Origin of the sequence: Aeromonas sp. Y289-2 (assembly GCF_027705925.1) — a bacterium.
Lineage (GTDB): Bacteria > Pseudomonadota > Gammaproteobacteria > Enterobacterales > Aeromonadaceae > Aeromonas > Aeromonas veronii.
This window is the reverse complement of the sequence record NZ_JAPDCH010000005.1, coordinates 171,390-229,060: the sequence shown is the minus strand read 5'-3', so window position 1 is coordinate 229,060 and position 57,671 is coordinate 171,390. Positions and strand designations below refer to the sequence as shown.

The 57,671-nt window shown below is 58.1% G+C and carries 52 protein-coding genes (2 of these 52 cut by a window edge); 28 read left to right on the top strand and 24 right to left on the bottom strand.

What is annotated here, in order from left to right:
• The 4 genes from ppnN to queF form a co-directional block, all read right to left on the bottom strand.
• Positions 1-221 carry the 5' end (the start) of a nucleotide 5'-monophosphate nucleosidase PpnN gene (gene ppnN / locus OKC43_RS10370; protein ID WP_005338611.1) on the bottom strand. 1,135 nt of this gene lie to the left of the window's left edge, so the window shows 221 of its 1,356 coding nt (coding positions 1-221); it begins with the start codon at positions 219-221; its stop codon lies beyond the left edge, outside the window.
• Positions 222-369: 148 nt separating this feature from the next.
• Positions 370-1,986: a GGDEF domain-containing protein gene (locus OKC43_RS10365; RefSeq protein ID WP_088869971.1), complete on the bottom strand. Its 1,617-nt coding sequence runs from the start codon at positions 1,984-1,986 to the stop codon at positions 370-372.
• A gap of 83 nt (positions 1,987-2,069) precedes the next feature.
• Positions 2,070-4,352, bottom strand: coding sequence for a tetratricopeptide repeat protein (locus tag OKC43_RS10360; protein ID WP_157161254.1), 2,283 nt, complete (start codon positions 4,350-4,352; stop codon positions 2,070-2,072).
• A 210-nt stretch (positions 4,353-4,562) separates the two neighbouring features.
• Complete coding sequence (gene queF, locus OKC43_RS10355; RefSeq protein WP_252656019.1) at positions 4,563-5,411, bottom strand: NADPH-dependent 7-cyano-7-deazaguanine reductase QueF; 849 nt, start codon at positions 5,409-5,411, stop codon at positions 4,563-4,565.
• Positions 5,412-5,615: 204 nt separating this feature from the next.
• On the opposite strand from queF, the gene syd reads away from it, so the two are divergent.
• A complete protein-coding gene (syd, locus tag OKC43_RS10350; RefSeq protein WP_270659125.1) occupies positions 5,616-6,164 on the top strand; it encodes a SecY-interacting protein in 549 nt (182 codons plus the stop codon).
• Between the two features lie 92 nt (positions 6,165-6,256).
• On the opposite strand, the gene OKC43_RS10345 is transcribed toward syd, so the two are convergent.
• From OKC43_RS10345 to OKC43_RS10325, 5 genes are all read right to left on the bottom strand, one after another.
• Positions 6,257-7,042 carry a Zn-ribbon-containing protein gene (locus OKC43_RS10345; RefSeq protein WP_064341765.1) on the bottom strand — a complete coding sequence of 262 codons (786 nt, stop codon included), beginning with the start codon at positions 7,040-7,042 and terminating at the stop codon, positions 6,257-6,259.
• Between the two features lie 3 nt (positions 7,043-7,045).
• Positions 7,046-7,342, bottom strand: a complete 297-nt coding sequence (locus OKC43_RS10340; RefSeq protein ID WP_021229224.1) for a hypothetical protein — start codon at positions 7,340-7,342, stop codon at positions 7,046-7,048.
• An 84-nt stretch (positions 7,343-7,426) separates the two neighbouring features.
• Positions 7,427-7,663, bottom strand: a complete 237-nt coding sequence (locus tag OKC43_RS10335) for a DUF2789 family protein (protein WP_005338602.1) — start codon at positions 7,661-7,663, stop codon at positions 7,427-7,429.
• Between the two features lie 74 nt (positions 7,664-7,737).
• A complete protein-coding gene (locus OKC43_RS10330) occupies positions 7,738-8,037 on the bottom strand; it encodes a DUF3301 domain-containing protein (RefSeq protein WP_021229223.1) in 300 nt (99 codons plus the stop codon).
• A gap of 111 nt (positions 8,038-8,148) precedes the next feature.
• Positions 8,149-9,189: a DUF3549 family protein gene (locus tag OKC43_RS10325; RefSeq protein WP_270659119.1), complete on the bottom strand. Its 1,041-nt coding sequence runs from the start codon at positions 9,187-9,189 to the stop codon at positions 8,149-8,151.
• A 276-nt stretch (positions 9,190-9,465) separates the two neighbouring features.
• Here OKC43_RS10325 and OKC43_RS10320 point away from each other — a divergent pair, with 276 nt between their 5' ends.
• The 6 genes from OKC43_RS10320 to ptsG all read left to right on the top strand — a co-directional run bounded on the left by OKC43_RS10320 (position 9,466) and on the right by ptsG (position 15,875).
• Positions 9,466-9,801, top strand: coding sequence for a YqcC family protein (locus OKC43_RS10320; protein WP_005338596.1), 336 nt, complete (start codon positions 9,466-9,468; stop codon positions 9,799-9,801).
• Positions 9,798-10,571, top strand: coding sequence for a tRNA pseudouridine(65) synthase TruC (truC, locus tag OKC43_RS10315; protein ID WP_139428998.1), 774 nt, complete (start codon positions 9,798-9,800; stop codon positions 10,569-10,571). Before OKC43_RS10320 ends, truC begins: the two co-directional genes overlap by 4 nt.
• Before the next feature lie 90 nt (positions 10,572-10,661).
• A complete protein-coding gene (locus tag OKC43_RS10310; RefSeq protein ID WP_270659117.1) occupies positions 10,662-11,102 on the top strand; it encodes a flavodoxin in 441 nt (146 codons plus the stop codon).
• A 542-nt stretch (positions 11,103-11,644) separates the two neighbouring features.
• Positions 11,645-12,958 (top strand): maltoporin, encoded by a 1,314-nt coding sequence (locus OKC43_RS10305; protein WP_005349751.1) that lies wholly within the window; start codon positions 11,645-11,647, stop codon positions 12,956-12,958.
• Between the two features lie 91 nt (positions 12,959-13,049).
• Positions 13,050-14,021 (top strand): MalM family protein, encoded by a 972-nt coding sequence (locus OKC43_RS10300; RefSeq protein WP_236271870.1) that lies wholly within the window; start codon positions 13,050-13,052, stop codon positions 14,019-14,021.
• Between the two features lie 423 nt (positions 14,022-14,444).
• Entirely contained in the window at positions 14,445-15,875 is a 1,431-nt protein-coding gene (ptsG, locus tag OKC43_RS10295; protein ID WP_005338586.1) for a PTS glucose transporter subunit IIBC, read from the top strand.
• A 262-nt stretch (positions 15,876-16,137) separates the two neighbouring features.
• Here the strand turns inward: ptsG and OKC43_RS10290 are convergent, their stop codons facing one another.
• The 4 genes from OKC43_RS10290 to map all read right to left on the bottom strand — a co-directional run bounded on the left by OKC43_RS10290 (position 16,138) and on the right by map (position 21,161).
• Entirely contained in the window at positions 16,138-16,521 is a 384-nt protein-coding gene (locus OKC43_RS10290; RefSeq protein WP_005338583.1) for a DUF3461 family protein, read from the bottom strand.
• Between the two features lie 127 nt (positions 16,522-16,648).
• The gene (gene dapD / locus OKC43_RS10285; protein ID WP_005338581.1) at positions 16,649-17,476 is read right to left on the bottom strand and encodes a 2,3,4,5-tetrahydropyridine-2,6-dicarboxylate N-succinyltransferase; all 828 of its coding nucleotides are present in this window, start codon (positions 17,474-17,476) and stop codon (positions 16,649-16,651) included.
• Between the two features lie 174 nt (positions 17,477-17,650).
• Positions 17,651-20,287 (bottom strand): bifunctional uridylyltransferase/uridylyl-removing protein GlnD, encoded by a 2,637-nt coding sequence (glnD, locus tag OKC43_RS10280; RefSeq protein WP_236271871.1) that lies wholly within the window; start codon positions 20,285-20,287, stop codon positions 17,651-17,653.
• An 85-nt stretch (positions 20,288-20,372) separates the two neighbouring features.
• Entirely contained in the window at positions 20,373-21,161 is a 789-nt protein-coding gene (map, locus tag OKC43_RS10275; RefSeq protein ID WP_005338579.1) for a type I methionyl aminopeptidase, read from the bottom strand.
• A gap of 371 nt (positions 21,162-21,532) precedes the next feature.
• Here map and rpsB point away from each other — a divergent pair, with 371 nt between their 5' ends.
• The 17 genes from rpsB to accA all read left to right on the top strand — a co-directional run bounded on the left by rpsB (position 21,533) and on the right by accA (position 40,839).
• Positions 21,533-22,261, top strand: coding sequence for a 30S ribosomal protein S2 (gene rpsB, locus OKC43_RS10270; RefSeq protein WP_005303470.1), 729 nt, complete (start codon positions 21,533-21,535; stop codon positions 22,259-22,261).
• Positions 22,262-22,365: 104 nt separating this feature from the next.
• Positions 22,366-23,247: a translation elongation factor Ts gene (gene tsf / locus OKC43_RS10265; RefSeq protein ID WP_005338578.1), complete on the top strand. Its 882-nt coding sequence runs from the start codon at positions 22,366-22,368 to the stop codon at positions 23,245-23,247.
• A gap of 71 nt (positions 23,248-23,318) precedes the next feature.
• Positions 23,319-24,053: a UMP kinase gene (gene pyrH, locus OKC43_RS10260; protein WP_005338577.1), complete on the top strand. Its 735-nt coding sequence runs from the start codon at positions 23,319-23,321 to the stop codon at positions 24,051-24,053.
• 101 nt (positions 24,054-24,154) lie between these two features.
• The gene (gene frr, locus OKC43_RS10255; protein WP_005338576.1) at positions 24,155-24,712 is read left to right on the top strand and encodes a ribosome recycling factor; all 558 of its coding nucleotides are present in this window, start codon (positions 24,155-24,157) and stop codon (positions 24,710-24,712) included.
• A gap of 72 nt (positions 24,713-24,784) precedes the next feature.
• On the top strand, positions 24,785-25,561 hold the full coding sequence (gene uppS / locus OKC43_RS10250) for a polyprenyl diphosphate synthase (RefSeq protein WP_139405860.1): 777 nt from the start codon (positions 24,785-24,787) through the stop codon (positions 25,559-25,561).
• Positions 25,562-25,588: 27 nt separating this feature from the next.
• On the top strand, positions 25,589-26,446 hold the full coding sequence (locus tag OKC43_RS10245) for a phosphatidate cytidylyltransferase (protein ID WP_026034918.1): 858 nt from the start codon (positions 25,589-25,591) through the stop codon (positions 26,444-26,446).
• Positions 26,446-27,642 carry a 1-deoxy-D-xylulose-5-phosphate reductoisomerase gene (ispC, locus tag OKC43_RS10240; RefSeq protein WP_216993915.1) on the top strand — a complete coding sequence of 399 codons (1,197 nt, stop codon included), beginning with the start codon at positions 26,446-26,448 and terminating at the stop codon, positions 27,640-27,642. Before OKC43_RS10245 ends, ispC begins: the two co-directional genes overlap by 1 nt.
• Complete coding sequence (gene rseP, locus OKC43_RS10235) at positions 27,642-28,994, top strand: sigma E protease regulator RseP (RefSeq protein WP_236271872.1); 1,353 nt, start codon at positions 27,642-27,644, stop codon at positions 28,992-28,994. The genes ispC and rseP overlap by 1 nt, the downstream gene beginning before the upstream one ends.
• A 34-nt stretch (positions 28,995-29,028) precedes the next feature.
• The gene (gene bamA, locus OKC43_RS10230; RefSeq protein ID WP_139493642.1) at positions 29,029-31,545 is read left to right on the top strand and encodes an outer membrane protein assembly factor BamA; all 2,517 of its coding nucleotides are present in this window, start codon (positions 29,029-29,031) and stop codon (positions 31,543-31,545) included.
• Between the two features lie 149 nt (positions 31,546-31,694).
• Positions 31,695-32,207: an OmpH family outer membrane protein gene (locus tag OKC43_RS10225; protein ID WP_005338563.1), complete on the top strand. Its 513-nt coding sequence runs from the start codon at positions 31,695-31,697 to the stop codon at positions 32,205-32,207.
• Positions 32,208-32,210: 3 nt separating this feature from the next.
• On the top strand, positions 32,211-33,230 hold the full coding sequence (lpxD, locus tag OKC43_RS10220) for a UDP-3-O-(3-hydroxymyristoyl)glucosamine N-acyltransferase (protein WP_236271873.1): 1,020 nt from the start codon (positions 32,211-32,213) through the stop codon (positions 33,228-33,230).
• A gap of 24 nt (positions 33,231-33,254) precedes the next feature.
• On the top strand, positions 33,255-33,716 hold the full coding sequence (fabZ, locus tag OKC43_RS10215; protein WP_005338559.1) for a 3-hydroxyacyl-ACP dehydratase FabZ: 462 nt from the start codon (positions 33,255-33,257) through the stop codon (positions 33,714-33,716).
• 5 nt (positions 33,717-33,721) lie between these two features.
• Entirely contained in the window at positions 33,722-34,513 is a 792-nt protein-coding gene (gene lpxA / locus OKC43_RS10210; protein WP_005338557.1) for an acyl-ACP--UDP-N-acetylglucosamine O-acyltransferase, read from the top strand.
• Positions 34,506-35,645 (top strand): lipid-A-disaccharide synthase, encoded by a 1,140-nt coding sequence (gene lpxB / locus OKC43_RS10205; RefSeq protein ID WP_236271874.1) that lies wholly within the window; start codon positions 34,506-34,508, stop codon positions 35,643-35,645. Before lpxA ends, lpxB begins: the two co-directional genes overlap by 8 nt.
• 119 nt (positions 35,646-35,764) lie before the next feature.
• Positions 35,765-36,355 (top strand): ribonuclease HII, encoded by a 591-nt coding sequence (gene rnhB, locus OKC43_RS10200; RefSeq protein WP_236271875.1) that lies wholly within the window; start codon positions 35,765-35,767, stop codon positions 36,353-36,355.
• Positions 36,356-36,393: 38 nt separating this feature from the next.
• Positions 36,394-39,873 carry a DNA polymerase III subunit alpha gene (dnaE, locus tag OKC43_RS10195; protein WP_043818966.1) on the top strand — a complete coding sequence of 1,160 codons (3,480 nt, stop codon included), beginning with the start codon at positions 36,394-36,396 and terminating at the stop codon, positions 39,871-39,873.
• A gap of 15 nt (positions 39,874-39,888) precedes the next feature.
• On the top strand, positions 39,889-40,839 hold the full coding sequence (gene accA / locus OKC43_RS10190; RefSeq protein WP_005338549.1) for an acetyl-CoA carboxylase carboxyl transferase subunit alpha: 951 nt from the start codon (positions 39,889-39,891) through the stop codon (positions 40,837-40,839).
• A 286-nt stretch (positions 40,840-41,125) separates the two neighbouring features.
• On the opposite strand, the gene OKC43_RS10185 is transcribed toward accA, so the two are convergent.
• Together OKC43_RS10185 and tal are read right to left on the bottom strand one after the other, a co-directional pair.
• Complete coding sequence (locus tag OKC43_RS10185; RefSeq protein ID WP_005338547.1) at positions 41,126-41,308, bottom strand: DUF3545 family protein; 183 nt, start codon at positions 41,306-41,308, stop codon at positions 41,126-41,128.
• Between the two features lie 160 nt (positions 41,309-41,468).
• Complete coding sequence (gene tal / locus OKC43_RS10180) at positions 41,469-42,419, bottom strand: transaldolase (RefSeq protein WP_005338545.1); 951 nt, start codon at positions 42,417-42,419, stop codon at positions 41,469-41,471.
• A gap of 701 nt (positions 42,420-43,120) precedes the next feature.
• Here tal and OKC43_RS10175 point away from each other — a divergent pair.
• On the top strand, positions 43,121-44,551 hold the full coding sequence (locus OKC43_RS10175) for an alanine/glycine:cation symporter family protein (RefSeq protein ID WP_041234090.1): 1,431 nt from the start codon (positions 43,121-43,123) through the stop codon (positions 44,549-44,551).
• 60 nt (positions 44,552-44,611) lie between these two features.
• Here the strand turns inward: OKC43_RS10175 and OKC43_RS10170 are convergent, their stop codons facing one another.
• Genes OKC43_RS10170 through OKC43_RS10160 form a run of 3 tightly spaced genes read right to left on the bottom strand, consistent with a single transcriptional unit; the run spans position 44,612 to position 48,538 of the window.
• Positions 44,612-46,627, bottom strand: a complete 2,016-nt coding sequence (locus OKC43_RS10170; RefSeq protein ID WP_236271876.1) for a transglutaminase TgpA family protein — start codon at positions 46,625-46,627, stop codon at positions 44,612-44,614.
• Entirely contained in the window at positions 46,614-47,609 is a 996-nt protein-coding gene (locus OKC43_RS10165; RefSeq protein ID WP_236271877.1) for a DUF58 domain-containing protein, read from the bottom strand. Before OKC43_RS10165 ends, OKC43_RS10170 begins: the two co-directional genes overlap by 14 nt.
• On the bottom strand, positions 47,609-48,538 hold the full coding sequence (locus OKC43_RS10160) for an AAA family ATPase (RefSeq protein ID WP_409010828.1): 930 nt from the start codon (positions 48,536-48,538) through the stop codon (positions 47,609-47,611). Before OKC43_RS10160 ends, OKC43_RS10165 begins: the two co-directional genes overlap by 1 nt.
• Positions 48,539-48,894: 356 nt before the next feature.
• Here OKC43_RS10160 and OKC43_RS10155 point away from each other — a divergent pair, with 356 nt between their 5' ends.
• The 3 genes from OKC43_RS10155 to dtpB all read left to right on the top strand — a co-directional run bounded on the left by OKC43_RS10155 (position 48,895) and on the right by dtpB (position 53,264).
• Complete coding sequence (locus OKC43_RS10155; RefSeq protein ID WP_236271878.1) at positions 48,895-50,067, top strand: MFS transporter; 1,173 nt, start codon at positions 48,895-48,897, stop codon at positions 50,065-50,067.
• A gap of 18 nt (positions 50,068-50,085) precedes the next feature.
• Entirely contained in the window at positions 50,086-51,048 is a 963-nt protein-coding gene (yidZ, locus tag OKC43_RS10150) for an HTH-type transcriptional regulator YidZ (protein ID WP_236271900.1), read from the top strand.
• Between the two features lie 710 nt (positions 51,049-51,758).
• On the top strand, positions 51,759-53,264 hold the full coding sequence (dtpB, locus tag OKC43_RS10145) for a dipeptide/tripeptide permease DtpB (RefSeq protein ID WP_236271879.1): 1,506 nt from the start codon (positions 51,759-51,761) through the stop codon (positions 53,262-53,264).
• 62 nt (positions 53,265-53,326) lie between these two features.
• On the opposite strand, the gene ruvX is transcribed toward dtpB, so the two are convergent.
• From ruvX to OKC43_RS10115, 6 genes are all read right to left on the bottom strand, one after another.
• The gene (gene ruvX, locus OKC43_RS10140; protein ID WP_005343821.1) at positions 53,327-53,749 is read right to left on the bottom strand and encodes a Holliday junction resolvase RuvX; all 423 of its coding nucleotides are present in this window, start codon (positions 53,747-53,749) and stop codon (positions 53,327-53,329) included.
• A gap of 43 nt (positions 53,750-53,792) precedes the next feature.
• Positions 53,793-54,347: a YqgE/AlgH family protein gene (locus OKC43_RS10135; protein ID WP_005349793.1), complete on the bottom strand. Its 555-nt coding sequence runs from the start codon at positions 54,345-54,347 to the stop codon at positions 53,793-53,795.
• Between the two features lie 201 nt (positions 54,348-54,548).
• Complete coding sequence (gene gshB / locus OKC43_RS10130) at positions 54,549-55,499, bottom strand: glutathione synthase (protein ID WP_076492901.1); 951 nt, start codon at positions 55,497-55,499, stop codon at positions 54,549-54,551.
• Between the two features lie 93 nt (positions 55,500-55,592).
• Positions 55,593-56,324 carry a 16S rRNA (uracil(1498)-N(3))-methyltransferase gene (gene rsmE / locus OKC43_RS10125; protein ID WP_107682434.1) on the bottom strand — a complete coding sequence of 244 codons (732 nt, stop codon included), beginning with the start codon at positions 56,322-56,324 and terminating at the stop codon, positions 55,593-55,595.
• 119 nt (positions 56,325-56,443) lie between these two features.
• Positions 56,444-57,148 carry an endonuclease gene (locus tag OKC43_RS10120; protein WP_236271880.1) on the bottom strand — a complete coding sequence of 235 codons (705 nt, stop codon included), beginning with the start codon at positions 57,146-57,148 and terminating at the stop codon, positions 56,444-56,446.
• Between the two features lie 73 nt (positions 57,149-57,221).
• A protein-coding gene (locus tag OKC43_RS10115) for a SprT family zinc-dependent metalloprotease (RefSeq protein WP_005349798.1) crosses the window boundary here: on the bottom strand, positions 57,222-57,671 show its 3' portion. The gene runs 78 nt beyond the window's last position; the window shows 450 of its 528 coding nt (coding positions 79-528); its start codon lies off the right edge, out of view; it ends in the stop codon at positions 57,222-57,224.

Below are 57,671 nucleotides of genomic sequence, written 5' to 3'. Positions count from 1 at the left end.
AGCTTGACCCCGCGCTCGCGCCGGATCACATGAATATCGAACGATTTGAAGCGCTCCAGGATCTCCTTGGAGCTGTCGGTATGGCTACCGGAATTGAGCACTGCCAGCGAGCAGTTGCGAAACAGTTGATAGATATCGCTGGAGGCAGTCTGCTTGAGGCGATCCACCTCAAGCTGTGACAGCAAATCCATGCTGCCAACGGGATTGATGTGCGTAATCATAGGTTCCCCTTTACTCACTTGTTATCGTTGTGTTTTTCCCTGGGGAGAAAAGGGGACGCTATGTTGCATCCCCTGAGATCGATAGTAGTGGTAACAGAGGGTGGAGGGAAATAGGGCGACGACTGTTCGCTGTTTTTTTGACCGTTTGTCAGGCCAGTGTCACTTGATCCCGACCGGTGTGCTTGGAGTGGTAGAGCGCCTTGTCCGCCCGCTCGAACACATCTGACGGGTTGTCCCCATCCTTGAACAGGGTTGCACCGATGGAGATGGTGATCTCCACCTTGGCATCGCGAAAACGGAACGGGATGCTCTTGATGGTCTGGCGCAGGGTCTCCAGCGGCTTCTGGAATTTGTCCGGGTTGATGTTGGGCAGCAACACCACGAACTCTTCCCCACCAAAACGGGCGATGAAGTCGGTGTCACGCAGTGCACTCTGCAGCGCTTTGGCGACCACTTTCAGTGCCTTGTCACCCGCCATATGGCCGTAGTTGTCATTGATATTCTTGAAGTGATCGATGTCGATGATCGCCATGCAGAGCGGAGTGCGGTAACGAAGCCAACGTTTGTACTCCTGCTCCAGCCGTTCATCGAGGGCGGCCCGGTTGTGTACCTGGGTCAGGCTGTCGAGGAACAGCTTGTGTTTTTGAATGGTCAGCCGCTTCTTGTACTCGGCGGTCTCCTCCTTCATCAAGCGCAGCTTGGACTCCATGGTGGAGAGGCGGGTGAGCAGGTGACGCTCCCGCGCCGCTGTGCTGTCACGCTCTTGCAGCAGCAGGTTGATGGCGCCCATATGGCCGGAGATGGCGCGCTTGAGCGCATCGATGGAGTTATGGCTGGCCAGGGAGTGATCGATCGCCTGCAACTCGTTGACCAGCGCCTCGCGGGTCTCTCGGGTTTCGTTTTGCAGCGCACGCCCCTCATCGAGGGATTCGGTAAACCCGACATGTACCGCGGACAGGCTCTCGTTGAGGGAGCTGAGGAAGGCGCGAGAGGCTTTACGCTCCTCACGGGTGCCTTCGATGATGAGCTCGATCACCTGCAGGCAGGTTTCCGCCAGCAGGGCAGGGTTGATCCCGATCAGCAGTTGGCGGCGAATGTCGCTCAGGCTCTCGCCGATGGCGCCGGCAAAGTCGAGTTCGGTGATAAGCCGCTGCAGCTCATCGGCGATGCGGGCGTGATCCTTGAGATCAAACGGGTCGACATCGGGTTGGCCATCGTTGCTGGCAGTATCGCTTTCTTGTTGAGTTGCACCTGACGGTGCCAACAGGGGCTGGCTTGGCAGCAGCTGGATCTTGATCGCCTGCTGGTAAAACTCCAGCAGCTTGATCACCTTTTTCTGATGATCGGCAATGCTGTAACCGGCGGGACTTGCCAGAAATTCCTTGAGGGACTTGCGGGTCTCTTCCGGGAAGCCCTTGATGTTTTTCAGCTGTTTGGAACCAAGTTCGATGGCGGTCTGGGTCAGGGTGATCGACTCTTCCAGCGCATTGCTGTGCTGCTGCAGCAGTTTTTCAATGGCCAGCAGATCCTCGTCTAGCGCGGTAAATGCGGGGTTGTTATCCAGTTTCTGCTTGAGCTTGGCGAAGCGATTGTCCAGCTCGCGGTCGAAGCCACGGCAGGAGAGCATCAACTTGTTGATAAACTGGATGCCGCGAGCACGCTCTGCATCGGAAAACGACAGCACGCCGTCGAGTTCCAGCTGTTTCTGCTGAAGGGATTCCCTGAGTCTTGCCAATTGTCCTGCTACGGCAGCGATGTCATTCATTATCAGGTCGCCCTGTTGTCATTATTGTTTTTGGTGTTGGATAGCAACAGTGGTCGAACCTGGTTTCGATCCTCGCCTGTTATCTACATTATTTCCTGGTGGTTATCGGCTGCCGGCTTCCTTGCAAGGCTGGGCCAATTAACCCATTGCTTTTCATGAGAAGAATTGACTTTTACCAGTCCCTTGTCAATTGCCATCAGGCCGCATTGCCACACATCTCCATTAAAAAATGCCGCTTGTTGGCAATCGATCGCAGCCAGCTCCAACCAGGCGTTTTGCTGGCATTTTTCACTGAGCTGAATGGCTCCCGACAGGGCGAGATAGCAGAGGTCAAACAGGCCATTGTGATCGAGCGCGGTCGCCGCCTTGGGCAGGAAGGGGTGACTGACAATCCCGAGGCTGATCTGGCGATCCAGCGGATAGCTGCAAGGGAAGGCGGCGATGGCCGTCAGCAGGTCTCCCGCCAGTTGATGCAGGTTGGTGACGTGGCGCTGTGGCACCACATAGAGCATGTGTCCTTCACGCAAGTCATAGATACGGCCATCTTGCGGGGTCAGGGTGTCCATATAGGCACCGAAGGCCTGCTCGATTTCTCTGCTGGCCTGATAGCCGTGGCGCTCCAGCGTATTGACCAGGAAAGGCACCCGGAACAGCAGATAGTGCAGCTTGTCATCGAACTCGCTGGAGGGCTGTTCGCTGAGGTACCAGCGATCCGATTTCAGCTGGCGCTTTGCCATCTCCCGCGGCCAGCGGTTCATTAGCCGCTGCCAGTTGGCCAGCCCCGAGCGTGGCTCGATCAGCAGGGCCTCATTGGTCCGTTTCAGTTGCAGGCGGGCAGTACGCAGCTTGAGCCAGAGGGTGAAGAAGAGGTAGATAAAGAGCGCCAGCAGCAGGCTGGTGGTGATACTCGACCAGAGATAGCGCTCCTGCTGATGCTGGCTGTTGTTAAGCCGCTGCTCCAGCTCCTTGATATGTTGTACCCGCTCGACCTGGACATAGTTGTCGCGGATCGCCGCCTGCTCCATGGCCTGCTCCTGCTGGCGCACCTCCTCGCCAAGACGGTGGAAGCGCTTGTAGCTGTCGAGAGCCTGACGCAGATACCCCTTCTGCTCATAGGCCAGCGATAACAGGCGGAATACCTCGTACTGACGGCGAGTATCGCCGAGCTGATTGGCCAGCGCGCGGGCGTTCTCCAACTGCAGGATGGCGATGGCGGCCTCCTGCTTCTTCAGATAGAGCTCGCCGAGCAGCAACAGGGTATCGATCAGCGGCTCTTTGGCATCGCTCAGCTCATGGGACTGACGGGCCGCATTGAGGTAGTTGCTGGCCAGCGAGAGGTTGCCGCTTTGCAGGTAGGTTTTGCCGATTTCGTATTTGAGCAGGGAGGCTTGCGGTCGGTTGCTCCCTTCATCGAGCAGATCCAGCGCATTAAAGAAGTAGACCAGCGCCATATTGAGGTCGCCCTGCTCGCGGTTGAGTCGCGCCAGCACCATCAGGGAGTCGCACAGCAGGGAGGGGTTGCCGATGGAGTGGAAGTAGTTGGCCGCCTCATTGGCATACTGCAGCGCTTTCTGGGGCTCCTGCTCCTGCTGGTAAAGTTTGACTATCTGGTTCGACAGCAGGCCGAGAAAGAGCGGGTCGTTGAGGCTTTTGGCCTGTTGCTGGGCATCGATATATTCCCCCAGTGCCAGCTGTGGCTGCTGCAGCGCGCGATAAAGGTCGCCGCTGATGGCGCTGACCCAGGCACTGGCGAGAGGATTGGGGGTCTTGGCGGCCCAGATCCGCGCATCTGCCAAGTGGGCCTTGGCATCATCGAAGTGCTGGTTCTCGATGTCGTAGCTGGTGCGTTGCAGGCGGCCATAGATCTGCAACTGGCTCTGCTTGAGCGTGGGGACGGCCAGCTGTTCGTCCAGTTGATCCATCAGGGCGCGGCTGGTGCTCTGGTTATCCGGTTTGAGGGCCTGACTGCGGATCTTGAGATAGAGACCGTGGGCCTTGAGTTCCGGTTGCCGCTCTTTGTCTGCCAGCGCCATCGCCTTGTCGAGCGCTTGCTGGGTGGCCTGATATTGACCCAGTTGCAGCAGACACTCCCCTTTGAGCAGATGGGCGCCTATGGTCTGGGCCGCCGTGCTGTAACTCAGGATGGGTTCGCGATAACCGAACTCCTGGCGATTGCTGATGATTTGCTGGGGATTATTGGCTGCGCGCGTCAGGAAGGCGGTGGTGATCTGGACGCATCTGGCAGGATCGGTCAGTACCATCGATTGCGCTTGTTGCAGATCGATAGAGAGTTGCTCCTTGTCCAGATCCAGATTCGGAGCTGACAGGGAGGACATCATCATGGCCAGAAAAAACAGTTGATTCATTGGATTAAGGACGGCGCAGAGGTGTTGGCATGTTATCCAAGCCCCCCCCTGCGAGTCCAGCGTTTACTGTGGTTTGCTGGTGGCCGGCAAGTGGGTTTCGTCTGGATTTTATTATCCAGCCCCCTTATCACAGCTGCGTAAAGCATCGATTGAAACCTTTTTGCCAGTCATGGAGGGCAGTGCGACTGCCCTCTCTGTCGCAACTCGACTTTATTGGCGGATCAGACGCAGGTTGGCGGGCACAGCTTCGAAATCGGAGCGGAACGGGTTGATATCGAGGCCACCGCGACGGGTATAGCGTGCATAGACGGTCAACTGCTCAGGCTGGCAATAGTGTTTGAGGTCGATAAAGATCCGCTCGATGCACTGCTCGTGGAACTCGTTGTGCTGGCGAAACGAGATGAGATAACGCAGCAGCTTCTCCCGATCGAGTTTCGGCCCCTTGTAGCGGATCACCACGGAGCCCCAGTCCGGCTGGCTGGTCACCAGACAGTTGGATTTGAGCAGGTGGCTGTGCAGGGTCTCCTCGACCAGCTCGCTGCCTGCCGCCCCTTGCAGCAGGGACGCATCAAACTCGTAATTGTCTACCTCGATATCCTGCTCATCAATGCACTCGCCGGGCAGCAGGGCAATCTGGTGCGGCGCCTTGTCGAGTGGGAACAGGGTCACCTTGACGGTCTCCCCCGCACAGGCGCTCAGATCCTTGGTCAGCATGGCGGCGACTGCCTCGATAGAGTCGCAACGGGTCTGGTTGAAGGAGTTGAGGTAGAGCTTGAAGGATTTGGATTCGATCAGGTTCGCACTGGTGGCCGGAATGGCCACTTCACCCACCGCCACCATCGGCTTGCCCTTGGCATTGAGCCAGGAGAGCTCATAGAGGGTCCAGACATCGCAACCGCTAAAGGGCAGATCATCGCCCAGCTGGAGATCATCCCGGTTCAGGCTACGTGGAACCGGCTGCAGCAGGGAGGGGGTGTACTGGCTGATGTAATCGGATTGCTGGCCCAGGCTCAGGCCGGTCAGGGCGCTGGCCCCGGCGTATCTATCTTGTTTGCTCACAGGGTTGCTCACGTAATGTGCTCATGATGAGTGGAATGAAACGGGCCATTGCAGGGCCGGATGGTTGCAGCCGTTTGGCTTGGGCGTCGGCCTCTCTGTATCCCGGGTTCTGTTTCCCGGGTCGCAAGGTCGGCTGGCAACCTTGTCTGTTACCGGGTTTGGTGGTGCAATAGCGGACTTTGCCAGCAATTGTGGGGATTTTCGATGTCGGATCAAGTTTTGTCTGCCCTGGAGCACTTTTTTGCCCGCTGGCAACGGGATGGCGAGGCCAGACGAGGCCTGCCCCTGTGCGAGTGGGAGGCGGACTGGCGTTCCCCCTGCCAGCTTGGTGAGCCCGCCGATGGTCGGGTGGCTTGGCGTCCTCACCATCGCTCCGAGCCCGCCGATTTTACGGCCATGGCCGATGCCCTCGAGCTGACAATTCATCCCAGCGCCATTGCCCTGTTTGGCCACTGGTTCAGCCGCCCTGTGCCCTGCCTCTTCAAGGGGCTGCGCCTTGAACTGATCTTGCCGTGGAACGAGGCGGATCTCGACCTACTCAAGGAGAACCTCATCGGTCATCTGCTGATGCTGCGCAAGCTAAAACGAACCCCCTCCATCTTTATTGCCACCACCCGCAACGAGATGACGCTCATCTCGCTGGATAACGAGAGTGGTCAGGTGTGGCTGGAGTGGCTCGACTCTGGCCGCCGTCTGCCGTTGGCGCCCTCCTTGCCAGCGTTTTTGGAACGGCTGGAGACGTTGCCGCAATAGCGCCGCTTCGAGCCAAGGTTACTCATCGGAACGAAAAGAGCCTTGCCATGCGGCAAGGCTCTTTTTTATGGCATCGCGTACAGGGAACGCGCTTAATCCTTGAAATCCCAGGAGAGGTTGGAGACCAGACGGCAGCTGTCGCACTTGAAGTCGAAGATCTCGTGCAGCGGCTCTGCCAGCGCCCACTCACCGCCACAGCTGGGGCAGGGGCGCGCCTTCTCCTCGGCCGCGCTCAGCCCGCCCACCCGGTAGAGGTAGTAGTAGGTGGGGATGCCGCTCAGCACTTCCAGCCGTTTGGCCAGATCGCTGCCGCGCCGGTAGAGGCGGCTGCCCACTTCGCCGATTTCGTGCAGCGCCGCATGTTCGGCGATGGAGCCGTTCATCTGCAACTGATCGCACGCCTCCCAATCCTCCTGCCACTTGATGATCTGTTTCTGATCGCCGTTGGCGACCGCGGGCAGTTGGTAGAGCGGAATCGGGGCGAAGTGGTCGCCACAGCGCAGCGGCGAGCAGGTATGCAAAAAGCTGGTGTAGAGCATCATCCAGCTCGGCCGCTCGCCCTGCTGGCCGCAAGGATCTGTGCTGTCGGAGAGCAGATCCGCCCCCTGCAGCTGGAGTTTGGGCGCCAGCAACCCCGCCTGATTGAGCTGCTGCTCGGCCAGTTTGACCTGCTCGCTCTGGTTGTCGGGGTGCAGGCTATCCTGCTCCGGGCAGACCACCCGACTGACGAAATAGCCGTCGTGCATGCTGGTGGGGAACTCCCGCCCGAGGATCTGGCCCTGATAACGCAGCATGTCGAGGTAGTTGACGATGGCCCGCTCGGCGTCGCCAAGGGAGGTATCGCGGTAACACTCAAAGCAGAGTTCGACGATATACATGGTTCAGCCTTGCCCCTGCTGGAGGAGCAGGTCGGTCAGGCGATCCACCTTCTGTTCGATGCGTGCGAGCTGTTCGGCGAGTTGCTGCAGGGTGAGCTCCGGTGCAGGCTGGGGGGCTGCCTCTTGCAGGAGCTCGCTCTCGGCTGTCGCAACTGGCTGCTGCTTCCACTGGCTCAGCACTTTCAGCAGCTCGGCCATCGGCACGGGCTGGGTGAGGCGGGCCTTGATCATGGCGGTGGTGGGCGTCAGGCCCTTGGCGGCCAGCTCGTTGGCAATTCGGATGATCTCGTGGGCGGACATAAGCATGCTCTGGGTGAGAAGGAGGGATCGATATCGGGGCGGGATCTTAACCAAAGCCAGCAGGGGAGGAAAGGGGCGGGCGGCTTAGCGGGGCTGGCGCAACATTACATCGAGCTGGTCGATCGCCTCGCACCAGTCGGAGTCGTTCCACAGGGCATCGCGCAGAAAGCTGGCCTGGGCGGCGTTCCAGAAACCAGCCTCCGGCAGCAGGGTCTCATTGTCGAGGTGATGGTCGTGCACAAAGCGGTGCAGGCTCAGCTCGTCGTTGGCCATCCCGAGCTGGGCAAACAGGGCTGGCAGATCGTGGACAAGGGGTTCCATCTCGTCTCTCCCTTTGTTTAATCCCTGAGATTATAGACAGGCACAGCCATCGGGCGCAGAGACGAGATTGGAGATCAGGCAGAGGGGATGCGATGGGGGGGCAGATCAACGCCCACGACTTGCAGCCCCTGCATCTTGAGGGTGCCCTGATAGTGGCTCTCGCCATCGCTGGAGAATTCAAACTGATAGTGGGTCAGCAGCCGCAGGGGATTGCGGGCCAGCTCCCGCCGATGGCGAGCCAGTGACAGCAGTTGCAGATCATGGTGCTGGCAGTAGCGGCGCATGTATTGCCAGGCCACTTCTGCCTGTTGGCGTTGCAGCCAGAACAGGCCGGCTACGGCAATCAGCAACAAAATTCCGAGCATCTCTCCCATAGGCGGGCTTCCTTATCGTGATGTCGATAACCGGGAGCCCTGCTCGGCACTCCCGATCTCCTTTTCAATTTCCCGCCGTGTTGCCTCGTGGCGTTAGGGGGAGACGAGGGATCAGGCCGAGGCAAACAGACGGCCGATGGCCTTGCCCAGCGCATCGCTGCGCTCGGGGTCTCGCAGTCTGGCCAGCATATCATTGCGCAGGGCCGGTAAAGTGACCAACTCGGCAAAAACCTGATTGAAGAACTGGGTCGGTTGTAGCGCCAGTTGTTCCAGATAGTGACTGAGCAGATTGGCATCTTTCAGATCGGCCCAGAGCCGGCCTGCAATGGCGAGCAGCAGCGCCGGGCTTGGCTGGGTTTGCAGCAGGGTCAGCAGCTTGTTGGTGCGCAGCGTGCTGCCGGGGCAGGAGGCCATGGCGCGGCAGAGGTAGGCCAGGGTCTCCGGGTTGGGGGCGGCGCACTCCTGCTCCTTGCCGATCCGCTCAAGCAGGGCGCCTTGTACTGCTGGCGGCAGCGGGGCGTTTTCAAGGCTCTGGCAGAGGGCATAGAGCGGCTCTTGCGGCAGTTTGGGCAGCGCCTTGCAGATCAGCGCCAGATTGCGCTCATCATGCAGCCGCTCCGCAAGGTCGGCAAAGCCCTGCAGCCCCAGCGTCTGCCAACCGGTGTCGTTGGGGGCGGCCAGATAGTGGCAGAGGGCATCGTAATAGGCAGAAGGGGCCTGCTCCAGTTGTCGCGCCAGCTTGGCATGCAGACTGGCCATTTTAGCCTCCGCCGGGCGGAAGGTGTAGGGATTGTCGGCCAAGCGCTGGGCTTTCTCTTCATCCAGATCGCCGGTGAGCTTGTAGCCCAGGGTCTCCACCACCTGATCCATGAACAGCTTGGGACCATTTGACATCAGCAGGCCGCGCTCATCGAGGGCGAACTTGAGGAACCAGAGGTAGTGGCGAGACTCGCTCGGCTGGAAGAAGTGCACACCCAGCCAGGCGTGCTGTTGCAGCGGCCAGGGATAGGGCTCCTGCTGCTGTTCGATACGCACAAAGGTATCGCTTGCCAGTGGCCGCACCTGGCGGCCCATGTCAAACAGCTGGAACTGGGTGCCAGCCTGAGTCAGAAATTCGGTCAAGGTATTGATGGCAGTAGGCGTCACAGACATGGTGAGATCCGGCTAATGGTGATGCGGGCCGATTATAAGGCCCTTGCCGAGGATAGCCAGTGGCAGCAGACGCGCGTTGCGGCAGATATCAACATGGCAGCCATGCGGGGGGAGGTGTATAGTATCGCCCTTTTTTAAAGTCGGCAGGCCGCGCTGGCTGCCGTGTATGTCGACGAGCCGGCTGAATCGCCGGTGCTGCGCGACCGAATGTATCGGCATCCTGGCTGACCCTGTCGGGTCGGCGGATCAATCTGTGGTTATGAGGAAGAGAGCGAGATGAATCAATATTTGCTGGTAGCTGGCCTGTTGGGGGAACTCACCGCCGAGTTGCAGCGCCTTGAGCGCTGGCAAGCTGACCATCCCGGTGACGAAGCCCTGGCAAGTACCCTGCCTTTTTGTGTCGATACCCTGAGCTTTGATCAGTGGCTGCAGTTCGTGCTGATCCCGCGCATGGAGCAGTTGGTGATGTTGCAGGCGCCGCTGCCCACCAGCGTCTCCCTTTATCCCATGGCCAGCGAAGTCTACAAAGAGGATCTGGCCGAGGCAGAAGCGCTGCTGCGGCTGATCGCCCGCTTCGATCTGCTGCTTTCCGGCAAAGTGATCGAACAATGATGCCAACGCAAACCCGAGAAGAGAGTGACCTGAAGCTGACTTTGCTCTATCAGGATGAGTGGCTGGTGGCGGTCAACAAGCCGTCCGGTCTGCTGGTGCATCGCAGCTGGCTCGACAAGGGCGAGACCCGTTTTGCCATGCAGATGACCCGGGATCTCATCGGTGGTCGCCATGTCTATCCGGTGCATCGTCTCGACCGTCCCACCTCCGGCGTGCTGCTGTTTGCGCTCGACCCGGTGATTGCCCGCGCGCTGACCGAAGCCTTCACCCAACGTCAGGTACACAAGGAGTATCTGGCACTGGTGCGCGGCTGGGCGCCCGAGCAGGGGGTGATCGATTATCCCCTCAAGGAGCAGCTGGACAAGATTGCCGATGCCATGAGCAACCCGGATCGTCCGGCGCAGGATGCCGTCACTACCTTCCGTCGCCTGCATCAGGTCGAGCTGCCCCACGCGGTCTCCAAGAAGCACCCCACCAGTCGTTACAGTCTGGTCAGATTGTTCCCGAAGACCGGCCGCAAGCATCAGCTTCGTCGCCATATGGATCACCTGTTCCACCCCATCGTCGGGGATACCACCCACGGGGATGGGCGTCACAACCGTTTCTTTCGCGAGCACTTTGGCTGCGAACGGCTGCTGCTGGTGGCCCGCACCCTGAGCTTTACCCATCCGGTGCTCAAGGTGCCGATGCGGATCCAGGCGCCACTCGGTCAGGATGTGCTGCGCCTGTTTGCCGAGCTGGGCTGGCCCGCCAGCGAGAGCGACTACTAAGCGCCTGATCCTCAGCCTTGAACCGGTGGCATCTGACGCCAGCTTGCTGATAGAGTTGCTCAAAAGAGTGACTCAAGCAGGGAGAGGAGAATGGCGCAGATCGATATCGTGGTAGGAACTGTCTATGGCGCAGCCATGCTGGTGGCCGAGACCTTGGCAGATGAGCTGGAACGCAATGGGCATCACTGTTCTCTGCACGAAGAAGCACGGCTGGTGGACATCGACCCCGGCCGTTTTTTATTGCTGGTCAGTGCCACCACAGGGCAGGGGGACATTCCTCCCAATCTGCAGCCTTTTGCCAGCGATCTGGCCGACAAGGCACCTTGGCTCAAGGGATTGCGTTATGCCCTGATTGCCATGGGGGACAGCAGCTATGACCATTTTTGTGGCGCGGGCCGTCGGCTGGACGGGTTGCTGCAAGAGCTGGGGGCCACGCGAGTGATGCCCCCGCTGGAGCTGGATGCCACCATGCACGATGAACCCGAACAGGTGGCACTCAGCTGGCTGAAAAAGTGGGATATTCAGCCCTGAATATTCTCTGAAATAGAGCCATATCAATCCCCTGATCCTTAACCGGCAGGGGATTGTTATTTGCACAAATGTCATCTCACTCAGCAAGCATATTTCCCACGCTTATTGTCGATAGTGGCGGAGGGATATTTTCCCCTTTTGGCATTCCATCGGCGTAATGGTTTCAAGTGCACCGCAGACCCGTCATTCAAATAAAAGTTCAATCTTGAAAGCGATCTCAGTCATGTTTTTGTCATTCGATCGTAAAATAATGACTTTGGTTCAGTCGCGAATTAATTGCTGGTAACGCTTTCAGGTTTGTCGTAATTGCTTGTTTTTTGATTTTATTGGTTGACTATTGCTTCGCTGGTCGGTTTTTTGCTGACTGGTGTTGTGGCGATCGTTTGCCGAGCGATTTGTCGCCATTTTGTGAGTCGCTTCATATTTGTCGTGAAATACGCTCCCTATAATCAACCTCGGTTATCACCAACAGGATTACATGGTGATAAGAAGTTGAATATTCAGGATCACACTCCTCACTGCGGGAAATAAGGAATATGACAATGAAAATGAAGTGGCTCCCGATTGCAGCAGCTGTTACTGCCGCCCTGGCTTCCCAAGCCGCCTTTGCCGTAGATTTCCACGGTTACTTCCGTTCCGGCGTTGGTGTTTCCGGCGACGGCGACATGGTTAAATACAACGTCAATAAAGTTGGCCGTCTGGGTAACGAAAATGATACCTACGGTGAAGTGCAACTGGGTCAGGAAGTATTCAACAAAGATGGCAAGACTTTCTATGTTGATTCCATGTTTGCCATGGCTTCCAACGGTTCAAACGACTGGGAAGGTACCGGTACTGTTTGTAACTTCGATGCCAAACAGTGCAATGGTGATTCTGACTTCGCTCTGCGTCAGTTCAACGTACAAGCCAAAGGCTTGCTGAACTTTGCTCCTGAAGCAACCCTGTGGGCTGGTAAGCGTTACTATCAACGCCATGACATCCACATCTCCGACTTCTACTACTGGAACATCTCCGGTGCTGGTGCTGGTATCGAAGGCATCCAGGCTGGTCCGGGTAAAGTCTCTTTCGCATGGGTACGTAACGACCGTAGCGCAAAAGACGTGTTCGGCGAGTACACCAATACCGGTACCAGTGCAGCTCCAAACTACGTGAAGAACGAAGATCTGAACGTCAATACTCTGGATCTGCGTTATGCCGGCATCCCGCTGTGGACCGATGCCTCTCTGGAACTGGGCGTGGATTACGCTCTGGTCAATGAAACCAATGATCAGAAAGCACTGAAGAAAGATCCGCAAGATGGCGTCATGCTGACTGCTGAACTGACCGCAGGCATCCTCGGTGGTTTCAACAAAACCGTGCTGCAATACGGTACCGAAGGTTACTCCAAGACTATGGCTTTCTATGGCGATGGTTCCTGGTACGGTGCTGAAGCCAAAGACGGTGCCGATGGTTTCCGTATCATCAACTGGGGCGTTGTTCCGATGGGCAACTCCTGGGAGATGGGTCATCAGTTGGTCTACGGTGTAGGCAACGAAATGTGGGATGGCAACGACAAGTACGAAACCATGTCCGCTGTTATCCGCCCGATGTACAAGTGGGATGACTTCAACAAGACCATCTTTGAAGGCGGCTACTTCAAGGACAACAACAAGTCTACCAATGGTAGCGAAGACAAAGATGCTGGCTACAAGCTGACCCTGGCACAAGCCTGGTCTGCCGGTTCCAGCTTCTGGGCCCGTCCGGAAATCCGTGTGTTCGCCTCCTATCTGGCTAACGACGAAGACAAGAAAGTCTTCGAAGGCAATACCTCCAAAGACACCTACCAATTTGGTGTTCAAGCAGAAGCTTGGTGGTAAGCAAAAGTTTAAGTTAAGTTAGTGACTGCCCCCTTATGGGGGCAGTTTTGTTTCGCCGGATCACGGCCACCGGATTATGGAGATAAGAAAAATGAAACGGGTAAAGATGTCTATTGCAGCCGTAATCACTGCGCTATTAACCGGTTGTGCCGGAAACATGGTTGTTCCTCTGCAAGAACATGGCTCGATCTTGAGCGATGCAGATCAAGCCAAGCAAGCGTTGGCCAAAGCCTCAAGCTGCTGTGTGGCGTTTAAAGATTTCAGTTATGCCCCCTTGCCTGAAGGTGAGACCTTGCTGGCCATTGATGGCAAGCAAACCACTTTTCAGTTTGATGAGGGGATGAGTTACTTTGCGGCATATCGCCTGCCGACCAATACCGGCAATCTGGCGATCAGCCTGGCATCACAGGTGAGTAAAACCGTGATGGTGCCCAAGGTTATTATGCTGGATGCCGAGTTCAAGGTGACTCGGGTCCTGGGTGAGTCAGTATTCAGCTATCAGCCTGCTCACTTGCTCGATAACGACCGTATCGAAGGACGTGTTTTTGTTGACCGCAGCATGCCTGGCAACCCGGCCAGCGAAACATACATGATCGTTTATGCGCCCGCGGATAAGCTCTCAGGCAGCACAACAATCCTGCATCCATCAAAAGCATTTGCTCGCGCTAATGGTACCGTTGAGCCTGATATCAAGGATCCGGTGATCCCGCACTCCCCGTGGGGTTTGGTGCAGATCAAAGTCAAAGATATGGCCCGTGGAAGTGGTCTTGAAGCGGTATTCAAACCCGAATATGCCGACAAGGTGGCTATGAGCCAGGGTCAGCAGGTTGCAGCGATAGCGACTACCGCAGCCGTTACCACAACTGCAACAGCTGCGGTCGCAGCCAAACCTGCTCCTGCCATGCTGAGTGAAACTGAAACCTTCTACCAGAGCCAGATCGAAAAAGCGGTCAAGGCGGGGGATATCGACAAGGCGATGAAGCTGGTGAACGAGGCCGAGCGGGCCGGTTCAACCAAGGCAAAAAGCGTGTTTATTGATGCGGTCAAGCGCTCGCAAAAATAGAGTAATACGACCGTTTGTTGGTCAGATATATTTATTGAGGCCTCCCTTGTTGGAGGCCTTTTTAATCGGTAGACTGTAATAAATAAAAATCACGCCGTTACATTGAGTTACAATAAGTTGCCATTTGATATAAATGGTATTGTTAAAATACAAAGTGAAACTGCTATTTATATGTCTTTGTAATAAAGTGATAATGCAGATTATTAACTTATATTAGGTGCGTTTTTTAGCCACTAAACAAGTTGTGATCTTCCCTCCAAATTCAATATTCCCCCGCCTTCGAAAGCAGCAATTTATGACCCGCTGGGTTATATTCTGATGGTCAAAATAAACAAGCCCGACTCGAAGATATCTGAATGAATCAGTGCTTATTTCATCCAGATAGATCGTTCAGGGACGACAATCCATTCAGGAGCGCACACAATGTTCAAAAATGCTTTCTCTAATCTGCAAAAGGTTGGTAAGGCGCTGATGCTGCCAGTATCAGTCTTGCCAGTCGCAGGTATTCTGCTGGGGGTGGGTGCTGCCCACTTCAGCTGGATGCCGGAAATTGTCTCCCAATTGATGGAGCAAGCCGGTGGTTCTGTATTTGGCCAGATGGCCCTGCTGTTCGCAGTGGGTGTTGCTCTGGGCTTTACCAATAACGACGGTGTATCCGGTCTGTCAGCCATCGTTGGCTACGGCATCATGGTCGCAACCCTGAAGGTCATGGCACCTGTGATGGGTGTTGAAACCATCGAAACCGGCGTGCTGGGTGGTATCCTGGCCGGTGGTATCGCTGCCTGGGCGTTCAACCGTTTCTACAAGATCCAGCTGCCAGAGTACCTGGGCTTCTTCGCGGGCAAACGTGCCGTACCCATCATCACCGGTTTCCTCTCCATCGGTCTGGGTGTGATCCTGTCCGTGATTTGGCCGCCAGTGGGTGGCGCCATCGGTGCCTTCTCTGACTGGGCTGCCAACCAGAACCCGGTACTGGCCTTCGGTATCTACGGCGTGGTTGAGCGCTCCCTGATCCCGTTCGGTCTGCACCACATCTGGAACGTACCGTTCTTCTATCAGGCGGGTACCTGCGTCAACGGTGCCGGTGAAACTGTTCACGGTATCATGACCTGCTTCCTGACTGCTGATGACGCGTCCCGCGCTGCCGGTAACGGCTTCGGTCAGCTGGCTGGTGGCTACCTGTTCAAAATGTTCGGTCTGCCTGCTGCTGCGTTCGCCATTGCTCACGCTGCCAAGCCGGAAAACCGTGCCAAGATCGTTGGTATCATGGCCTCTGCAGCCCTGACCTCTTTCCTGACCGGTATCACCGAGCCGATTGAATTCTCCTTCCTGTTCATCGCTCCGGTTCTGTACGCAATTCACGCTGTACTGGCTGGCCTGGCTTATGTGCTGACCAACTCTCTGGGTATCGTACACGGTCACACCTTCTCCAACGGCTTCATCGACTTCGTGGTGCAATCACCGCGTGCCGACAACATGCTGCTGCTGGTTGGTCTGGGTCTGGTTTACGCGGCCATCTACTACGTCGTATTCAGCTTCGTTATCCGTGCCATGAACCTGAAAACTCCGGGTCGTGAAGACGAGACTGCTGAAGAGGCCGTTGGCCAAGGCAAAGACGAAATGTCTGCTGCTCTGGTTGCCGCCTTCGGTGGTAAAGAGAACATCGCTTCTCTGGATGCCTGCATCACCCGTCTGCGTGTTGGCGTGAAAGATGTTGCCAAGGTTGACCAGGCTGGTCTGAAGAAACTGGGTGCTGCCGGTGTGGTAGTGGCTGGTTCCGGCGTTCAAGCCATCTTCGGTACCAAGTCCGACAACCTGAAAACCGACATGGACATCTGGATGAAGAGCAACTAATCCTGTTGCCTGAATACCAGAGTTATTGAAGAGGGAGGCGAAAGCCTCCCTCTTGCTATTTCTGGTTATGGATCGTGCGAGTCACAGCAGGAGTCTCGTTGCCCAAGATGCGATATGTAACGGGATACCTTCTGTCGGCGTTGTGCCTCGCTCGCCTTATCGCACACCATCACCAGGTCAACCTTATAGCCAGATAAAGTCATCCAGTAATCAGCCAATAAAAAGAGCGCCATCTGGGCGCTCTTTTGTCGAGTCGAGGGGATTAGAGTTTCTCCAGATCCCGTTCGATTTCGCTGATCTTGTTTTGTACTACTTTTTCCAGATGGCGCAGGTCGCGCAGGATCTTCTGCTTGATGTCCGGATCGGCCTGCTGATGGACGCCCTGGGTCAGGTTGTCCAGCTCATCCACCACATATTTGAGGTTGGCGTTGATCTCGGTGACATCCTTGTACTCATGGGTACCGGAATCGACCAGCATGGTCTTGCGCTGGCGGGGATACTTGAATTTGACACTCTTGGCGAAGAACTCGCCTTTCTGCTTCTTGAAGTAGATCTTGAGGATGTCGTGGTTGGCCTCCTGGCGCAGGGTATAGCTGTCGACGGAGGCGGGATCCTGGATCCCCAGGCTCTTCAGATTCTCGTACATCAGGCTTCCTCGGTTTGAAACGATCCTGTCCCATCCATCTTAACCGATGCCTCATGGCTTGCCTGTGACAGGGGCGCCAAAATCAAAAGGGCGCCATCAGGCGCCCTTTTCATCACAGCAATGCTGATTACTCGTCGATGGAGCGCAGCAGAGCGTTGATGCCGACTTTGGCGCGGGTCTTGGCATCAACCTTCTTGACGATCACCGCCGCGTAGAGGCTGTACTTGCCGCATTTGGAGGGCAGGGAGCCGGAGACGACCACGGAGCCAGCCGGTACGCGGCCGTAGTGGATCTCGCCGGTTTCACGGTCATAGATGCGGGTGGACTGGCCGATGAAGACGCCCATGGAGATGACGGAACCTTCCTCGACGATGACCCCTTCAACCACTTCGGATCGGGCACCGATAAAGCAGTTGTCTTCGATGATGGTCGGGTTGGCCTGCAGTGGCTCCAGTACGCCACCGATGCCGACGCCGCCGGAGAGATGCACGTTTTTACCGATCTGGGCGCAAGAGCCGACAGTGGCCCAGGTATCGACCATGGTACCTTCGTCAACGAAGGCGCCGATGTTGACATAGGAGGGCATCAGCACGGTATTGGGGGCGATAAAGGAGCCTTTGCGGGCTGTTGCCGGCGGCACCACGCGCACACCCGCTTCCTTGAACTGCTCGGCGGTGTAGTTGGAGAACTTGAGGGGAACCTTGTCGTAGTACTGGGCATCGTCGCCCTTGATGATGCCGTTGTCGTTGATGCGGAAGTAGAGCAATACCGCTTTCTTCAACCACTGATGGACAACCCACTCACCGGCGATCTTCTCGGCAACCCGTGCCTTGCCAGAGTCCAGCAGGTCGATGGCTTGCAGGATGGCGGACTTGGTGGCGCTATCCACGGAGCCCGGAGTAATGGTGTCGCGGCGCTCGAAGGCCGCTTCAATGATCTGTTGCAACTCGGTCATGACAGGTTTCCTTTAAAAAATTCTGTTTGTTGTATCACACTTTTCCGACTGTTTTTAAGGGGTTGACCGGAATTCTTCCGGCCAGCGGCCATTTCTTCATCCGGTGTGTGCCAACCAGTTGTTTGGCATGGCAAAAAACGCCCGACAATCAGCCTCTTTCGAATCGCGGCTCGCTTAATCCAGCACCGACTGCTGGGGATTGAGCTGGTGTACCAGTCGCTCTTCCAGCTGCAGTTGCTGCTCGGCGGTCAATGGCTCGCCATTGAGGCTGGTCAGGCTGAAAAAGTCCTCGACCCTCTCACCGAAAGTGGCGATTTTGGCGGCGTGCAGCGACAGTCCGCACTGCTGGAAAACGGCACCGATCCGCGCCAGCAGACCGGGGGTATCGAGGGCAGTCAGCTCCATCAGGGTGTGACGGCTTTCCCCTTTGTGGGGCAGAAAGACTACCCGGGTCGGCACGCTGAACTGGCGGTGGCGCCGCGACAGCGGCTTGTTGCGCAGCACCAGCTTGCCAGGCTCCTGCAGCGCCTTCTCCAGCGCTTTCTTGATGGTGGCGGTGCGGTTGGGGCTGATGGGCTCGCCGCTCGGCTCCAGAACCACGAAGGTATCGAGCACATAGTTGCTGCGCGAGTTCATGATCTGGGCGTCGTGGATGTTGAGGTTCTTCTGATCCAGCGCCGAGGCCACGGTGGCAAACAGATTCGGGGTATCGCGGCAGTAGATAAACACCTCGCTGCCGCCGCGGGTCGGATGTTTGCCGATGATCACCAGCGGTGCCGGATTGTCGCCATGCTCGATGATATGGCGGCAGTGCCAGGCGATCTGCTCCGGGCTATGACGCAGGAAGTAGTCGGCCTTGAAATCGGCCCAGAGCAGGTTGATTGCCTCTTCCGATACATCCCGTTGCGCCAGCAGTTGCTTGGCCTGACGCTGGTTTTCGCGAATGCGCAGCCGCATGTCGGGCGGGTTCTCCAGCCCCTGGCGCAGCGCCTTCTGGGTCGCGAAGTAGAGCTCCCGCAGCAGGGTGCCCTTCCAGTCGTTCCACAGGGTATCGTTGGTGGCGCAGATATCGGCCACTGTGAGGCAGTAGAGCAAGTCGAGATGCTGCTCGTCGCGCACCTTCTGGGCAAAGTCGGTGACCACGTCGGGATCGTAGATATCGCGGCGCTGGGCGGTGACCGACATCAACAGATGGTGGCGCACCAGCCAGGCGACCAGTCGGCTCTCGTAGCGATCCAGACCGTGCAGCTGGCAGAACTCCAGCGCATCGACGGCGCCGAGCTCCGAGTGATCGCCGCGCCGCCCCTTGGCGATATCGTGAAACAGGGCGGCGATGCTGAGCAGCTCCGGTTTGCGCAGCCGGGTGAAGACCTCGTGGCAGAGCGGGTGGCTCTGGCGACTGGTCGGATTGGGGAACTGGTGAATGTTCTTGAGCAGCCGGTGGGTGTGCTCATCCACCGTGTAGGCGTGGAACATGTCGAACTGCATCTGGCCGACGATGAGGTTCCACTGGGGCAGATAGGCCGCCAGAATGCCGTACTTGTGCATCAGGGTGAGCGGCAGGCCGATGCCGTTGGGGTGGCGCAGCAGCGCCATGAACAGGCGACGGCAGTCAGGCAAGTCCTGCAACCAGCAGTTGAGTTTGCGGCGTGCCTCGCGCAGCTGGCGCAGGGTGGCCGAGTGGATGCCCGCAATCTCGGGATGCTGGGCCATCTGGTAGAAGAGGCGCAGGATAGCAGCTGGTTCACGGCTAAACAGCTCCGCATCCACCGCATCGATGAGGCGGCCACGGAGCTGGAACTCGTCGGAGAGGCGGCGCACATCCATGGCGGTGTTGCCGAGAATAGCCTCGTCAAACAGCTGCAGCAGCATCTCGTTAAGCTCCGAGACCCGACGCACCGTCTGGTAGAAGCGCTTCATCATCTGCTCGACCGGAGTGTTGCCTTCCCCCTCGAACCCCAACATCTGGGCCACGGTGCGCTGGCGATCGAACAGCAGGCGGTTATCCCCCTTGTTGATCGCCATATGCAGGGCGAAACGCACCTTCCAGAGAAAATTCTGGCAGTCGAGCAGCTCACGATACTCGGCGCGGTTGAGAAAGCCGTGGCTGGTCATCTCGAACAAGGTGGTGGCGCCAAAGTGGCGGCGGGCGACCCAGGCGAGGGTTTGAATATCCCGCAGGCCGCCCGGATTGCTCTTGAGATCCGGCTCCAGCTTGTAGGCGGTGCCGAGAAACTGCTGGTGCCGCTCCGCCTGCTCCTGGCGCTTGGCGCGAAAGAAGGCTTCGCTCGGCCAGAAGTGCTGGGGGCCGGTGGCCTCTTTCAGTTGCCGGAAGCCCTCCTGGCGACCTGTGATGTAGCGGGCCTCAATGAGGTTGGTTGCGACCGTGATATCAGCGCGCCCCTGCTCGAGGCACTCCGCCACGTTGCGCACCGCCTGACCCACCTCAAGCTTGAGATCCCACAGCAAGGTGATGAACTCGCCGATGCGCAGTCCCAACACCTCGTCCAGTTCATCGCCGTCATAGAGGATCAGCAGGTCGATGTCGGAGTGGGGGTGCAGCTCGCCACGGCCATAACCGCCTACCGCGATCAGGGTTAGGTCGCTCTTGTCGAAGCCGAACTTCTGCCACAACCGGCAGAGCAACTGATCCATGTACTCGGAGCGGGTGGCGACCAGCTCGATGATGTTGTCGCCGGCATCAAAACGGGCGTGCAGCCAGCCGAGAAAGCGGCTCAGGTACTCTTTGCAGTTGTCGCGAGTGAGCTGATCATCGGGTAACAAATGGGGGGAAAGCAGGCTGGCGTCCATGGCATCTCACACACAGTGGCAGGCAAATGGCTGAAACAGAAGTAAAAACCCCGGCGCTTTGGAAGTTCAGGGCCGGGGTTCGATGTTAGCTGTGTTTGATGAAGCGGTCGATAGTGTCATCGGGGCGCAGGGTGAGCACCTCGCAGCCATCCTCGGTCACCAGCAGGGTGTGCTCCCACTGGGCGGAGTCGCCGCCATCCTTGGTGGTCACGGTCCAGCCATCCTTCGGATTGACCTTGCAGTGATACTTTTTGCTGTTGACCATCGGCTCGATGGTGAAGCACATGCCCGCTTTCAGCTCCAGCTTGCCGCTGTTGCGGTAGTGGAGGATCTGCGGCTCTTCGTGGAACTCGGCACCGATGCCGTGACCGCAGTAGTCACGCACCACGGAGAAACCGGCCTTCTCGACGATGGGCTGGATCACTGCGCCGATTTCGGTGATACAGGCACCCGGACGCACCTTCTTGATGGCGGCGTAGAGGCTCTCTTGCGCAACTTTGCAGAGCTGGCGGCGCAGTGGGGTGGTCTCGCCCACGATGAACATGGCCGAGGTATCGCCGTGGTAGCCATCCTTGATGACGGTGATATCCAGGTTGATGATGTCGCCATCGCGCAGCTTCTTGTGATTCGGGATACCGTGGCAGATCACATCGTTCACCGAGGTGCAGATGGATTTGGGGAAGCCATGGTAGTTGAGCGGAGCTGGAACCGCCTGTTGTACGTCGACAATATAGTCGTGGCAGAGGGTGTTCAGTTCGTCAGTGGTGACGCCAGCTTTGACATGGGGCGCAATCATGACCAGCACATCGGCGGCCAATTGGCCGGCAACGCGCATCTTTTCAATCTCTTCCGGTGTCTTGATTTTAATGGACATGGGATCTCTCTTGCGGCCTGCCGCTGGGCCTGCGAGGGCAGACAGGACAGGTAATGAAAAATAGATGCGTTTGCAATCAGGGCAAAATTTTATCCGCAACCCCCGCGTACTTCCAGTGTGATTGTCATCACAACGTCAAATCGGCGTCGCAGCATCCTCTGGCGGGATCCATATTTACACCTGTTTAGGGTGTCGGCCGGTGGTGTCCTGAACAAAGTTATGGTATAAAGCGCGCCGGAATGGGGAACTTGCGTCCCGATTTCATCACCCTTACTTAAACAACACACACACATCGACACATATGCCGGGGTGCCTTAACGGGTCGGTTATATGGGATGTGTGGAGGCCTAACCCCAATACAGAGGTATAAAATGGCTAAAGTTTCTATGCGCGACATGCTGCAAGCCGGCGTTCACTTCGGTCACCAGACTCGTTACTGGAACCCGAAAATGAAATCCTACATCTTCGGTGCCCGCAGCAAAGTTCACATCATCAACCTGGAAAAAACCGTTCCGATGTTTGACGATGCCATGAACTTCATCAGCTCCGTAGCTGCCAAGAAAGGCAAGGTACTGTTCGTTGGTACCAAGCGTGCCGCGTCTGAAGCCGTAAAAGAAGCCGCTGAGCGTTGCGACCAGTTCTATGTAAACCACCGCTGGCTGGGCGGTATGCTGACCAACTGGAAAACCGTTCGTCAGTCTATCAAGCGCCTGAAAGATCTGGAAACCCAGAGCCAAGACGGTACCTTCGACAAGCTGACCAAGAAAGAGGCGCTGATGCGTACTCGCGAAATGGAAAAGCTGGAGAAGAGCCTGGGTGGTATCAAGAACATGGGCGGCCTGCCTGACGTTCTGTTCGTTGTCGATGCCGACCACGAGCATATCGCTATCAAAGAAGCCAATAACCTGGGTATCCCGGTAGTTTCCATCGTTGATACCAACTCCAACCCGGACGGCGTTGACTATGTCATCCCGGGTAACGACGACGCTATCCGTGCCGTACAGCTGTACCTGAATGCTGCTGCTGACACCGTACTGGAAGCTCGCGCTCAGGACATCGTTGTTCAAGCCGAACAAGATGGCTTCGTTGAAGCTGAGTAATTGATAAGGACTGTAAAGCCCTTATTAACCAAGCTGATGTAATTGGTTAGCAGGGGCCCTTGTGGCCCCTGTTTCTTGTCAATTCAAGACCGAGGATACTGGACATGGCTAACGTTACTGCCGCCCTGGTAAAAGAACTGCGCGAGCGCACTGCCGCTGGCATGATGGATTGCAAAAAAGCACTGGAAGAAGCTGCTGGTGATATCGAGCTGGCAATTGAGAACATGCGCAAATCCGGTCAGGCCAAAGCCGCCAAGAAAGCTGGCCGTATCGCCGCTGAAGGCGTTATCTTTGCTCGCACCGAAGGCAACGTTGCCGTCATGATCGAGCTGAACAGCGAAACCGACTTCGTCGCCAAAGATGCCAGCTTCATGGCAATGGGCCAGAAGATCGCTGACATCGCTGCGACCCAGAAAATTGCTGACGTTGACGCGCTGAAAGCCGCTGACTTCGGTAACGGCGAATCCGTCGAGCTGACCATCACCAACCTGATCGCCAAGATCGGTGAGAACATGAACCTGCGTCGCGTGATGCTGGTTGAAGGTGACAATCTGGGTACCTACGTTCACGGTTCCCGCATTGGTGTTATCACCAAGCTGACCGGTGGTTCTGCCGAGCTGGCCAAAGATCTGGCCATGCACGTTGCTGCCAACAGCCCGCAATTCGTCAAGCCTGAAGACGTGTCTGCTGAAGTCGTTGCCAAAGAGCGCGAAATCCAGATCGACATCGCCATCAACTCCGGCAAGCCGAAAGAGATCGCCGAGAAGATGGTTGAAGGCCGCATGAAGAAGTTCACCGGTGAGGTTTCCCTGACTGGTCAACCGTTCGTGAAAGATCCTTCCATGACCGTTGCCGAGCTGCTGAAGAAAGAAGGCGCTGACGTTGTCTCCTTCACCCGTTTCGAAGTGGGCGAAGGCATCGAGAAGCAAGAGACCGATTTCGCTGCTGAAGTTGCAGCCCAAATCGCGGCCGCTCAAAAGGCCTAATCGAACCGGTTTTTCCGTTTCCCCAGACCGCGACTTATGTCGCGGTCTTTATATGACCAGGAATCAGTGACATGAGTACCAATCCCAAACCTGCATACAGACGTGTTCTTCTGAAGTTGAGTGGTGAAGCCCTGCAAGGATCCGAGGGTTTCGGCATTGATCCGGCGGTGCTGGAGCGGATGGCCCAAGAGATCAAAGAACTGGTTGAGTTGGGTGTTCAGGTCGGTCTGGTCATCGGTGGCGGCAACCTGTTCCGTGGTGCCGGTCTTGCCAAAGCGGGCATGAACCGCGTGGTGGGCGACCACATGGGTATGCTGGCAACCGTGATGAACGGTCTGGCCATGCGTGATGCCCTGCATCGTGCTTATGTGAATGCCCGTCTGATGTCTGCCATCTCCCTGCAAGGCGTCTGCGACTCCTACAGCTGGGCCGAGGCAATCAGCCAGCTGCGTGCTGGCAAAGTCGTTATCTTCTCTGCCGGTACCGGCAACCCCTTCTTCACTACCGATTCTGCGGCTTGCCTGCGCGGGATCGAGATCGAAGCCGACGTGGTGCTCAAAGCCACCAAGGTTGATGGTGTATACAACGAAGATCCGGTCAAGAATCCGGATGCCGTGCTGTATCATGAACTGAGTTATGATGAAGTTCTTGAAAAAGAGCTCAAGGTGATGGATCTTGCTGCCTTTACCCTGGCGCGTGACCATGATCTGCCGATCCGCGTGTTCAACATGAACAAACCGGGTGCCCTGCGCCGGGTTGTCATGGGTGAACCGGAAGGCACTCTGATCCACCACGTTGGTAAATAAGATAAAAGTGAGCCACCTGGCGCTCTTATCCTATCCATCACGTCAGTAAATAAGATAGACACGGGCCGTGTAGCGGCTCGTTCGCCAAAAGGAAAACCACTGTGATCAACGAGATTAAAAACGACGCCAAGGACCGTATGGGCAAGAGCGTAGAAGCGCTCAAGACCCAAATGTCCAAGATCCGTACCGGCCGCGCTCACCCGAGCCTGCTCGACGGCATCCAGGTTGAGTATTACGGTGCTGCCACTCCGCTGAAACAGTTGGCCAACGTCGTGGCAGAAGATGCTCGCACCCTCTCCATCTCCATTTTTGACCGCTCCATGATCCAGGCGGTAGAGAAGGCGATCCTGACCTCCGATCTGGGCCTGAACCCGTCCAGCAATGGCCAGACCCTGCGCGTGCCGCTGCCGCCGCTGACCGAAGAGCGTCGTCGTGACCTGACCAAGATCGTCCGTGCCGAAGCGGAAAACGCTCGTGTTGCCGTGCGCAACATCCGTCGTGACGCCAACGCCGACCTGAAAGCGTTGCTGAAGGACAAAGAGATCTCCGAAGACGATGACCGTCGCGCCCAGGAAGAGATCCAGAAACTGACCGACTCCTACATCAAGCTGGTCGATGAGGCCCTTGCCGTAAAGGAGAAGGAGCTAATGGAAATCTAACCGTCTGAAAGGTATATTACGAGCGCCGTGTAGTGCCCCTGCACGGCGCTTTTGTCTTTGTGGGAGAATTACATGTCGCTTTTGGCTGCGTTGGGTGATTGTGCCAACTCGTCTTTACCCCGTCACGTCGCCATCATCATGGATGGTAACGGTCGCTGGGCCCAGAACCGAGGCAAGATGCGGGTTTATGGCCACAAGGCGGGCGTCAAGTCAGTGCGCGAGGCCGTTACCTTTGCTGCGCGTGCCAAGATCGAGGCATTGACCCTGTTTGCATTCTCCAGCGAGAACTGGCGCCGCCCGGAAGGGGAGGTCAGTGCCTTGATGGAACTGTTCATCACAGTGCTGGGTCGTGAGGTGCAGAAACTGCACAACAACGGGATCCGGCTCAAGGTGATTGGCGATACTGCTCGCTTTAGTGAGCGGTTGCAGGCCAAAATCGCCAAGGCGGAAGCCTTGACCGCCAATAACAAGGGGTTGACCCTGAACATTGCGGCCAACTATGGCGGCCAGTGGGATATCGCCCAGGCGGCCCGCAAGCTGGCCAAAGCAGTGGCGGCCGGTGAACTGGCCGCTGACGACATTGATGAATCCATGTTGGCCCGCGAGGTTTGCATGGCCGATCTGCCACCCGTGGACCTGTTGATCCGCACCGGTGGCGATCATCGCATCAGCAACTTTGTGTTATGGCAGCTCGCCTATGCCGAGCTCTATTTTACCCCGGTATTGTGGCCCGATTTCAACGAGGCCGAGTTCAGTGAGGCGGTCGCCTCTTTCGTTGCCCGCGAGCGTCGCTTCGGTTGCACGGGTGAACAGATACGGGAATTGATCGCCGAGCAGCAGACCGGCTAAACCCCGCTCCCAAGAGAGAGGTTTCTTTTGCTAAAACAACGAATTATTACTGCTTTGATGTTGATCCCCCTGGTGTTGGGGGCGCTCTTCTTTCTGCCATTGAAATTTTTTGCCCTGTTGGCTGCGCTGGTGTTTTTGTTGGCCAGTCGCGAATGGAGTGGGTTTGTCTCTGCTGCTCCGCAGCAATGGTTGCCCATCGTATTTTGTCTGTTGCTCGGTGCCAGCCTCTTTTGGCTGCCGGTGGAGCAACTCTGGACGCCCCACCTGCACCCCCTCGTGATGGGCGTGCTCTGGACAGCGGTAAGCTGGTGGCTGCTGGGTCTGCTGCTGGTGCTGCGCTATCCCCAAAGCGCCAAGCTGTGGAAAGAGTCTATCTGGCTCAAGTCGCTGTTTGGTCTGGTGACTCTGGTTCCCTTCTTCTGGTCGCTGGTCGCCATCCGTGGTTACAACTTTTACCATGACCCCATGATGGGGGCCTGGATCCTGTTGTTCGTGATGGGACTGGTCTGGGCGGCAGATTCTGGCGCGTATTTTTTCGGCAAGGCGTTCGGTAAGCACAAGCTTGCCCCCGCCGTCAGTCCGGGCAAAACCATCGAAGGAATGTGTGGCGGCCTCTTTACCGCCAGCCTGCTGGCCATCGGCGTTACCTGGTCGATGGGATTTGTTCCTGCCAAGATGATCACCGTGCTTTTTTGCTCTCTGCTGGCGGTGCTTGCTTCCGTACTCGGTGATCTGACCGAGAGCATGTTCAAGCGCGAAGCAGGCATCAAGGACTCCGGCACTCTGCTGCCGGGTCATGGCGGCATTCTCGACCGGATCGACAGCCTGACCGCCGCCCTGCCGGTGTTTCTGCTCAGTTATCTGCTACTCAGTCAGGAGTTTTGATGCACAAGTCACTGGTTATTCTGGGGGCCTCCGGCTCCATCGGTCAGAGTACCTTGAAAGTGCTGCGCCATAACCCGGGCAGTTGGCAAGTATTGGCGTTGACCGCCGCCCGCAACGTGGATGCCATGTTGCGGGACTGCCTCGAATTCTCCCCCCGTTTTGCCGTGATGGTCGATGAGGATGCCGCCCGTGAACTCGCTGCCCGTCTGAAAGCGCACGGCAGTGCGACCCGGGTCATGTCTGGTGCTGCAGCCCTTTGCGATGTGGCCGCCCACCCCGACACCCATAGCGTGATGGCCGCCATCGTCGGTGCGGCCGGACTGGCCCCGACCATGGCCGCGGTACGTGCCGGCAAGCGAATTTTGCTGGCCAACAAGGAGGCGCTGGTGATGTCCGGTGCTTTCTTCATGGAAGCCGTGCGCGAACATGGCGCCGAGCTGCTGCCCATCGACAGCGAACACAATGCCATCTTCCAGTGTCTGCCGACCGCCGTGCAGCGCCAGCCCGGTTTTTGCGATCTGGCGGCGGCGGGGATCAGCAAGATTTTGCTGACCGGTTCTGGCGGCCCGTTCCGTTACACCGAGATCAGCGAGCTGGCCAAGGTGACGCCGGCGCAGGCCATCGCTCATCCCAACTGGTCGATGGGGGCCAAGATTTCGGTCGACTCCGCCACCATGATCAACAAGGGGCTGGAGTACATTGAGGCGCGCTGGTTGTTCAATGCGGCGCCTGAGCAGATCCAGGTGGTGATCCACCCGCAGTCGGTGATCCACTCCATGGTGCAGTACAAGGATGGCTCCGTGCTGGCTCAGCTTGGCAATCCGGATATGTGTACTCCCATCGCCCATGCGCTGGCTTATCCAAATCGCATCCCCTCCAGTGTGGAACCTTTGGATTTCTTCAGTGTCGGAGAGTTCAGCTTTATCCGGCCTGATTATGATCGCTATCCCTGTCTGGCGCTGGCCATCAATGCCTGCCAGAAGGGACAAGCGGCGACCACTGCGCTGAATGCAGCCAACGAGGAGGCTGTTGCCGCCTTCCTGGCTGGGCGCATCGGCTTTATGGATATTGCCCGGATCAACGAGGCAGTGATGCTGGCGCTGGAGAGCAGCGCCGTCGGCTCGCTCGATGATCTGTTTGCCCTGGACGGTGCGGCAAGAGCCCGTGCTCACACTTTGATTGAGGAGCTTGGCTGATGGGCGGTGTGTTGTGGAATATCGGTGCTTTTGTTGTTGCGCTGGGCCTGCTGGTCGCGGTGCACGAGTTTGGTCACTTCTGGGTGGCCCGCCGTTGTGGCGTCAAGGTTGAGCGCTTCTCTATCGGTTTTGGCAAGGCGATCTGGCGCCGGATGGGTAAAGATGGCACCGAATATGTGCTGGCGCTGATCCCCCTCGGTGGTTACGTCAAGATGCTCGATGGCCGGGTCGATGAACTCAAGCCCGGTGACGAGCAGTATGCCTTCAACCACAAGAGTGTCTGGGCGCGGATGGCGATTGTCGCCGCGGGTCCCATGGCCAACTTCGTGTTTGCCCTGTTTGCCCTCTGGCTGATGTTTATCATCGGGGTGCCGAGCGTCAAGCCGGTGATCGGTGAAGTGCGTCCGGCATCCATCGTTGCCGAGGCGGGTGTGCTGCCGGGGATGGAGATTGTCGGGGTCGGCGATGAGCAGACCGGTGACTGGGAGAGCGTCACCTACGCCCTTATCAGCCATCTGGGTGACGATGCTGTGACTCTCAAGGTGCAGGCACCCAATACCAGCTATGCCACCGATAAAACCTTGTCGCTGACCGGCTGGACCTTCGATCCGGATAAAGAGTCGCCCATCGGCAGCTTGGGAATTGTCCCCCTGAGTGGCAAAGTGCTGCCAGTCGTGGCTGCAGTGGTGGCCAAGAGTGCCAGTGAAAAGGCGGGGCTACAGGTCGGTGACCGTATCAAACAGGTCGGCGATCAGCCTATTACAGCGTGGGCCGAGTTTGTCGAGCTGGTGCAGCAGGCACCGGGTGAACCCCTGCAAGTGGTGGTTGAGCGCAACAACAGTGATCTCAACGTGACCCTGACCCCGGATAGCCGCAAGGTGCAGGGCAAGCTTGTTGGATTCGTCGGTCTCTCACCGCAACTGGTTCCATTACCGGATGAATATCGAATTCTGTTACAGTATGGGCCTTTGCAGGCGCTGTGGCATGGCGCGGACAAGACTTGGAGCCTGATCACGCTCACCTTTGACATGATTGGCAAGTTGATCGGTGGCATCGTGTCGCTGGACAACCTGAGCGGCCCCATCTCCATTGCCAAGGGCGCCGGCAGCAGTGCCGACTATGGTCTGGTCTATTTCTTGAGTTTTCTGGCGCTGATCAGCGTCAACCTGGGGATTATCAATCTGTTCCCCCTGCCGGTGCTCGATGGTGGCCATCTGGTCTATTTCCTGATCGAAGCGGTCACCGGCAAGCCGGTATCAGAGAAAATACAGGAAGTGGGTTTCAGGATCGGCGCCGCCATTCTGATGTTATTGATGGGCATTGCGCTGTTTAACGATTTCGCTCGCCTCTGAGGCCAGAGCATCAACAAGGACACATAAGAACAAAATGGCTGTTAAAAAAGCATTGGTGTTGAGTTGCCTGCTGGGTGCCAGTTTCCTGGCCCAGGCGGCCCCTGCCTCTTTTGTGGTGCAAGATATCCAGGTCGAAGGTCTGCAACGGGTGACCCTGGGCGCCGCACTGTTGAACCTGCCGATCCGGGTCGGTGATACCGTCGACTCCGTGGCTCTGGCCAGTGCCATCAAAAAGCTCTATGCCTCGGGTAACTTCGAGGATGTGAAGGTTTACCGTGACGGTCAGGTTCTGCAGGTGATGGTCAAGGAGCGTCCGACCATCTCCAGCATCGAGTTTGCCGGCAACAAGGATATCAAAGAGGAGCAACTGACCCAGAGTCTGGAGTCCTCAGGTATTCGTGTGGGTGATCCGCTGGATCGCACCGTGCTCACCTCCCTCGAGAAGGGGCTGGAAGATTTCTACTATGGCGTGGGTAAATACTCCGCCAAGGTCAAGGCCATCGTCACCCCGTTGCCGCGCAACCGGGTCGACCTCAAGTTCACCTTCGTGGAAGGGGAAGCGGCCAAGATCCAGCAGATCAACATCGTCGGCAACAGCGTCTTCCCTGAAGAGAAGCTGATTGCCCAGCTCTCCCTGCGCGACGAAGTGCCCTGGTGGAACTTCACCGCCGATCAGCGCTATCAGAAGCAGAAACTGGCCGGTGATATCGAGACCCTGCGCTCCTACTACATGGACCGCGGCTATATCCGCTTCCAGCAGGAGTCTACCCAGGTCTCCATGACCCCCGACAAGAAGGGCGTCTATGTCACCCTCAACATCAAGGAAGGGGATCAGTACAAGGTCTCCGGTGTCCAGCTCAAGGGTGACCTGATCGACCGCGGTGGCGAGATGAAGGGGTTGATCCCGATCGCTGCCGGCAGCACCTACTCTGCCAGTCAGGTGACTCATACCGAAGAGGTGCTCTCCAAGTTCCTCGGCCGTTACGGTTATGCCTATCCGAAAGTGGTCACCTTCCCACAGGTCAATGACAAGACCAAGGAAGTCGAGCTGATCGTCAACGTTGAGCCTGGCCCCCGTGTCTATGTGCGCAATATCAACTTCAGCGGTAACGCCACTACCGAAGATCAGGTACTGCGTCGCGAGATGCGCCAGATGGAGGGCACCTGGCTCTCCTCCGACAACATCGAGCAGTCCAAGAGCCGTCTCAACCGCCTTGGCTACTTCGAGAGTGTCGAAGTGGACACCAAGCGGGTGCCGGGCAACGATGACCTGGTTGACCTTGACTTCAAGGTTAAGGAGCAGCCAGCAGGCTCCATCAACGCCGGTATCGGTTACGGTACCGAATCGGGCTTGAGCCTGCAGGCGGGGATCTCTCAGGACAACTTTATGGGTACCGGTAAAAAGGTCTCCATCAACGCCAGCACCAACGACTACTCCAAGAACGTTGACCTGAGCTACAACGACCCCTACTTCACCGTGGATGGTGTCAGCCTGGGTGGTCGGGTCTACTACAACCAGTTCCGCGCCGATGATGCCGATATCGTCGATTACGAGAACGAAACCATAGGTTTCCGTCTCTCCAGCGGCTTCCCGGTCAACGAGTTCAACCGTCTCGACTTCAGTACCGGTATTGAAAGCTCCAAGCTGAGCCGTCCTACCTTCAATGAATCCAAGTTCAATGAGTGTATCGCCGACAACAAACCATCAGCAGACAATACCTATTGCTACGACCTTTGGAACGACAACCGTCAATCGGTACAGATGGATCAGTTTTGGGATCTCTATGCAAAAGGTGAGGATAGCGTTGAGTTCGTAACTGTGGATCTTACTGCTGGTTGGACTCGTTCTACCCTGAACAAGGGGATGTTCCCGACCGCTGGTGACCGTCAGCGTGTCAACGGCAAAATCACTATTCCTGGCATGGATCTGCAGTATTACAAACTCTCCGCCGAAGATGCCCACTACTTCCCGCTCGATGCGGATCACAGTTGGGTGATGATCGGCAAGGGACGAGTCTCCTATGGGAACGGCTATGGCGATAGCAGCATGCTGCCGTTCTTCGAAAACTACTATGCCGGTGGTTTCGATACGGTACGTGGCTTCAAGAGCAATACTATTGGTCCCAAGGCTATCTATAAGCAGTACAAGAACAATAACTCCAGTGCTCCGACTGAGACTGGGTATTACGAAGGTTCCGATACCTCGGTGGGCGGCAATGCGCTTGCTGTGGCTTCTTTCGAACTGGTCTTCCCGACCCCGTTTGTCTCAGAGACCTATCGTCCGCAGATCCGTTCTACCGCCTTTATCGATGCCGGAACTGTCTGGAGCACCGATTTCGCCAATGGTGCCTACCCTTGTGCCGCTGGGGCAGATTGCAACTACTTGAGCCAGGACTACTCCAGCCCGGGCAATATCCGGGTCTCTGCCGGTGTCTCCCTGCAGTGGCTCTCGCCGATGGGCCCGCTGGTGTTTGCCCTGGCCAAGCCGATCAAGAAATACGAAGGGGATCGTACCGAGTTCTTCTCCTTCAACATCGGTCGTACTTTCTAAGCAGAGTTTCGCCCCCACCCATGCGGTGGGGGTCTTCAATGATGGGACGCGCGGTATGCGTGCCTCACCAGGTAACAAGACGGTCCTAACGCCGCTTGCATAATCGGGTAAATCAGGTAGCCCTCGCCATGAGGGAACAAGGAGTAAGTGTGAATAAAGCGTTGAAAGTAGCTGGTTTGAGCTTTGCACTGATGGCTGCCGGCATGGGTTCTGCCTTCGCTGAGACCAAGATCGCCGTGGTGGATATGGGCGAAGTCTTCCAAAAGCTGCCCCAGCGTGAAGCCGTTGCAGCCAAGCTGAAAGGTGAATTCGAGCCGCGCATGCGTGAGCTGCAGAAGTTGGAACAGGAAGGCCAGAAGCTGGTCGAGAAGTTCCGCAAGGATGAAGCCTTCATGAGCGCCGAGCAGAAGAAGCAGAACCAGGAGAAGCTGGCCAAGCTGCAGATGGAGTTCAACCAGAAGCGTCAAGCCTTTGAGCAGGACAACGGTCGCCGTCAGTCCGAAGAGCGCAACAAGATCCTGACCAAGGTGCAGGCTGCCATCGATTCCATCGCCAAGAGCAATGGTTACGATCTGGTGCTGGAGCGCAATGCCGCCCCGTATGCCGCCAGCAAGCTGGACATCTCCGGCCAGGTTATTTCTCAGGTAAGCAAGAGCAACTAATTGATGGCATTCACTCTCGCACAGCTGGCCCAGCAACTGGGGGCCCAGGTCCATGGCGACGGAACCCTGGAAATCCGCAAGGTAGCGACACTGGAAAAGGCCGGGGAGGGGGATATCACCTTCCTGTCCAATAAGAAGTACCGGCACTATCTGGAGCAGAGCAAGGCGACAGCCGTGCTCATTACCGAAGCGGATCTGCCATTTTGTCCCACCAATGCCCTGGTGCTCAAAGACCCCTATGTGGGCTTTGCCCAGGTAGCCCAACTGCTGGACACCACCCCGCAGCCGGCCACGGATATCCATCCGAGCGCCGTTATCGCGGCTGACGTGCAACTGGGCGAGAGAGTGGCTATCGGCGCCAATGCAGTGATCGAATCCGGAGTCGTGCTGGGTGACGATGTACGCATTGGCCCGGGCTGTTTTGTTGGCAAGAATACCCGGCTGGGAGCCCGCTCCCGGCTGTGGGCCAACGTTACCCTCTATCACAATGTGACCATGGGCACCGACTGTCTGGTTCAATCCGGCACAGTGATCGGGGCCGATGGTTTCGGTTATGCCAATGAACGTGGCGAGTGGATCAAGATCCCCCAGCTCGGCGGTGTGACCATTGGCAACCGGGTCGAGATCGGTGCCTGTACCACCATTGACCGCGGTGCGCTGGAAGATACCCGCATCGCTGACAACGTCATCATCGACAACCAGTGCCAGATCGCCCACAACGTGGAGATCGGCTATGGCACCGCCGTGGCGGGCTCTACCGTGATGGCTGGTAGTCTCAAGGTCGGCAAATACTGTATCATTGGCGGCGCTTCCGTCTTTAACGGGCATATGGAGATCTGCGACCAGGCTACCGTCACCGGTATGGCCATGGTTATGCGACCCATTACCGAGCCCGGTGTCTACTCTTCCGGCATCCCTCTGCAAACCAATAAAGAGTGGCGCAAGACCGCCGCCCGGGTGATGCGTATCGAAGAGATGCACAAGCGGTTAAGCAAGCTTGAGAAGAAGCTGGATCAAGAATAATCACGATTGGTATAGGGTACTGTTTTGACTACTGAAAAGAAGAGCCTGGGTATCCAGGAAATCATGGATCTGCTGCCCCACCGTTATCCGTTTCTGATGGTGGATCGTGTAGACGACTACGAGATCAGCGATGAGCGCAAAACTCTGCGCGCCATCAAGAACGTCTCGTTCAACGAGCCGATCTTCCAGGGGCACTTCCCGGCCAAGCCGGTGTTCCCGGGCGTACTGATCCTGGAAGCGATGGCACAGGCCACCGGTATCCTGGCCTTTACCATGGTGGGCAAGCCGTCTCCCAACGAACTCTATTATTTTGCCTCAATCGACAACGCTCGCTTCAAGCGTCCGGTCGGCCCCGGTGACCAACTGGTGCTCGACGTGGAGTTCCTGAAAGAGCGTCGCGGTATTGCCAAGTTCACCGGTGTCGCCACCGTCGACGGTGAAGTGGTCTGTACCGCCGAGCTGATGTGCGCCAAACGCGAGGTTTAACACACGTGATCGACCAGACTGCCATCATTCACGATACTGCCATCGTCCATGAGTCTGCCGTGATCGGTAAAGGGGTTGAAATCGGCCCCTTTTCTGTCATCGGCGCCGAGGTGGAAATCGGTGACAACACCTGGGTAGGTTCCCATGTGGTGATCAAGGGCCCGACCAAGATTGGTCGCGGCAACAAGATCTTCCAGCACACCTCCATCGGTGAGGATTGCCAGGACAAGAAGTACGCCGGTGAGCGCACCTTCCTTGAGATTGGCGACAACAACGTCATTCGCGAGAACTGCACCTTCCACCGTGGCACCATTCAGGATCAATCCCTGACCAAGGTGGGCAGCGGCAACCTGTTCATGGTCAACGTTCACGTTGCCCACGACTGCATCATCGGTGACAACTGCATCTTCGCCAACAACGCGACCCTGGCGGGCCACGTGGTGATCGGTGACTTCGTGATCTTCGGTGGTCTCTCCGCCATTCACCAGTTCGGCCGCGTCGGTTCCCACGCCTTCGTCGGTGGCTGCGCCGCCCTGAACAAGGACGTGCCGCCTTACGTGATGGCCGCCGGCAACTACGCCAAGCCGTTCGGGGTCAACTCCGAAGGTCTGCGTCGTCGCGGTTTCAGCGCCGAGGCTATCTCTGCCGTCAAGCGTGCCTACAAAGAGATCTTCCGCTCCGGCAAGACCATCGAAGAGGTGCTGCCGGTGCTGATCGAGATGGCGCAAGCCGAACCGGCCGTCCAGCTCTATGTGGATTTCCTCAAAGACAACGAGCGCGGGATCATCCGTGCCTGATCCGGTTCGTATCGGTATCGTCGCCGGAGAAGTCTCCGGCGACATTCTGGCTGCCGGTCTGGTGCGCGAGCTGCAAGCCCGCTACCCGGATGCGCAGTTCGAAGGGATCGCCGGGCCGCGGATGCAGGCCCTCGGCGTCAAGGCCCTGTTCGAGATGGAAGAGCTCTCCGTCATGGGGATCACCGAGGTGCTGGGCCGTCTGCCGCGCATCCTCAAGGTCCGTCGCGAACTGTTGCGCCACTTTATTGCCAATCCGCCCGATATCTTCATCGGCGTGGATGCACCGGATTTCAATATCGGAGTGGAGCTGAAACTGCGCCGCGCCGGTATCAAGACGGTTCACTATGTCAGCCCCTCTGTGTGGGCCTGGCGCCAGAACCGCATTCACAAGATCAAGGCCGCCACCGACATGGTGCTCGCCTTCCTGCCGTTCGAGAAAGCCTTCTACGACCGCTTCGACGCCCCTTGCCGTTTTGTCGGTCACACCATGGCGGACGATATTCCGTTGGTGCCGGATCAGGCTGCCGTGCGTCGCAATCTCGGTATCGATGCCAATCGCCGCTGGCTGGCGGTGCTGCCGGGCAGCCGAACCGCAGAAGTGGGCTTTATGTCTCCCCTGTTTCTCGAGGCGTGCAAACACCTGACGGTGCGCTATCCGGATCTCGGCTTCATCGTGCCGTTGGTCAACCAGAAACGGCGCGAGCAGTTTATGGCCATCAAGGCCGAGGTAGCGCCGGGTCTCGACATGGTGCTGCTGGCAGGGCAGGGCCGCGAGGCGATGATCGCCGCTGACGTGGTGATGCTGGCCTCCGGCACCGCGGCGCTCGAAGCCATGCTGGTGAAAAAGCCGATGGTGGTGGGCTACAAGCTCAAGCCCTTCAGCTACTGGCTGGCCCAGCGACTGGTGAAGACCGAATTTGTCTCTCTGCCCAACCTGCTCGCCGGTCGCATGCTGGTGCCGGAACTCATCCAGCACGAGTGCACCCCGGAGAATCTGGTGGAAGAGGTGAGCAAGTACTTCGAGCACGACAACAGTGCGCTGGTCAACACCTTCACCGAGCTGCATCAGCTGATCCGCTGCAATGCCGACTCGCAGGCCGCCGATGCGGTGGCGGATCTGCTCGGCAGATAACGCTATTTCGGACCGTCGATTGCGCCGCGCAGCCCGTTAATCCGTTTTCCGAGCGGTGATGCCGCGCCAGTCGACCCCTGTCAGGCCCCACGGGGCCTGTTTTGATTCAAGGCTACAAGATGATGATCGATATTCCTGACGACAAGCTGGTTGCCGGTGTGGACGAAGTGGGTCGTGGCCCCCTGGTGGGTGACGTGGTCACCGCTGCTGTCATTCTCGATCCCGCCAATCCCATTGTCGGTCTGGCTGACTCCAAGAAGCTCTCCGAGAAGAAGCGCCTCGCCCTGTTTGACGAGATCAAAGAGAAAGCGCTCGCCTGGGCCATCGGTCGCGCCACTCCGGAGGAGATCGACGAGCTCAACATCCTGCATGCCACCATGCTGGCGATGCAGCGCGCCGTGGCGGGGTTGAAGGTCACCCCCGAGCTGGTCTTTATCGATGGCAACCGCTGCCCGGCGTTGCCGATGGAAGCGTGCGCAGTGGTCAAGGGCGATAGCCTGGTGGCCGCCATCAGTGCCGCCTCAATCCTCGCCAAGGTGACCCGAGATGCGGAGATGACCGAGCTGGACAGTCGCCATCCCGAGTATGGTTTTGCCCGTCACAAGGGTTACCCTACGCCTGAGCACCTCGCCATTCTGGCCGAGCGTGGCCCGTTGCCCGAATATCGCAAGAGCTTCAAACCGGTGCGCCGCGCACTGGGGATCGAGTAGACCATGCCATTTAGTTTGAGCAGCGAGAGGAGATGACGATGGCTGAACCCCGTTTTATCCACCTGCGAGTCCACTCCGACTTCTCCATGGTCGATGGCCTGCAGAAGATCAACCCCATCGTCGGGGCGGCGGCGGCCAACAACATGCCGGCGCTGGCGCTGACCGATCAGATGAACATGTGCGGTCTGGTGCGCTTCTATGGCGCCGCCCACGGCAAGGGGATCAAACCCATCGTCGGTGCCGACTTCTGGGTGCAGAGCGATGAGCTCGGCGACGAGCAGTTCCGCCTCACCCTGCTGGCCATGGATAACGACGGCTACCAGAACATCACCCTGCTTATTTCCCGCGGTTACCAGCGCGGCCACGTACAGGGGCGGCCGGTCATCGACAAGAGCTGGCTCGCCGAACACGCCAAGGGGGTGATCGTCCTCTCCGGTGGCCGCGAGGGGGATGTGGGCAAGTTCCTGCTCAAGGGCAACCGGCAGATGACCGAGCAGTGTGTCGCCTTCTATCAGACCCACTTCCCGGATGCCTACTATCTCGAACTGCTGCGCACCGGTCGACCCGACGAAGAGGTCTACCTGCACATGGCGGTGGCCATCGCCACCGAGTTCGAGCTGCCGGTGGTCGCCACCAACGAGGTGGTGTTCCTCAACGCCGATGACTTCGACGCCCACGAGATCCGGGTGGCCATCCACGATGGCTATACCCTGATGGACAAACGCCGCCCCCGTCGCTACAGCCCCCAGCAGTACCTGCGCAGTCAGGAGGAGATGGCGGAGCTGTTTGCCGACATTCCCGAAGCGCTGGAAAACACGGTGGAGATCGCCAAGCGCTGCAACGTGACGGTGCGTCTTGGCGAATACTTCCTGCCCAACTTCCCGACCGGCGACATGACTACCGAAGATTTTCTGGTGGCCAAGTCGAAAGAGGGTCTGGAGGAGCGTCTCGAGTTCCTGTTCCCGGATCCGCAAGTGCGGGCCGAGCGTCGTCCCGAGTATGACGAGCGTCTCGACATCGAGCTGAAAGTGATCAACCAGATGGGCTTCCCGGGTTACTTCCTCATCGTGATGGAGTTTATCCAGTGGTCCAAGGACAACGGCATTCCCGTTGGCCCGGGCCGGGGCTCGGGGGCGGGTTCTCTGGTGGCCTACGCCCTCAAGATCACTGACCTCGACCCGCTGGAATTTGACCTGCTGTTCGAACGTTTCCTGAACCCCGAGCGGGTATCCATGCCCGACTTCGACGTCGACTTCTGCATGGACCGGCGCGACGAGGTGATCGAGCACGTCTCCGACATGTATGGTCGGGATGCGGTCTCCCAGATCATCACCTTCGGCAGCATGGCGGCCAAGGCGGTGGTGCGGGACGTGGGCCGGGTGCTGGGTCACGCTTACGGCTTTGTGGATCGCATCTCCAAGCTGATCCCGCCGGATCCGGGCATGACGCTTGCCAAGGCATTCGAGGCCGAGCCCAAGCTGCCCGAGCTCTACGAGCAGGATGAGGAGGTCAAAGACCTCATCGACATGGCCCGTCGCCTCGAAGGGGTGGTACGCAACGCCGGTAAACACGCCGGTGGCGTGGTGATCGCGCCCACCAAGATCACCGACTTTGCGCCGCTCTACTGCGATGACGAAGGCCATCACCCGGTCACCCAGTTCGACAAGAACGACGTGGAGTACGCCGGTCTGGTGAAGTTCGACTTCCTCGGTCTGCGCACCCTCACCATCATCGACTGGGCGCTCGGCATGATAAACCCGCGTCTTGCCAAAGAGGGTAAGCCGCCGGTCGACATCGCCGCCATCCCCATCGATGACAAGAAGTCGTTTGACCTGCTGCAGCGCTACGAGACAACAGCGGTATTCCAGCTGGAATCCCGCGGCATGAAGGATCTCATCAAGCGACTGCGCCCCGACTGCTTCGAAGACATGATCGCACTGGTGGCCCTGTTCCGACCGGGCCCGCTCCAGTCAGGCATGGTGGATAACTTCATCGACCGCAAACACGGTAATGAAGCGATCTCTTATCCGGATGAAAAGTGGCAGCACGAGAGCCTCAAGCCCATCCTCGAACCCACCTACGGCATCATCCTCTATCAGGAGCAGGTGATGCAGATCGCCCAGACCCTGGCGGGTTATACGCTCGGTGGCGCAGACATGCTGCGCCGGGCGATGGGTAAGAAAAAGCCCGAGGAGATGGCCAAGCAGCGGGCCGGTTTCGAGGAGGGCGCCGTCAAGAATGGCGTCGACGGCGAACTGGCGATGAAGATCTTCGATCTGGTGGAGAAGTTTGCGGGCTACGGCTTCAACAAATCCCACTCCGCCGCCTACGCGCTGGTCTCCTACCAGACCCTCTGGCTCAAGACCCACTTCCCGGCCGAGTTCATGGCGGCGGTCATGACCGCCGATATGGACAACACCGACAAGATCGTGACTCTGGTGGATGAGTGTCAGCGGATGGGGCTCACCGTGATCCCGCCGGATGTGAACACCGGTCGCTATCGCTTCTCGGTCAACGAAGATGGTCATATTGTCTACGGGATCGGGGCAGTGAAAGGGGTGGGTGAAGGCCCTATCGACGCTATCCTCAGCGCCCGGGATCAAGACGGCCCGTTCCGAGATCTGTTCGACTTCTGCAACCGGGTCGATATCAAGAAGCTAAACAAGCGGGTGATGGAGAAGCTCATCCTCTCCGGCGCCATGGATCGGCTCGGCCCCCACCGCGCCGCCCTGATGGCAACGCTGGAGGAGGCGATGCGTGCCGCCGAGCAGCACGCCAAGGCGCAGGCAGTGGGGCAGGTCGACATGTTCGGCGTGCTCACCGAAGAGATTGACGACGTCAAGAAGGCGTTTGCCAACGTGCCGCACTGGCCTGACAAGGTGTGGCTGGAAGGGGAGCGCGAGACCCTCGGACTCTATCTCACCGGCCACCCCATCAACCAGTACAGCAGCGAATTGCGTCGTTATACCTCGGGTCGCTTGTGTGATCTGCATCCCACCTCCCGCGATACCGTGACCACGGCGGCGGGGCTGGTGATTGCGGCCCGCAGCATGGTGACCAAGCGTGGCAACAAGATGGGGATCTTCACCCTGGACGACCGTTCCGGTCGCCTCGATGTGACCCTGTTCAGTGAAGCGCTGGAAAAATATGAAGAATTGATGCAAAAAGACCGCATTTTGGTGGTTTCTGGACAGGTCAGCTTTGATGACTTCTCCGGTGGCCTTAAAATGTCGGCTCGAGAATTACTGGATATCAACGATGCGAGGGAGCGTTTTGCCAGAGCAATCCGCATCTCCCTCGATGAACAGCGGATTGATGATCGCTTTTTCCCGCGTTTGTGCGAGATTTTGGAGCCCGCCCGTGCCGGAGTCTGTCCGGTTCAGGTAAACTATCGTCGCCCCGGCTCCCGGGTGCGATTGACGCTCGGTACCGAGTGGCGGGTGACGCCCACCGATCAACTGATAGATGACTTGCGAGTCCTGCTTGGACGAGAGCGGGTTGAATTGGTTTTTGATTAGAGGTTCTAAGGCCCTATGAGTCTTTTTCTGGATTTTGAACAGCCGATTGCCGAGTTGCAGGCGCAGATTGATGAACTCAAACATGTGAGTGAAGGCAATCACGCCGTGGATCTGAAAGACGAGATCCGCCGGCTGGAGAAGAAAAACGAAGAGCTGACCAAGAAGATCTTCGGTGATCTGGGTGCCTGGCAGGTATCCCAGATGGCGCGTCATCCCCAGCGCCCCTACACCTTTGACTATATCGAGCATATCTTCACCGATTTCGACGAGTTGGCTGGCGATCGCGCCTATGCCGATGACAAAGCTATCGTCGGCGGCATCGCTCGTCTCGACGGTGAGCCGGTGATGGTGATTGGTCACCAGAAGGGTCGTGAGACCAAAGAGAAGATCAAGCGCAACTTCGGCATGCCGCGTCCGGAAGGATACCGCAAGGCCCTGCGTCTGATGGAGATGGCCGAGCGCTTCAAGATGCCGATCATCACCTTTATCGACACCCCGGGTGCTTACCCCGGCGTCGGTGCCGAAGAGCGTGGCCAGTCCGAAGCGATTGCCCGCAACCTGAAAGTGATGGCCGGTCTGACCGTGCCGGTTGTCTGCACCGTGATTGGTGAGGGTGGCTCCGGTGGTGCGCTGGCAATCGGCGTGGGTGACCGGGTCAACATGCTGCAGTACTCCACCTACTCCGTCATCTCGCCGGAAGGGTGTGCTTCCATCCTGTGGAAGAGTGCTGACAAAGCTTCTGTGGCTGCCGAAGCGATGGGGATCACTGCCCAGCGTCTGAAAGAGCTCAAGCTGATCGACCACGTGATCGACGAGCCCCTCGGCGGTGCCCACCGCGATGTGGAGAAGATGGCCAAAAACCTCAAGGCTCGCATCAAGCAGGATTTGGACGCTCTGCGTCCGCTCGATACCGAGCAACTGCTGGAGCAACGCTACCAGCGTCTGCTGGGCTACGGTTACTGCTAAGCGCAGCCGTCACCCCCGAGTATTCAGGCCCCCGTCATCGACGGGGGTTTTTTATTGCTGATTACTTGTCTTGCGGTGATTGCCCCAATGCGCCCTGAAACGGCGCAGGTCTACATTCGTGGGTGTGGGGCAGGGTTGGTATGCCACGCTGTTGGTGATGACTGTCATTAGCCTGCAGCATCGTTTGGCATTGCTGGCGGTGGCATGACAAGCCGCTTGATCATCCGATTGCGGCATAAAAAAGCGCCCCGGCTGTGCGGAGCGCTTTTACAGGTGTCTGGCGGTATTACAGTTCAATCTCGTCTGTAAGACCTTCATAGGCGATATCGATGGATTGCAGCTCCTTCTGCAGGCGATGTTTGTCTTTCAACGCCTCGATTTCACGCCATTTACGTTTTTTTCCCGTTGTCCCGCGGCTACGCGAACCGAGTTCAACCACCTCGTCATAATCGAAGTTGAACATTTCCATGGCTCCCTCCTTGGTTTTTATCGTTTTCACCACCCGTATAACATAACGAATCTGAAATTAAAACGTTTTCGTGACGACTCTATGACAACGCTAAAAAAGCCCATGAAAAAAAACCGGGCCCCTTGGTGGGGGCCCGGTTTTTATCAGAAAAAAGAACCGATTACAGGCGGCTTGCCAGCATGGTTTCCAGCTTGCCCTGGTCGATGGCAAACATGCGGATGCCTTCGCCCAGCTTCTCGTGAGCCATGGCGTCCTGGTTCAGTTCCCAGCGGAATTCGGCTTCGGTCATCGGGGTCGGTTTGGCCTTGCGCTCACCGGTGTAGTCCAGTTTGCGTACCACGGCGCCTTCGGTCTTGCTCAGCTCTTCCAGCAGGGCCGGGCCAATGGTCAGGCGGTCGCAACCGGCCAGTTCCAGGATCTCGCCGGTATTGCGGAAGCTGGCGCCCATCACCACGGTCGGGTAGTCGTGCTGCTTGTAGTAGTTGTAGATGGAGGTGACGGAGACCACGCCCGGATCTTCGCTGGCGGTGTAATCACGGCCATTTTTGGCCTTGTACCAGTCGAGGATACGACCCACGAACGGGGAGATCAGGAAGGCACCGGCTTCGGCACAGGCACGGGCCTGGGCGAAGGAGAACAGCAGGGTCAGGTTGCACTGGATACCCTCTTTCTCCAGTACTTCAGCGGCACGGATCCCTTCCCAGGTGGAGGCCAGCTTGATCAGAATGCGGTCGTTGCTGATGCCGGCTTCGTTGTAGAGACGGATCAGTTTGCGGGCCTTGGCGATGCTGGCTTCGGTATCGAAGGAGAGACGGGCATCCACTTCGGTAGATATGCGGCCCGGAACGATCTTCAGCACTTCCAGACCGATGTTGACGGCCAGCTTGTCGCCCGCGTCGATGATTTGCTGTGCCTTGTCCTGGCTCTGGGCTTTGGCCCAGTTGATGGCGTCTTCGATCAGCGGAGCGTACTCGGGGATCTCGGAGGCCTTCAGAACCAGAGAGGGGTTGGTGGTGGCATCGATGGGCTGATAGCGTTTGATGGCTTCGATATCACCGGTGTCGGCAACAACAGTGGTCAGGGCTTTCAGCTGGGTTAATTTATCGGCCATAGCGAATATCATCTCTTAATGAGGGAGTAATCCCTGGGTTGCGGGCTTGAGACGGTGGTTCTGAAATAAAATTACAGGATCTTGGTGCCTCAGGCTCAGAAAAGCGCGATGGGGGCGGCCCATCGTCATTGCCTGCCTAATTAATACTGATGTGCTGCATCCTGCAATAGGGGCGCTTGGTTGTTAAACATTCAGGCTGTTGAGTTATCCCGTTTTATGGCTTGAAACTATATGATTAGTAAGGTTTTTTACATTTCCTTCCGACCTCGCGCCGGTTTGCTTTCAGCTGAACTTTTTTAGCCAATATCCATATTTGTGTCGTCGATCACATAAATTATCTCACTACGTACTTGAAATTTAATTACAGCGAAAACGTTTGGCGAAATGTCTCCGTTTGAAAGCCATTTCATGCAAGCGTTTGCGTTTTCGCATAGCTCATCAGGGATATATCAAAATGGTTCTCTTATGGGGCTTAATGGTGGCCTGTCTGATTGAATTATTGAGTTTGTTGAAAGTTTGCGATTTAAATGGAGCTTTATGGGCTTTTACCGTTCGTTTTTTGTGTCTCGCGTGACCGGGATCACTATTCCGGGCTCTCCCGCTGTGCTAGATTCCGCCCCTTTAGCGAAACGCTAATTAAACGACAGACAGAAAACGGTCAGCGCAGACTGGCCATGGATGTGAATAACAACGAGAGAATTATGGACACCTTGATTGCGATGCTAAACGACCTGATGTGGGGAGCCGTGCTCATCTACCTGCTCATCGGGGTCGGGATCTTTTTCACCTTCCGCCTGGGTTTTATCCAGATCCGTCACTTTGGCCACATGTTTTCCGTGCTGAAAAACAGCCGTAAATCGGACAACGCAGGCATCTCCTCCTTCCAGGCCCTCTGTACCAGCCTTGCCGCCCGAGTCGGCACCGGCAACCTGGCCGGTGTGGCTGTCGCTATCTATCTGGGTGGCCCCGGCGCCATCTTCTGGATGTGGCTGATTGCCTTTATCGGCATGGCGACCGCCTTCGTCGAAAGCACCCTGGCCCAGCTCTACAAGGTCAAGGATGAGGATGGCAACTACCGTGGTGGCCCGGCCTACTACATGGAGAAAGGCCTTGGCATGCGCTGGATGGGGGTGGTCTTCTCGCTCTGCCTGATCCTGGCGTTTGGTCTGGTGTTCAACGCGGTGCAGGCCAACTCCATCAGTCTGGCGATGAAGGTGGCGTTTGGCATTCCTGACTGGGTCAGCGGTCTGGCGCTGGTGGCACTCTCCGGCCTGATTATCTTCGGCGGCATTCGTGGCATTGCCCGTTTTGCCGAGCTGGTGGTGCCCTTTATGGCGCTGGCCTACATCCTGCTGGCGCTGGTGATCGTGGCGATGAACATCACCGAGTTGCCCCATGTCTTCATGCTGATCATCAAGTCTGCCTTCGGGATTGAGCAGGCAGGCTCGGGTGCGCTGGGTTATGCCATCTCCCAGGCGATGATCAACGGTATCAAGCGCGGTCTCTTCTCCAACGAGGCGGGCATGGGCTCTGCGCCCAACGCCGCGGCGACAGCCACTCCCTATCCGCCGCACCCGGCCTCCCAGGGTTATGTGCAGATGCTGGGGGTCTTTATGGACACCATCGTAATCTGTAGCTGTACCGCCGCCATCATCCTGATGTCAGGTCAGTTTGAGCCGGGCTCCGGTGTGACCGGTGTCGAGCTGACCCAGCGTGCGCTCTCTTCCCAGATTGGCAGCGGTGGCAACATCTTTATCGCGGCAGCCATCTTCTTCTTCGCCTTCACCTCTATCGTGGCCAACTACTCCTATGCCGAAACCAATCTGGTGTTCCTCGAGCACAACCACAAGGGCGGCCTGATGCTGTTCCGGATGTTTGTGCTGGGTATGGTGATGTTCGGCTCTGTGGGCGAGTTACCCACTGTCTGGGCCATGGCGGATGTTTCCATGGGACTGATGGCCATCGTCAACCTGGTGGCGATCCTGCTGCTCTCCGGCGTCGCCATCAAGCTGGCGAAGGATTACAACGACCAGCTCAAGCTGGGCAAGGTGCCCACCTTTGATGCCAACAAGTACCCGGAGATCCGCTCCCAGCTGGAAGAGGGAATTTGGGACAATCCGACCAAAAAATAACAAGCGGTGAGTCAAACCTCTTGATTAAAACCTGAGGGGGGAGCCAGTGGCTCCCCCTTTTTATGGCTTGCTCTTCTGCGGTTGATCCCAGAGCAGGGTGAGTTGTTTTATACGCAGTTGCAACTGGCGCCAGCAGCGCCTTTGTTGTCGGTCGCTGAAAGGGGCATAACGCCAGCGGCGATAGAGCCACGCACTCTTTAGCAGAGGATGGGCAAGGTCAGGACGCAGCCGCGCCAGTCGCTCGCACCATGCCCCCATGCTCTCGGCGGGCTGGGGTGAGTAGCCGCTGCGTTTGCCCCGTTTGAGCAGGGGCTGCCAGATGCGCCGCGCTGGCGGCAGGCGCGCGGGCAACAGCAGGGGCAGGCTCACCAGCAGGGCGACCAGCATCAGGCTCGCGAGGATCAACCAGGGAGTGTGCGCTGCCAGTGCAGGCCAGCGCAGACCGATTTGCTGCCAGAGCTGGCCCGCATCGTAACCAATCACCCAGCGACTCCACTGGTATTCGATATTGTTGCCCCACCAGCGCAGCTGATTGAGCAGGGCCCAGTTGCGATAACGTTGCAAAGCGAGGGGGTCGGCGGCGGTAAACTCGTCGCTCAGGGCCTCCCTCACGCCGTCTTCAATGCGCTCAGGTGCCACTGCCGCCGTGGGGTCGATTCGCCGCCATGAGCCCCCTTCATCGAGATACTCCACCCAGGCATGGGCATCGAACTGGTGTACCGCCAGATAGTTGCCCCTGGGATTCCATTCGCCGCCGAGATAACCGGTGACCAGTCGTGCAGGAATACCGGCAGCGCGCAGCACGAAAGCGGTCGCCATGGCGTAGTGGCCGCAAAAGCCCTGCTTTGTATCGAACAGGAATGCATCCACCCCGTCACTGCCAAGTCGTGGCGGGGTCAGGGTGTAGTAATAGGATTGGCTGCGAAACTGTGCGAGCAGGGCGGCGACCAGCTTGGCGCGTTCTGGATAGCGCACAGCCAGCCCTTGGCCGTGAGCTCGCGCTCTCGGGTTGCCCCCGGCTGGCAGTTGCAGGTTGCGCTGGGCGGCTTGGCTATCATCCTCGATCTGTGCTTCGCCGCGGCCAATGCGATAGCGTATCGCCATCTCGCTGCTCCCCTGCCGATAGAGGGTGTTGAGAGGCGTGAGCATTACCGGTCCCGCCAGCAGGTGCGGTTCGCTCAGAGCAAAGGCCCAGCGGTGGCGCTGGGGCTCGGCGATCACCTCGTAGCTCCCGGCGGGTAACGGACTATCTGCCAGTTGAGAGTTGGTCTGAGAAGAGGATGCCAGAAGGGGGAGCCCGGTTTGCACCGGCACTGTCTGCTGCCATGCCCTGACCTCGGGGCTCAGCAACCAGCGCTGGCCATCGAAAATTTCTTGGCGCATCACCGGAAAGTAGCGCTCGCGGGCCGGGGGCGGGCCATCGGCAAAGGTGACCCGAAAGGCCAGTTCCGAGGAGTTGACCAGTTCGCTGATATCGCCGGGGGCCAGCTCTTCCGAGAGCCCCGACAGGGCGCGGCTGGTGGTGGGCATCTGCCAGAGGGGCGGGAGCCTTGGCAGCAGCAGAAACAGAGTGATGAGCAGGGGAAGCGCCAGCAGCAGGGTACCACCCGCACTGCGCCAAGGCCGTTTCTGTTCGGGGGCGACGGCGGCCACCAGCGCGGTTACTGCCAGCCAGAGTGCTACTGTCATTCCGGCCGTCCAGCCGATGCTTTGGCGTTGTACCAGCGCCAGCGCGATGAGGAAGAAGGCGAGCTGTAGCACCTGCTCGATATCCCGCTCGCGCCGCACTTCGATCATCTTCAGGCTATAGCCGATCCAGAGCAGATTGATCAGGGCGGGCAGGGTGCCCAATGTGCGCCACTGCAACCCCAGCAACACCACGGTTGTGATGGCCAGCAGCGCCAACCAGCGGGCAGGCAGGGGCGGCCAGCCGCGCCACAGCATCATGGCCCGGACGCCGAGGGTCATGGCGCCTACTGCCATCACCCAGAGCTGCAACTGTGGCCAGAGCGCCGCGACCAGCAGCAGCTGTTGCAGGGCGATGAGTGGTAACAGGCGGCGGTTATCGAGCAGCATCGGGCGTGCTCTTCGGTGGTGTTGCATCGAATCGGGCCAGTGCCAGCAGGCAGCGCTGCACAAAGGCGGCGCCGCTATCGGGTCCCAGCGTCTGGTTTGCCAGTGTTAGGGTAAAGGGGATGCCCCGCTTGCCGTAATCTGCGCACCACCAGGCCAGCACCGCCAGCCGCTGCTCCAGATCCCCACCCGCGATCCGCTGCAAGGTGAGGTGAGTGTCATCCTGCTGTGGCTCATGGAACTGTTTGGTCAGCAGGCCGCGCCCCTGGGCAAGTTGCTTCCAGGCGACCCGGCTCAGTGGTTCACCGGCCTGATGTGTCCGCAGAGAGTCAAAGTCACCGAGAGTGGCCGGAGCGGGTTGGCCCTGATGCCCCTCGTTTTGGGTCGCATGTTCCCCTCTTAGCGCGCCGAATGTTGGTTTGGGAGAGAGCCAGCCTTCCAGTTGCAAGTCCAGCAGGGACCAGCAGCGAAACAGGCCGAGAGGGTAGCGGCTTTCAACCCGCAATCGACCAAGGTGCAATGGCCCGCGGCGCGAGCCCGATACGGGTAGGATAACTGTGCTGGGCACAGCGTCGGCCTGTGCCAGCCAGAGGGTGCCTTCGTTGAGGCTAAACCGGAGCGCCTGCACCGGGCGAGGGCTCTGCACCAAGATACGGATAGGTAGCTGGCTACCCGCTTCCCCCAGTACCAGCTGGCCACCCCGCAGTTCCAGCCCCAACAGGTTGCGGTGGGTAAGCCACATTGCGGCCATAAACAGGCTGCCGAGGCAGTAGGCCACCAGCAGTACCAGATTGTTCTGGTAGTTGGTGCCGAGCAGATAGATGACGAGCAGCACCAGCAGATAGAGCAGCCCCATGCGGGTGGGGAGGATAAAGAGGCTGCGGGTACCCAGCGTGATCTGGCGGGCCGGGGGAATGCGGCGATCGAGCCAGCGTCGCTGCCAGCGGGCTCGCCACTGCTGCCAACGGTTTAGCAATTTGCTCATCAGGGATTGTCCGGATCGACCCTGGCCAGCAATCGCTGGCTAAGGGGACAGGCTTCGCCGTGCTGTACGCCAAAGCTGCCCCGCAGCCGATGCTCGGCCACATAGGGGAAGACCGCCTGCACATCCTCTACCGTGACAAAGCGCCGCCCCGCAACCAGTGCCCAGGTCCGGCTCACCGCCAGCAAGGTCTGGGCTGCTCGGGGGGAGAGGGGCTGTGGCAGATCCCCATCAAAGCGGCTCTGGTGCACCAGCGCCAGCAGGTAATCGAGGGTGGCATCGGAAACATGGATGGCATCCCCTTCGCTTTGCAAGGTGGCGAGTCCGGCGGCATCCAGCATGGCGGGCAAAGGGCCCGTCGGCTGGTGGCCGCGCAGTAGCTGGCGCTCCGCTTCTCGCGGCGGAAAACCCAGCGAGAGTCGCACTGCGAATCGGTCGAGTTGGGACTCCGGCAGTGGATAGGTGCCCGCCTGATCCGCCGGATTCTGGGTGGCGATGACGAAAAACGGATCGGGGAGTGGGTGCGTGTGGCCCTCGATGCTCACCTTGCCTTCGGCCATCGCCTCCAGCAGGGCGCTCTGTACTTTGGGGCTGGCGCGGTTGATCTCGTCCGCCAGTAGAACCTGGGTGAAGATGGGGCCGGGGTGAAAGCGAAATGTTTGTTGCTGGGGGTCAAAGATCTGCAACCCCAGCAGGTCGGCGGGGAGCAGATCGGCGGTGAACTGCATCCGCCGGCATGCCAGCCCCAGCACCTGCGCCAGCGCGTGGGCCAGGGTGGTTTTGCCCATGCCGGGCAGATCCTCGATCAGCAGATGACCGCGCGCCAGCAGGGTCACCAGCGCGATTTTCAGTTGCAGCGGCTTGCCCAGAATGACTGGCTCCAGTGCCGCCAGCAGCCCGGCAATCTGCTCTTCTCTCTTCATTCCCTTCATACACATTCCCTGTATTGCGTCGCACCTACAGCTTATACGCCCGCAAGGGCCAAGGCAGATAACAGACGGGCGGTAAAGTGCAGCGCAGGGATGGCAATGAGCGGGAGGTGACGCGGTTTATTAGTGAGTCTGCTCGATTCAATATGGCCGCTATGGCACGTAACTCAATACAATATTTCCTGATTGGAATGTACCGATCGCCATCTCTTCACTAGGTGAGGGCGCTGGGCGCCCATATAGTTGCCCCCATTGCGACGCACAGTGTTGCTACCTTTGTCACCACCTTGGCCCCGCCACTGTTCGCCTGTCGCTGTGATCTGGCAGGCATCGGCACGCCAATCTGTTATGGAGCATCCATGCCTGTATTCCTGTTGTGCACTTTTCTGATGATCATTCTCTATCCGGTCGGGATCGATCTCTATCTGGTGGCGGTGCCCCAGATTGCCGATACCCTGCAAGCGAGCGAGGCGCAGATCCACACCGCCTTCTCCATCTATCTGTTCGGCATGGCGGCCACCGTGCTGCTGGGGGGAATGATTGCCGATCGCTTCGGGCGGCGCTGGGTGGTGCTCGGTGGCGCGCTGATTTTTGTCCTCGCCTCGCTGGTGGCAGGCAATGCGGAGGGGATTGGCCAGTTCTATTTCGGCCGTTTCTGGCAGGGGGTCGGGGCCGGTGCGCTCTATGTCATGACCTTTACCGTGCTGCGGGACGTGCTAAGTCAGGAGCGGTTGGCGATGGCGCTCTCGATGATCAACGGGGTGATCTGCGTGATCCCGGTGCTGGCGCCGGTACTCGGTTACCTCATCCTGTCCCATTTTGACTGGCGCGGGATCTTCGTGGCGATGGCGCTGGTGGCGGCCGTCAGCGGTCTGGTCAACCTGCTGCTGCTCAAGGAGACCCGTCCGGCCCGGCAACCGGGGAGTAGCGCGGCGCTGCCCTTTGCCCTGCTGCGCTCCCCGCGCTTTATGTTGCTATCCCTGCTGACCAGTGCCAGCGTGACCGCCATTTTGGTCTATGTCAGCGTCTCGCCGCTGATCCTGATGAAGGAGTTTGGCTTCACCACCGAGCAGTACTCCATCGTGATGATGGTGATGGCTGGCGTGAGTATGTCCACCTCCTTCCTGACGCCGCTGCTGTTGCGCTGGCTGGGCAAACAGAAGGTGCTGGCGGTGTCTCATCTCTCCTATCTGCTGGCGGCGTGCTCACTGATCGGCAGCTGGCAGACGGGGGGCGATATCCATCTGTTGCTGTCGGGGTTTGCGCTGGTCTGTGTCGGGTTCTCCTGTGGCTTCGGGGTGGCGATGGGGGAGGCGCTCGATGGTTGCCAGCACAATGTGGCGTTCGCCAGTGCCGTGCTCTGCATCATGCAGATCAGCCTCTCCGGCCTCTACATCTGGCTGCTGGGCCAACTTGGCTTTGCCCCGACCGAGATGCTGATCTGCGCTCTGCTGCTGACACTGCTCAGTTACCTGGCTGTCAAAGGGCTGTTACCATGGCTCGCGCTTCGTGAAGCGCGGTCGCAGGGCTGATGGAAGATGAGAGGGAATATGCGCAATCTGGGTGAACTCGATTTGAACCTGCTGGTGGTCTTCAAGTACCTGATGCAGGAGCGCAGTGTGGCAGGGGCAGCCAAAAAGCTCTGTGTCACTCCGTCGGCGGTGAGCAAGTCTCTGGCCAAATTGCGGGAGTGGTTTGACGATCCCCTGTTTGTGCGGGTACGGCAGGGGTTGCAGCCCACCAACCTCTCTCTGACCCTGGAGGAGGAGTTGAAAGTCTGGTTCCAGCTCACCGACAGCATCACCTCGCTCAATAGCGATGCGATCCCCGACGGTGCCCGCTTCACGTTGGTGATGGAGTCCCCCTTCTACATCAGCTTCCTGAGCGATCTGCCCATGACCATCTACCAGAAGTACCCCAACTCGGTGGTCAGGATGCTGGGGTGGGATCACCACTCCCTCAACGACATCGTCAATGGCGATGCGGATCTCGGCTTCTGCGCCCGCGAAACCCATGGCCGCTCCCAAGCCAGGGTCAACCGCTTGCCTTATTACATTGATCACGAGGTGCTGTTTACCGATCGCCCGGTGGTTTTTCTGCGCAAGGATCACCCATTGCTCGAGCAGAAGTGGTCGCTGGAGAACTTTCTGGCCAGCCCCCAGATCAGCATGGTGTGGGAGGCGAACGATACCTGGGCCCTCGACAGCCTGCTGGAGGACGAGGGGCTGAAGCGGGAGGTACCCATCATGGTCTCCAGTTTTGAGCAGGCGCTGCATATTGCCTCCCAGTCGAGCCACGAACTGATTGCGGTGGCGCCTTCCTACTGCGGTGGTTATGCCAGTCGGCATCATGGCAATCTGATCGCCATGCCGCTGCCGCTACCCGAGAAGCTCTACGCCCAGCTGGAGATCGCCTTCATCCTGCTGTGGCACAAACGGCACAATCAGGATGCCAAGGTGATGTGGCTGCGCAACGAGATCCGGCGACTCTACAACGACGAATCGCCACGCTAATGTGGCCGTGACGGTGCCCATCGATCAGCCGGAGCCATCTGCTCCGGCTTTTTGTTGTCGTATCGCCCGGATGAGTGGGCTTTTGCACGACTTAAGTGCCGAGTTCTGGTTCAAGCTGTGTGCCATTCAACTCTCTTCATGCACAGATTGGCCTTGGTTGCACGTCTCGAGTGAAGCTCTTTTCACGAAAAAAATTCATGTGGTTTCATTAGAAAACTTCACTAATGGTCACTTTTAAAGTGTGATCGACCATTAAGTTCCTGTATTTGCAGTGATATAGCATGACCCACCTTGGAATGGCGGGGTTAGATAGCGCCTGCGTAGGGGGACTGCCAGTGGAGCACGGAGTTAGCCACCCCCACAGGTCGTCTGTGGCCGTATCATGCTCCGGCTATCTGGCCACCAGCCATGAGTGACGGAGCAGAGGGGAATAAGCATCAAGGTTGATAAACCGGCTTGAGTGAAGGGATGCAGCAAAAGTAGCGCCTGGCGCCGGTAATCGCATAGCGCGATGTTGTTCACCATCCCCCGATAACCCGTAATTGAAACCGGCTAGATGAAAAACACCTTCATCGAACGGGTTGCGTACGCCCGAAAATAGCCAGATTGGCAGGCTGATTGCGCTTACCGTTATGGCAATGACGGACAAAAAATAGTGCGGTAGCTACCACCAGATGAATAAAAATAAATCTCAGCAAAGGCAGCTTAATATGCATCCAGCAACAGCATCCACAGGGTTGTTACAACAACCAAAACCCTTCTTCATGATATTTTTCGTCGAACTCTGGGAGCGCTTCGGTTATTACGGCGTGCAGGGGATCCTGGCGGTCTTCTTTGTACAGCAACTGGGATTTTCCCAAGAGCAATCCTTTATTACTTTCGGCGCCTTCTCGGCACTGGTATATGGTTTGATTTCGGTCGGTGGCTATGTCGGCGACCATGTGCTCGGCACCAAGCGCACCATGGTGCTCGGGGCTATCGTGTTGGTGGTCGGTTATTTTATGACCGGTCTGTCGATCTACAATCCCGACCTGATTTTCTATGCGCTGGGCACCATTGCAGTTGGTAACTGTCTGTTCAAGGCCAATCCGGCCAGCCTGCTGTCAAAATGCTACCAGCCAAAAGATCCGCGGCTGGATGGGGCGTTTACCCTGTTCTATATGTCGATCAATATAGGCTCCCTTATTTCCCTCTCGCTCGCGCCAGTGATTGCCGATCACTACGGCTATACCGTGACCTATAACCTGTGCGGGGTGGGGTTGATTATTGCGCTGCTCACCTTCTTTGCCTGCCGCAATATGGTCAAGGATATTGGCTCCGAGCCGGATCACCTGCCGCTCAATTACAGCAAGTTGCTGCTGGTAATCGCGGGCTCGGTGGTTATGGTCTTCTTCTGTGCCTGGCTGATGCACCACGTGGTGATCGCCAACATGGTGTTGATGACGGTGACCATCGCCGTGGTGATCTTCTTCTTCCGCGAGGCATTCAGGCTTGACACAGTGGGTCGCAACAAGATGTATGTGGCCTTCGTGCTAATGCTGGAGGCGGTGCTCTTCTATGTGCTTTACGCCCAGATGCCGACTTCACTGAACTTCTTTGCCATCAACAACATGCATCACGAGATGCTGGGCATGAGCGTCAACCCGGTCAGCTTCCAGGCGCTCAACCCCTTCTGGGTGGTGGTGGGCAGTCCGGTACTCGCGATGATTTATACTCGGATGGGCAGCAAGGGGCGGGATCTCACCATGCCGCTCAAGTTCACCCTCGGGATGTTCTTCTGCTCGCTGGGATTTCTGACGGCGGCGGCATCCGGCTGGTGGTTTGCCGATGAGCAGGGGCTGACCTCCCCCTGGTTTATGGTGCTTATCTACCTGTTCCAGAGTCTGGGAGAGCTGATGATCAGTGCGCTGGGACTGGCGATGGTCGCCGCGCTGGTGCCACAACGCCTGATGGGCTTCATTCTCGGAATGTGGTTCCTGACTCAGGCGATGGCGTCCCTGCTGGGTGGCTATGTGGCGACCTTTACCGCCGTGCCGCAAGGGATGACGGATCCGCTGCAAACCTTGCCCATTTACACCGGTGTGTTTGGCAAGATCGGGATGGCGACTCTGCTGATTGCGGTAGTGATGGGGCTGATGGTGCCCTGGCTCAACCGGATGATGAATGCGACGCCGACCGAAGCCGAAGGGCTGGTCGCGGGTCAATCACAGGCGTAATGAGGGGAGGATAGTGCGAGACAAGGCAAGGGCAAGGCGCCCCTTGCCTTGCTATTGATGGTTTAGTTGTACTGCTCTTCCATCCAGGCTTCGACGATCAGCTGCGCCGAGACGCCATCCACACTGCCTTTTTCCAGCGCGCGATAGCCACCTCGCTCAAACAGCCGGGCACGGGCATCTGTGGTGGTGAGTCGCTCATCCTTGAACTCCACCGGCTTGCCGAAGCGGCCATGCAGCCGGTTGCCAAACTTGCGCGCCCGAACCGTGATCTCCTGATCGGTGCCATCCATGTTCAGCGGCAGGCCGACCACCAGCAGGTCCGGTTGCCACTCCTTGAGCAGCTTCTCAATCTCGTCCCAGTTGGGGATGCCGTCGTTGGCCTTGAGGGCGCGCAGAGGCTGGGCTGTGCCAGTCAGCTCCTGACCGATGGCGACGCCAATGCTCTTGGTGCCATAGTCAAAGCCCATGATGCTGCGTGATGACATAACTGATAAATCCTCGAAATAGAGAGCGGAGCGGGCCAGCCGATCAGCTGTGGCCGATATCGCTGGAGAGGTGAACCGGGTTCACCCCTATGCTGGCGGCAGCTTGCTGCCAACGTTTGTGAATGGGGGTCTTGAACACCAGAGCCGGATTGGGGGGGATCACCAGCCAGGCGCCATCCACCAGCTCCTGCTCCAGCTGCCCGGCGCTCCAGCCGGCATAGCCAAGGGCCACCAGCCAATGGGCAGGGGCCTCGCTTGTACCCAGGGTTTCCAGAATATCCTTGGAGGTGGTTACCATCATCTCATCCCCCACCTGCAGGGTGGAGTTGAAGCCGGGTCGGAAGCTGTGCAGCACGAAGCCGCGATCGGCGTGAACCGGCCCCCCTTGCAGCACCGGCTGCTTGAGTTCCGGGTTGTTGGGCGGATTGAGCTGGAGCTGGGTCAGCATGGTTTCCAGCGACATCTCGACCGGAATGTTGACGACCAGTCCCATGGCGCCCTCTTCGTTGTGCTCGCACAGATAGACCAGCGAGCGCTCGAAGTAGGGATCCGTCAGGCTTGGCATGGCAAGCAGGAAGTGATTTTGCAGTGTTTGCATAGAGGCCAAATAGTGCAAAGGTATTTGAGGTCAATTATGGCAGTTGATCCCCATGGGAAAAACCGCTTTTTGGGCTGGGCGAGATCCCGCCCTTTTCCGGATTGTCTTGAAACAGAGAGGGTGGCGCAGGGCCACCCTCTCTGTATCCGGGCTTGTCAGGGGCGGGTTACCCCTGAACAGGCCGATTAGCCTGCCAGGCGATTATTTGCCCAGCCGACGCTCGATGGCATCCATCAGCATACCGGTGATGTGCACGTCGAAGGCTGCTTCAATTTCGCGAATGCAGGTCGGGCTGGTGACGTTAATCTCGGTCAGCCGATCGCCGATGATGTCGAGGCCGACGAAGATGAGGCCTTTCTCTTTCAACGTCGGGCCCACCGCGCGGGCGATGGCCCAGTCGGCTTCGCTCAGGGGACGCGCTTCACCACGGCCACCGGCCGCCAGATTGCCACGGGTCTCACCTTGCGCCGGAATACGGGCGAGGCAGTAGGGAACCGGCTCACCGTCCACCACCAGCACCCGCTTGTCGCCATCCTTGATGGCGGGCAGATAGGTCTGCGCCATGCAGTACTGGCTGCCGTGGGCGGTCAGGGTCTCGATAATCACGCCGACGTTGGCGTCATCTTCCTTCATGCGGAAGATGGAGGCGCCGCCCATGCCGTCCAAGGGCTTCAAGATCACGTCTTTGTGCTGGGCGTGGAAGGCGCGCAGCTTGTCGGCGCGGCGGGTCACCAGCGTGGTCGGGGTGTGCTCGGCAAACCAGGCGGTGTAGAGCTTCTCGTTGGCGTCGCGCAGGCTCTGCGGCTTGTTGACGATAAGGCAACCCTCATCCTCGGCCCGCTCCAGCATGTAGGTGGCATAGATAAATTCGGTGTCGAACGGCGGATCCTTGCGCATAAGGATCACATCGAGGTTGGAGAGGGGCTGATCCACCACCTCGCCCAGCGTGTACCAGTCGGCATAGTCATATTTGACGGTGAGCGGGCGCATGGTACCAAAGGCACGACCGGCTTCCATGTAGAGATCCTTCATCTCCAGATAGAAGAGCTCATAGCCGCGCTTTTGCGCCTCTTCGAGCATGGCAAAGCTGGAATCTTTCTTGATGTTGATGGCCGAGATGGGGTCCATCACGATGCCGAGTTTAATGGTCATCCGCTGTTCCTTTTTAATGGCTCGATAGGGTTGTAGGGTCGATTAGCGCAGCGTAATCGTCCGCTTGAGGCTGCGTCGATGCAGCCTATTTTATCAAGCGAGATCGCCAAAGCGGCACTGCAGCGCAGTAATCGCGGTCAGGGCGGCGGTTTCGGTACGCAGCACCCGCGGCCCCAGCAGCATCTCTTTGAAATCTTCCTGCACGGTACGGGCGATCTCGTCGCTCGACAAGCCCCCTTCCGGGCCAATCAGCAGGCGCACACCGTGCTCGGGAACGGGCAGGGTGTTGATGCTGTACTCGGCGCGCGGGTGCAGATTGAGCTTGAGCTCTTTGGTCTCTTCCGCCAGCCAGGCGTCCAGCTCTATCGGCATGCGCACCTCTGGCACCACGTTGCGGCCGCACTGTTCGCAGGCGCTGATCACCACCTTCTGCCACTGTTCGCGCTTCTTCTCCAGCCGGTCTGCCGGCAGCTTGACGCCGCAGCGCTCGGAGAAGAGCGGGGTGATGCAAGTGACGCCCAGCTCCACCGATTTCTGGATGGTGAAGTCCATCTTGTCGCCACGGCTGATCACCTGACCCAGATGAATGGCCAGTGGTGACTCCACCGATTGGGTATCGCAGCGGTCGATGGTCACTTCCACCGACTTTTTGCTGACGCTGGTGATGGTGGCGGGATATTGATTGCCATCGCCGTTGAATAGCTCGAGCTGCTGGCCCGGCTGCATGCGCAGTACCCGGCCGATATGGTTGGCGCCGTCTTCCGACAGGGCGATGGTCTGGCCAACTTGCAGGGTGGCCGGTTCATAGATACGTGGAATGCGCATGGCTGCTTGTCAGTCTCTTGCTTGGAAACCCTTCATATCCTGCGGCGAGCAAGGCTCACGCTGCGGTGAAGAAGGGTTTCATGATAGGAGGGGCGATCCCCCTCCCTGGTCAAATGGGGTTATTGGCACTGTTTTTCAATAAAGGGATTGGTATTGCCCTGCAGCTTGCCGATGCGGCGGTTACGCTCGCACTCCCAGCCCTCTGCCGGGTACTGGCGATCCCAAGCTTCAAACAGTTTACGCTGTTGCGCTGCCAGACGCAGCCCATACTGCTGGCTCATGTAGAGGTAGGCGCGGGCAATCTGGCCCCGTACCGGCCCCTTGGGCGGCTGCACCCGACGATCCTTGAAATCCACCAGCATCTGGCACTGGCCGTACTGATCCGGCTTGCCGTTCCAGTCGGAGAAGCGGTAGTTGGCCCGATCGCCGTTCACCTCGCCAATGGCGGGGAAGAGGTTGTGCATGTCCCCCTCCATCTTGTTGAACTCGGGGCTCGCTTTTTCGCAGTTCTTGCGACCGCCAGCCTGCCAGCATTGCAGCTGGTGGCCGAACTCCCAGGCCGGGACCACGTGTTCCCACTCGATGCGGGCGGCGCGCTTGGCCTGCTTGCGCGGCTCATAGCCGCAACTGGCGAGATCCGGGCTCATTTTCTTGCCCTGATAGTCGATGTCACAGCCGCAGTAGAAGGTGGTGACCGCAGGCTGGCTGCGGTAGAGCTTCACCAGATCCTGCTTGGCTTCGCGAAAGGTCTGGGCGTGCAGGGGGGCGTTGAGCAGCGGTAAACCGGCCAGCAGGGTCAGGGCGAGGGAGGAGATGAAACGCATGGGATTCCTTGCAAACGGGATGATTGACGAACGATGGCGGGCACCCTACCACAGGGGCGCGACACAAGCTGGCTTACTGCTCTGGCTCCGGCCGTTCCCGCTCCAGCGGCTGCTTGCAGCGGCGGCAGTGATAGCGGGCTTCGCCGCGCACCACCTTGTTGTGGCGGCGTACCGAAAGCTGATGCTGCTGGCAGAGGCAGCGATAGGGGATGGTGCGCTGGGCCAGAACCGCCAGATCGAAGCTGTGGGTGGTTCTGGGTTCAAGGCCGAACACCTCCCGCATTACCGATTGCCACTGACGGCCGTGGGGCAACACCCGGCTTTTGCCGCGCCCTTCACCCCATAGGGCATGAACCAGCAGATGGGCCACCTCGTGGGGCACCACCTCATCCAGAAACGCCTGCTGGTTGGCCTGATAGAGGGCTGGGTTGAAGCGCAGCTCCCAGGTTTGCAGCCGCGCCGATCCCGCCGCTCGGCCCCGCATATTGCAGTAGATCCGCGGGCGGGGGAAGGTGCGGCCAAG

Coding starts and splice junctions, on each gene's coding strand:
- OKC43_RS10365 (WP_088869971.1), bottom strand. CDS start 1,986: ATGAATGACATCGCTGCCGTAGCAGGACAATTGGCAAGACTCAGGGAA.
- OKC43_RS10360 (WP_157161254.1), bottom strand. CDS start 4,352: ATGAATCAACTGTTTTTTCTGGCCATGATGATGTCCTCCCTGTCAGCT.
- syd (WP_270659125.1), top strand. CDS start 5,616: ATGTCGGATCAAGTTTTGTCTGCCCTGGAGCACTTTTTTGCCCGCTGG.
- OKC43_RS10345 (WP_064341765.1), bottom strand. CDS start 7,042: ATGTATATCGTCGAACTCTGCTTTGAGTGTTACCGCGATACCTCCCTT.
- OKC43_RS10340 (WP_021229224.1), bottom strand. CDS start 7,342: ATGTCCGCCCACGAGATCATCCGAATTGCCAACGAGCTGGCCGCCAAG.
- OKC43_RS10335 (WP_005338602.1), bottom strand. CDS start 7,663: ATGGAACCCCTTGTCCACGATCTGCCAGCCCTGTTTGCCCAGCTCGGG.
- OKC43_RS10330 (WP_021229223.1), bottom strand. CDS start 8,037: ATGGGAGAGATGCTCGGAATTTTGTTGCTGATTGCCGTAGCCGGCCTG.
- OKC43_RS10325 (WP_270659119.1), bottom strand. CDS start 9,189: ATGTCTGTGACGCCTACTGCCATCAATACCTTGACCGAATTTCTGACT.
- OKC43_RS10320 (WP_005338596.1), top strand. CDS start 9,466: ATGAATCAATATTTGCTGGTAGCTGGCCTGTTGGGGGAACTCACCGCC.
- truC (WP_139428998.1), top strand. CDS start 9,798: ATGATGCCAACGCAAACCCGAGAAGAGAGTGACCTGAAGCTGACTTTG.
- OKC43_RS10310 (WP_270659117.1), top strand. CDS start 10,662: ATGGCGCAGATCGATATCGTGGTAGGAACTGTCTATGGCGCAGCCATG.
- OKC43_RS10305 (WP_005349751.1), top strand. CDS start 11,645: ATGAAAATGAAGTGGCTCCCGATTGCAGCAGCTGTTACTGCCGCCCTG.
- OKC43_RS10300 (WP_236271870.1), top strand. CDS start 13,050: ATGAAACGGGTAAAGATGTCTATTGCAGCCGTAATCACTGCGCTATTA.
- ptsG (WP_005338586.1), top strand. CDS start 14,445: ATGTTCAAAAATGCTTTCTCTAATCTGCAAAAGGTTGGTAAGGCGCTG.
- OKC43_RS10290 (WP_005338583.1), bottom strand. CDS start 16,521: ATGTACGAGAATCTGAAGAGCCTGGGGATCCAGGATCCCGCCTCCGTC.
- dapD (WP_005338581.1), bottom strand. CDS start 17,476: ATGACCGAGTTGCAACAGATCATTGAAGCGGCCTTCGAGCGCCGCGAC.
- glnD (WP_236271871.1), bottom strand. CDS start 20,287: ATGGACGCCAGCCTGCTTTCCCCCCATTTGTTACCCGATGATCAGCTC.
- map (WP_005338579.1), bottom strand. CDS start 21,161: ATGTCCATTAAAATCAAGACACCGGAAGAGATTGAAAAGATGCGCGTT.
- rpsB (WP_005303470.1), top strand. CDS start 21,533: ATGGCTAAAGTTTCTATGCGCGACATGCTGCAAGCCGGCGTTCACTTC.
- tsf (WP_005338578.1), top strand. CDS start 22,366: ATGGCTAACGTTACTGCCGCCCTGGTAAAAGAACTGCGCGAGCGCACT.
- pyrH (WP_005338577.1), top strand. CDS start 23,319: ATGAGTACCAATCCCAAACCTGCATACAGACGTGTTCTTCTGAAGTTG.
- uppS (WP_139405860.1), top strand. CDS start 24,785: ATGTCGCTTTTGGCTGCGTTGGGTGATTGTGCCAACTCGTCTTTACCC.
- ispC (WP_216993915.1), top strand. CDS start 26,446: ATGCACAAGTCACTGGTTATTCTGGGGGCCTCCGGCTCCATCGGTCAG.
- rseP (WP_236271872.1), top strand. CDS start 27,642: ATGGGCGGTGTGTTGTGGAATATCGGTGCTTTTGTTGTTGCGCTGGGC.
- bamA (WP_139493642.1), top strand. CDS start 29,029: ATGGCTGTTAAAAAAGCATTGGTGTTGAGTTGCCTGCTGGGTGCCAGT.
- lpxD (WP_236271873.1), top strand. CDS start 32,211: ATGGCATTCACTCTCGCACAGCTGGCCCAGCAACTGGGGGCCCAGGTC.
- rnhB (WP_236271875.1), top strand. CDS start 35,765: ATGATGATCGATATTCCTGACGACAAGCTGGTTGCCGGTGTGGACGAA.
- dnaE (WP_043818966.1), top strand. CDS start 36,394: ATGGCTGAACCCCGTTTTATCCACCTGCGAGTCCACTCCGACTTCTCC.
- accA (WP_005338549.1), top strand. CDS start 39,889: ATGAGTCTTTTTCTGGATTTTGAACAGCCGATTGCCGAGTTGCAGGCG.
- OKC43_RS10185 (WP_005338547.1), bottom strand. CDS start 41,308: ATGGAAATGTTCAACTTCGATTATGACGAGGTGGTTGAACTCGGTTCG.
- tal (WP_005338545.1), bottom strand. CDS start 42,419: ATGGCCGATAAATTAACCCAGCTGAAAGCCCTGACCACTGTTGTTGCC.
- OKC43_RS10175 (WP_041234090.1), top strand. CDS start 43,121: ATGGACACCTTGATTGCGATGCTAAACGACCTGATGTGGGGAGCCGTG.
- OKC43_RS10170 (WP_236271876.1), bottom strand. CDS start 46,627: ATGCTGCTCGATAACCGCCGCCTGTTACCACTCATCGCCCTGCAACAG.
- OKC43_RS10165 (WP_236271877.1), bottom strand. CDS start 47,609: ATGAGCAAATTGCTAAACCGTTGGCAGCAGTGGCGAGCCCGCTGGCAG.
- OKC43_RS10160 (WP_409010828.1), bottom strand. CDS start 48,538: ATGAAGGGAATGAAGAGAGAAGAGCAGATTGCCGGGCTGCTGGCGGCA.
- OKC43_RS10155 (WP_236271878.1), top strand. CDS start 48,895: ATGCCTGTATTCCTGTTGTGCACTTTTCTGATGATCATTCTCTATCCG.
- yidZ (WP_236271900.1), top strand. CDS start 50,086: ATGCGCAATCTGGGTGAACTCGATTTGAACCTGCTGGTGGTCTTCAAG.
- dtpB (WP_236271879.1), top strand. CDS start 51,759: ATGCATCCAGCAACAGCATCCACAGGGTTGTTACAACAACCAAAACCC.
- ruvX (WP_005343821.1), bottom strand. CDS start 53,749: ATGTCATCACGCAGCATCATGGGCTTTGACTATGGCACCAAGAGCATT.
- OKC43_RS10135 (WP_005349793.1), bottom strand. CDS start 54,347: ATGCAAACACTGCAAAATCACTTCCTGCTTGCCATGCCAAGCCTGACG.
- gshB (WP_076492901.1), bottom strand. CDS start 55,499: ATGACCATTAAACTCGGCATCGTGATGGACCCCATCTCGGCCATCAAC.
- rsmE (WP_107682434.1), bottom strand. CDS start 56,324: ATGCGCATTCCACGTATCTATGAACCGGCCACCCTGCAAGTTGGCCAG.
- OKC43_RS10120 (WP_236271880.1), bottom strand. CDS start 57,148: ATGCGTTTCATCTCCTCCCTCGCCCTGACCCTGCTGGCCGGTTTACCG.